Source organism: Undibacterium sp. MH2W, from assembly GCF_049340215.1.
Classification (GTDB): Bacteria; Pseudomonadota; Gammaproteobacteria; order Burkholderiales; family Burkholderiaceae_D; genus Undibacterium.
Window position 1 is genome coordinate 115,344 of the sequence record NZ_JBMPPA010000007.1, and the last position, 57,671, is coordinate 173,014.

Genomic DNA, 57,671 nt, shown 5'->3' on the forward strand with positions numbered 1-57,671 from the left:
GCCGGTCAGCATGACGCTTCCCATGGGGTGCATGTAAATTTCATTTGCATGCGCCGCCAAGAAATACTTACGCTGATCGTACCCAGAGCCCCACGCAACGACCGTTTTGCCGCTGGCTTTAAAGCGATCGATTGCGGTAGCCACTTCTCGCAGCATAGGCAGACCACTTGCTTCCATATCGTCGAGCAGTAAAACAGCACTCGTAATTTTGCTGTCTTTGGATGCGCTATCGAGCACTGCCAGAATATCCCGTAATTGGGTCGATTTCTTTGCATTGCCTTGGGCTTCTGCCAGTAATGCGTCGCGCGCATTGCCGGAGTGTTGCTCAACTAATGGTCCTTTAAAATCAAGGACCAAGACGGTCTTATCTTCTAATTTCGCCATACCACCACCGAAAATGGCAGTGACAATCGCAATCAGAATGAACAGCATGATGAGGTTTAAAAAAATTCTGCGACTGGTATCAAGTGCGTTCCAAACGAACTTCAATCCTTGGCCAATCCAGCGAAACAGGGGGAAACGCATGGTGCTATCCTTTATTGTCTAAAATTATTCTGGCCAGATGGCTTGCAACAGCTGCGCGAGGTGAGCTCCGGCACGGGCAAGCGCATCTTCTTTTACGCTTAACATTGTTTTTTCATATTCTAGCGGTAAGCCAATCGACCAAGAATTGCCGTACTGACCCACTGTGCTTTTACTGAACTGGGCTCCACCAAAGACGCGTGTTGCATCGCTGATGGCGTCATCTGCCCATAGTACAGGGAGCGCATCGATCGGGGCAGACACCAACTTGAGTGTGCGTGCTTTTTTTGTCAGCATCGTGTTCATCCGACCGTGCTTAAACTGCACAGGCACATCATCCCACAAAGCATGGAAATTACCACAGGGGCATTGCAGCGCATTGCCCCCAACGGTGTTGTTATGCTGATCATGTGCGACTTCGTCGGGATTGATGAGCTTACCATCCGCGTCTAAAAATGCCGATGCGACATGCAGCGGTTGATGAATATCGCCAATGAAATGGGTGATCAGCGCTAATGCTTCTGCTTTGTCTTTGATATTGAATGGCGCTGGCTGCGGCTTATCTTGCAAGACTAACGCCGCTGCTTGAATCGCATGGACAACGTCGTGATCGCTAGTTCCGGTGTAACCAGTCTGGTAGTGGGCATGTTGCAAACTGACGTCGGCATAATGATATTGTTTATGGCAACTCTCTTCCCCTGGACCTGGATGGCATGCGTCATTATTACGTTTTACGTAATCTGCCATGGCGGCGATGCCACTTGCGGTCTCAAATGGAATGCATTCGGCGTAACGACCGGTTGATGTGTAGGCAAAGTCTTTATCCGGAGCGATCCCTTTGACACAATCTGCCCAAACGGACATTTTTTCTAGTGTCGCATCGCCCAATAAGGCTTTCACCTGCGCCCCCGCTTTGGTACCAACGAGGAGGGCGTCAGCAATCGCTCCAACGGTCTGATGTCCATCGGCACCCCAAGCAAAGCTCGATTGAGGTAACGTACATGAAGCAAGCAGGGTGATGCTCAGTAAGATCTTTTTCATTTCAGTAGTGACGAAAAAAGGAGGTGAATTGGATATGGCAATGCATCGTGCTACCGACCTCAACGTTGATTCTTGGTGGTAGTTGGTGCAGGTCTTATTTACTTTCAGCGATATATTATCTTGCAAAGATGACTAGCATATATCAAAAGCATTCAAAAAAAGACGCGCGCGCCGGATTTGATCTGTCGGCAGCACCCTGTTTTTCGGTTGACTGTTGTTCGCCAGACGAAGAGAAGCATTAAAAATATGTCTTTTTATGCAAGACTGATCCCGTGAAATCACCATCACTTTCTGTTCTTGCCTGACTGCTAATTCGACTTCAGCGGCAATACCAGCTAAACTTGCACGTTTTTCCTCCATTTTTGCGGCATCTGCAATGAATACCATGAACGAATCTTCAGGCGATACCCCTGAATCAGCAACAGTCAACATGCTTGACTCTCCGAGCACCTCGTCGCCATCGACCGAGTTGATTGCCCGTGAAGTGGCCCGTCGCCGTACGTTTGGCATTATTTCTCACCCGGATGCCGGTAAAACAACGCTGACCGAAAAGCTGTTGATGTTCTCGGGTGCGATTCAGTTGGCAGGTACAGTCAAAGCGCGTAAGAGTGGACGTCACGCTACTTCTGACTGGATGGAAATTGAAAAGCAACGTGGTATTTCGGTTGCTTCATCAGTCATGCAGTTTGAATACCGCGATCACGTTGTCAATTTGCTCGATACACCAGGTCACCAGGACTTTTCTGAAGATACGTACCGTGTTCTGACTGCAGTCGATTCCGCGCTGATGGTGATTGATGCGGCAAAAGGTGTTGAGGAACAAACGATCAAGCTGCTCAATGTTTGTCGTATGCGAAATACGCCGATTATTACCTTTGTCAATAAGATGGACCGCGAGACACGCGACCCACTTGAATTGCTCGATGAGCTTGAGTCGGTACTAAAGATTCAGTGTGCACCGGTGACTTGGCCAATCGGTATGGGAAAAACCTTCCGTGGTGTCTACCATATTCTGAAAGACGAAATCTTACTGTTCACGCCTGGCAGTGAGCGCGCTGACCAAGAGTTCGAAGTCATCAAAGGAATCGACAACCCACGTCTCGCTGAGATGTTCCCATTAGAAATTGAGCAATTGAAAATGGAAGTCGAGTTAGTGCATGGCGCGTCCCATCCATTCAGTTTGGACGATTTCTTAGCAGGCGTACAGACACCGGTATTCTTTGGATCTGCGATTAATAACTTTGGTGTTCGTGAGATTCTGGATGCCTTGCTTGATTGGGCACCACCCCCACGTGGTCGCGATGCGACGGTGCGTACGGTTGAATCTGGTGAAGCACCATTCTCTGGCTTCGTGTTTAAAATCCAAGCCAACATGGATCCAGCCCACCGTGACCGGATTGCCTTCTTGCGCGTTTGTTCTGGCCGCTTTGAACGTGGTATGAAACTCAAGCATCTGCGTCTGAATCGTGAGATCAAAGTTTCGTCAGTGGTGACTTTTATGGCTTCCTCTCGTGAGCAAGTCGAAGAGGCGTATGCAGGCGATATTATCGGTTTGCCTAACCACGGCAATATGCAAATCGGCGACAGTTTCTCAGAGGGCGAATTGCTGCAATTTACCGGTATTCCTTACTTTGCACCGGACTTTTTCCGCACGGCACGTATTTTGAATCCGCTGAAAATCAAGCAATTACAAAAAGGTCTGCAACAGTTAGGCGAAGAAGGCGCTGTTCAGGTGTTTAAGCCAGTCGTGAGTAGCGACCTCGTATTGGGTGCCGTTGGGGTGCTGCAGTTTGAGGTTGTGGCGAGTCGTCTCAAAAATGAATACGGTGTGGACGCGGTATTCGAAGGCACCAGTATCAGTAGCGCACGCTGGATTACTTGCGATGATAAGAAAATGATGGCCGATTTTGAACGTTCGGCAGCGGGTGCCAATATCGCCTATGACGCCGCTGGCAATATGGCTTATCTCGCCACATCCGGTGTCAATCTGAAGTTGACGCAAGAACGTTGGCCTGGAATTACTTTCCATGCAACAAGGGAACATGCTGTCAAACTGACATAACCCAAGCGCCATCTTTTATCGTCGTGATCTTAAAATAGTTCTTCAGCGCACTTTATGTGCTTGTGGGAATGAAAAAGCGACGTTGTTCTTTTCTGTTAACGAAGAACGCATAAAAAATACGTGACGTGAATCTGCGGCTTACCGAGGCTTAATCCTCTGTAAGCCGCAGTGCTATTGACTCTGCCAAAAGCAGCTAATTTTAGGTTTGTTTGCTACCATTGAATCTGCTTGTTGCTATTCATTAGCATTCAATGCACGGATATCTGCTTGCAACCGTGGGTGCCTCTTTGAGCAGTCGCACTGGTTTCATCGCGTGGGTTCATGTTTCTTCCACCCTTCATTTTGTTGAAAAAAGGAGTTTTGTCATGGCACTTTTCTTTATTGAAGCAGTCCGGTTTGACGATAGTGGCGAGCGTGTCGCCAAGGTGCGGTGGGGGAGGAGCAAAGGTGGGCAGGTCATGTTGCCAGCGGTGATCGATGAAGCGCAAGAGGTGGACGTGCTTGATGTCTTGAGGACCTTGCGTGAAGGGGATGAAGTCGTGACCAAGTTTCAGCGTAATGACAGCATTATCCTAGGACCCAAAGTGGTTGGTATTGTCTATGAAGATGGCTTGCCCGGGCTATCGATGGAAACGGATGAAGTCTATGGGAACCGTTTGACTGACTTACCGCAATTTTAAACGTGGTTAAAGGGGCCGGTAGGCGGCTGCTTACCGGTTTGATGTAGAAACAGCGACCAACTTACTTATCTGCTTGTGCCGTGTGTGATTTCAGATGCTGCTTCACATTGGGTGCTAACGATAAAAAGATCAGTGCAATCGACAAAGGAATTGTCGATATAAATCCGAGATGTTTGAACGCGGACGCCCCAGACACGCCGCCAATAAAAAATGCACCGACGAGCATCAGGTGTAATCGTAATTTATTGATGTTCGCGCCAACCTCTTCGAGCGGTGTTGCGTCGCCTTGACGCTTATTCCAGTACAGCATTTTTCCAATTTCGATACCGATGTCCGTTACCAGGCCCGTGACGTGCGTTGTGCGAATTTCTGCGTTTGAAATTTTGGTGATCAGCGCATTTTGTAAGCCCATCGTGTAGCACAATACGACAGTTGTGAAGGATACAGTGACGACCTCATGCTCCTGCAGTTTTGTCCCAATTAACCCGAAGAGTAGCAGCAGGATCGCTTCGAGTAGCAGCACTGGTGTGTAGATGTAGGGTAAGCGATTACGTCGCGCGAAATTCACAATGATTGCCGTACTTGCTGCGCCCGTCGCAAAACTGATGAGCGCAATGAAGGCTGCCATGGCGGGCAGAAATCGCCCTAAGACCAGATCATCCGTTGCAGCAGCGAGCATCCCCGTCATGTGCGACGTATATTGCCCAACCGCCAAAAAGCCCCCAGCATTGAGCGCACCCGCCACAGCGGCAAGTGTGACACCAAGATGGAGATTGGCGCGCGCGGAGCGTTTTGGGGAGGTGAGTGCGGACAGATAATTGATTGGCATAGTGGTACAGGTGGCAACGTTCATGTTGAACAATCAGTGTAGCCGAGAAGTGCCCTGATCGGGCGTGTTTTCACACATACACCATCGGATCATTTGTGATGTAGCGCAAGAAAAAGTCGCCACGGGTTGGTGGTTAAACGCGAGGCTGATTGCCATATGGATTACATCCTGTTTTTCCGCACTTTTTGCCTTACGCATCATCGATCTTGAGTAATACCACTTTAATACTTCAATGCATCCTTCTATCTGAAATTGGTCTTATTGATGCGATATGGGAGGAGACCAATTTCTGTGTTTGGATGAAACATTGGCGCAAGTGTTGTATGCGTTTCTTCTTCATCAAAAGACCGATGTTCGCGTTGAAGTATTCACTTTTTCTCTGTAAATAACGCTGTTAAACGCTTGTAATGACATGCTAACGGGCGTCTCATTGATCGTGTCATTGATCATCAAGGGTCATTATCTGCCAAGGTAATATGTATAGATGATTGTTGGAAAAACTAAACAGACCACTTGGAGCGTGAGTTGAAAATAATTTAAATAAAAATGCTTTAAAACAAAGAGTTACCTCACTTTATTGATGATTATAATTAATACCAATATAGCGCATGTTAATACCACGTAGATACCGCTTGACAACCACTTTTCACGTCCTTAAAGTGAGCCTCATTCGAATGAATTGAAGGATTTTTAATTGATTTTAATCAATTTAAGTCAGTGAAATTCGAATCCGCATGAGTAAAAAAAAGAGCTAAATCTCATGATGAATACGGGTGCATTCATTGCTTTTTGAATGGATGGGGCGACAAAGTGGAAGTGCATTTTCCATTCGCTTGATCCTCTTGAAGTCAAGATAGATGCTGGTATGGGCACATACACACCAGTGTTTGAGTGGCATTTAAGTGGATTGGCTCGATGTAAAACAGCTGGTGTTTTTTTGCGTCAATAAGAACTTGTTCTTTGGGTAAATGAGCGTGTTTTAACAAAAAATTGATTGATAGAAATCTTGGGGGAGTAAATGAAACGTAATTCAACATCTGGTTTGACACCAATCGCGTCAGCCGTCGCTTTGCTGGTTCTGGGCGCATCGATGGCAGCACAAGCACAACAAGCGGATCAGTCGCAAGGTCAAGAAGTTGTCGTGACTGGTATCCGTGCATCTATGCAGCAATCGATCAACCAAAAACGGAATGCCGATACCTTGGTTGAAGTGATTACAGCGGAAGATGTGGGCAAAATGCCTGACAAAAACGTCGCTGACTCATTGCAGCGCATTCCAGGCGTCAGTGTGGCAACTGCAGGTGGTACAGAAGGTGGCTTCGGTGAAAACGATCGCGTCGCCATGAAGGGTACTCCATCGGCTTACACATTAACGACACTGAATGGTCACTCGATTTCTAGTGGTGACTGGTATATCTCTAACGTGGAAAGCGGTGGCCGTAGTGTGAGCTACTCGTTGTTCCCTTCCGAAATTATCGGTCGCGTTACCGTGCATAAAAGTGCGCAAGCTGATCTGATTGAAGGTGGCGCTGCTGGTACTGTTGATATCGAGACACGCAAGCCGCTTGCATTCAAAAAGCAAGTGACAGCGGAAGGCACGATCGAAGGCGTTTATTCTAGTCTTCCAGCAAAAACAAATGGTCAATTAAGCGGCCTGGTTAACGTAAAAAATGACGAAGGTACGCTCGGTTTATTGGTACAGGCATTCGACGAAAAACGCAGCCTCAAACGTGATGGTCAAGAATTTTTGTGGTGGGACAAAATGCAGGCTGGCTATGATAGCTCAGGCTGGATCAAGGCACATCCCGAAGTCGTTGGCAAAAATATCTCTATGTTGACGGGTACTTCCCAGTTCCAGCAAGAGCGTGAACGCAAAGGTGGGATGGTTGATGCCGAGTTCAAGGTGAGCCCGAATCTGACGGTTGATTTATCTGGTTTCTATAGCCGTTTGGATGCGTCGAATTCATTGACGAACACCATGTTCACACCGTACTCCATGTTGACTAACGGCTGGTCTTCATCGGGTGGCGTGCAGCCGTCCTCATGGACGATTGTTGGTAATACCATCACCTCTATCGCGTTCCCTAGCACATGTCCTGCAACCCTGAACTGTTCTAACATGTCCAGTACAGCGACTGATAATGCAACACGCTCAGGTTCTTATTCTGAATCGAAGTTCTTTAACCTCGATGTGAACTATAAAGCGAGTGATGCATTGAGTTTTGCTGGTAAAGCCGGTCAAACAACGGGCATCGGTCATACCCGCGATATCGGTGCAGAAGTATGGAGCGCCTACAACGGTGGTAGCTATAATCTGTACGGTGATAGCCAACCAGCGCAAATCACTATTCCTAATTCAAATCAAATTTCCTACCGTCCAACCAATCCATTTGGCGGTAGCTGGGCAGACGATATCACGACCAATGATAAAGAAAGCTATGGTCAAATCGACGGCACATGGAAGTCCAATAGCGATTTCGTGAATAGCGTGAATTTTGGATTCCGTGCTGCATCGCATACACGTGATTTGACTTATCTCGCAGGGAACTTTACTAACCTCAATAGCTCTGGCGGGCCAGCATCTGGTCCAACTGGTTTGACAACCATGAACTCTAGTTTGCCAAATGTGCTCAACAACACTTGGGCTTATACCAGTGGTTCGGTTGATGCTTGGGCAAATCAGAATGTGGCCTTTAACAGCCACAGCTATCAGAATGAGTTCAATCTGAAAGAAGATACGCAGGCAGCGTATGTCATGGCAAATTACAACATGGATCGTTACTCCGGTAATTTCGGCATCCGTTTTGTCAACACAAAAGAACACGTAGAGAATGCTTCTGCGAATACCGTATGGCATCCAATCGTTAGTGACAATAGCTACAAAGATATTCTGCCAAGCTTCAACTTACGTGCGGATATCAATAAGGATGTTGTTGGTCGTTTGGCGATCAGCCGTACGATGGCAAGACCTGAATTTGGTCAGTTGGCAGCGTTGGCATTAAACGACGTTCAACAAACAGGTACTGGTGGTAATCCTAATCTGAAGCCGATTCGTTCTAATAATGTGGATGCGAGTGTTGAATGGTATTTCGCACCGAAGTCCATGGTATCGGCCGGCGTATTTGTGATGGATATGTCCTCGTATGTCACATACGGTTCTTATCAGCAAACTTACTACAATAACTCACAAGGTAAGTACACTACTTACAACATGAGTGCTGCTGAGAATACGTCTGCACAGGTCAAAGGTCTTGAATTGGCCTACGTTCAGGATATCGGCCATGGATTTGGCGTGAATGCGAACTACACCTACGCCGATGGTAAAGAAACGGGCAATGCAGCGGGATCGACTTGTGCAACGACGGGTGACTGCAGTATGGTTGGTACGTCGAAAAATTCGTACAACTTAGGCGCATTCTACGAAAACAATAAGTTTAATGCCCGTATCGGCTACAGCTACCGTTCGACTTACCTCAATGGTTTGGATCGTGCCAGCGCGATTTATCAAGAAGGTGTAGGTACTGTTTCAGCGTCGCTGTCATACACTGTGTCTGACAACATCACGTTGACAATGGAAGGCAAAGATCTGAACGATCCGATGCTGAAATCCTACGCATCGACACCAGACCAGCCTCGTGCATTCTACAAAAACGGTCGTCAGATTTACTTTGGTATTCGTGCCAAGCTGTAATCAATACTGACTTCGATTTGTGAGCCATACAATGGCGGAGCATTCTCTGCTCCGCCATTTTTTTTCCTGAAAAACGCGTGTTACCGTGAAGAGGTATTAGGGCGACGTTGTAATTCTATGTAATACCACTTAAATACCTATTGACAACCACTATAAAAAAACTTTACAGTCAGGTTCTTTAGTTTAACAGAACTTCAAATGTAAAATGCGGTTCGGATATCTCGGTCGCAATGAATAGATCAATGAATAAAATACAGACAGCGCAGGCAACATTGAGCCATCCTCATGATGATGCCGATGCAGACGAGAACCAACGCATCCATTACCTGATTGGTGTTGACGGGGGCGGTACTGGCACGCGAGTGGTGTTAGCGGATCAAAACGGGGTTGAATTAGGCCGAGGTGTCGGTGGACCATCTGGTCTGGTTCATGGCAGACAACAGGCATGGGACGCCATTCTGGATGCGATGAAGCAGGCATTCGATCATGCAGGCATCCCTGTGCCGCCACTGCATTACTTGGCGATTGGTTGCGGACTGGCCGGCGTGAACAATGTGCAATGGGCTGGGGAATTTGTTCGACTCAACCCTGGGTTTCGTGAACTGATTGCCGAAACGGATGCGTACACAACTTTGCTCGGCGCACATAATGGACAACCAGGCGCCGTCATTGCGCTTGGAACAGGAAGTGTTGGGGAAGTGTTACTCGCGACTGGCCAGCGCCGGGAGGTCGGTGGTTGGGGCTTCCCAGCGAGTGACGAAGCCAGCGGTGCATGGATAGGGCTCCATGCAATGAATTACCTGCAACGCACGCTCGATGGACGTCAAACGGCAACGGCGTTTTCTGCAGCACTTCTGGCGCATTGCGGTGGTGAGAAGGATGCCGTGTTTAATTGGCTGGCTGCTGCTAATCAGACCCGTTACGCTGCACTGGCGCCGATCGTGATTCAGTTTGCTTCAGAGAACGAGAAAGCGCGCGAGATGTTGCTGGCAGCGGGGCGTGAGGTGGAGATCATGGCGATGGCGCTTGATCCCACCGGTGCACTACCCATTGCCTTGTGTGGTGGTCTTGCGCATGTGTTACATCCGTACCTTCCGTCAACATTGCAGCAACGTGCACAACGGCCGTTGCGCGATTCGGCGGGGGGCGCGGTGATCCTGATTCAACATCATCTGAAAAAAATATAAAAAGAGAGACAATCATGCTGACACAACTGGACGATTTTAAACCTGACAGTGATAGTTCGACGCCACTGTATCTTCAATTAGCGAACAAGCTCGCCAACGCCATTCATAGTGGTCAATGGCAACCAGACGAAGCATTGCCCTCTGAGCGGATGCTGTCGGATGTGCTGCAAATTTCTCGTGTCACTGCCCGCAAGGCCATTGATATGTTGTGTGAGCGTGGTTTGTTGACCCGTAAGCATGGATCCGGTACCTATATCACCCCTAAGCTAGAACAGCCTTTATCACGGCTGACAAACTTCAGTGAAGAGCTGCGTCAACGTGGTTTTGTGCCAGGTTCCCGTTGGATATCGCGTGAGACAGGTATTGCTTCACCAGAAGAAATTTTATCGCTAGGCTTATCGCCGAATACGGTTGTCTCACGACTCAAGCGTTTGCGGACCGCAGACAATGTCGTGATGGCGATCGAAAGCACGACGATCCCAGCAATGTATATGCCTAATCCTAAATTGGTGACCGATAGTTTGTATGGCTATCTGGAGTCGCACCACGTTGCCCCTACCCGTGCGTTGCAGCACATCCGCGCAGTGAATGCGACGCCAGAGCAGGCGAGACTCGCGGACATCAAACAAGGCGCAGCGATGCTCTTTATTACACGTGTCGGTTACTTACCCAACGGAACAGCGATTGAGTTATCGCACTCTTATTGCCGCAGTGACTATTATGACTTTGTGGCGGAGTTGTTCAGATGAGTGTGAATCAACAACTGCAAGGGAAAATACTCACCGCCACAGGCTGGGTCGAAGGCAACATCCAATTTTCAGAACGGATCACGTCCATCGAACCGAGTGCCGCATCCTCGACAACTGATCATGTGATCTTGCCTGGCTTTATCGATCTGCATGTGCACGGCGCGGGTGGTAAAGATACGATGGAAGCGGGTGATGCTGTCGAAGTGATCGCGCGTCAGCATGCGCAGTTCGGTACAACGAGTTTGTTGGCAACGACAATGACTGCGCCCATGTCTGATATTGAAGCGGCGTTGTTGGCTATTCAGCCATCGATACGTCAACGCGTGCCTGGCTCCGCACGGGTATTGGGTGTGCATCTCGAAGGGCCGTATATCAATCCCGGCAAACTCGGCGCACAGCCTGATTTCGCGGATGTCGGATCGCTGGCGCAGGTCAAGCGACTCAATGCGATTGCACCGATTAAATTGATTACTGTCGCACCGGAAATTGAAGGGCATTTGCAGCTCGTGAGCGAGCTTTGCGCGATGGGAATGCAGGTGCAGATTGGCCATACCCTTGGTACCTATGAGGATGGTGTGGCTGCACTGAAGAATGGGGCGAAAGGTTTCACACATTTGTATAACGCGATGTCCCGTCTCGACCACCGTGCACCGGGAATGGTTGGCGCTGCGCTCGCGCATGCAGAATTTTCGGAAATCATTCCGGATTTGTTGCATGTCCATCCTGGTGCTATTAAAGCGGCGATGCGTGCGATTCCGCATTTGTATTGCGTCACTGATTCTACCGCGGCGTCTGGTATGCCAGATGGGCAATATATGCTCGGGCGGCAAGTCGTGCACAAGTGTTTGGGAGGTGTGCGTCTTGAGGATGGCACCTTAGCTGGGAGCACCTTGACGATGGATCAGGCATTGCGCAATTTGGTCAGTATTGGACTCGATCTCGAGGACGCTTCAAAGCGCGTTTCTACCTATGCTGCAGATTATCTCGGATTAACTGAACGTGGCCGCTTAGCGGTGGGTACGTTTGCCGACCTCGTTGTGCTGGATTCTCAGCTCAACCTCATTGCTGTCTATGTAGAAGGAGAAAAGATTGACCTCGCAAATGCTTAAAGAAGCCTGCTCTTCGGCCGAACGTGTTGCTGAACAATTAACGCAAGAACGCGACCGTTATGCTGAGCTGGGTGCTTACCTGCGCGCGCATCCGCCGACCTCTGTTGTCACCGTTGCCCGCGGCAGCTCAGACCACGCTGCCAATTACGCCGCTTATTTGATTATGCAACGACTCGGTAGAATCGTCGCATCGTTACCGATGTCGCTCATCACCTTGAATAAGGCACCCTTACAAGCAAAAGATGCCTTGGCGATCGCGATCTCTCAGTCGGGACAAAGCCCTGATGTTGTTGAGCCGATTTCTTATTTCAAGCAACATGGTGCAACCACCGTCGCCTTAGTCAACGATGCAGCGTCTCCTTTAGCGAACGCAGCACAATGGACAATGCCTTTGCATGCCGGTCCAGAACTGAGTGTTGCCGCGACCAAGAGTTTCATTACGTCGTTGGTCGCTGGGGCACGTTTAGCGGGACATTGGCAAAATGACGCCGCGTTCTTAGTCGCCATCGAGCAATTGCCGGAGGCGTTGACCGCAGCGACGCAAGTTGATTGGTCGTCTGCACTTGAGGTGCTGAGCCCTGCGCAACGGATTATGGTTGTTGGACGCGGTATTAGTTTTCCGGTGGCGCTTGAGTCTGCTTTGAAGTTTAAAGAAACATCCGTTATTCAAGCAGAAGCGTTCAGTGGTGCGGAGATTAAACATGGCCCAATGGCATTGATTCATGATGGTTACCCGCTGTTGATTTTTGCAACACGTGGCCCTGCTCAAGCGGGATTGATTCAGCTTGCCGAAGAAATGCGTGGACGAGGTGCGCATGTCTTGTTAGCAGCGCCAGACAATATCAAAGAACGTAATTTGACCTTGCCTGTCGCAGCGACGCCGGATCTCGATCCGATTGTCGCTATCCAAGCGTTTTATGTGATGGCAGCACATTTGTCAGTGGCGCGTGGACTGGATCCCGATAAGCCGCGTCATTTAAGTAAAGTGACAAAGACAAATTAAGCAGCAACTGGTATCGCTATTTTTTTTAACTCTTTCATAGATACTCCCACTAGTATTTCATTATCAACATTGACTGGTCTTGTTTAAGCAGCGAATTTTTTCTTGATAATGGGGAGTATGTGTAATTCGATGGGTGTCTGATGCAATTTGCACCGATACTCATCGTGCACACCTTGAGAATACCCCCTTTTTTTGTACGCAGTACAGATGGAGCAGTGAGATGACGCAAGAAACACCCTATGTGATGAGCCTCGATGAAGCGCGGCAATTGGCAGGGCAATTAGTGATGATTCGCTTGCCGATAACCCAGTTGGATGCAGAGACTGCGCAATATTTAAAGCAACATCATATCCGCGCTATTTGTCTGTTCCGTGGCAACATGGTGGATGAAATCCAGCTCAAAAAACTGACCTCGGATTTGCGCGACGTGATGGGACCTGAATCGCTGATTGCACTTGATCAAGAGGGTGGGGCTGTTGTGCGTGCGACGTGGGTGCCACAGCCACCTGCGGCGATGTCGCTGGGGGCCAGTGATGATCCGCAGTTGTGTTATCAAATCGGTGCTGCGGTGGCGCGTGGTGTGAAATCTCTCGGTTTTAACTGGAACTTTGCGCCTGTCTTAGATTTGAATAACAACGTCGATAATCCTGTCATCTCTGAACGCTCTTTTGGTTCTGATCCTGTGCGTGCGAGTGAACTTGCCTTGGCATGGATGGATGGTAGTTTGTCTGAAGGTGTCGCTTGTTGTGTAAAGCACTTTCCAGGACATGGCGATACCAATGTCGATTCTCACCGTGATTTGCCAACGGTGAATAAATCCTTAGCCCAATTACAGGCATTAGAGTTAGCGCCATTTCAGATTGCGGTGACTCGCAATGCGCCTGCGATGATGACAGCGCATATCGTTTATCCCGCGTTGGATGCAGACAATCCTGCGACCATGTCCAAGCCGATTTTGACAGGGCTATTGCGTGAGCAATGGGGATACCAAGGCGTCGTCATTACCGATGGAATGGATATGCATGCGATTGCCGGACGCTATGGTGTCGGCAATGCGGCGGTTCACGCATTACAAGCCGGTGCCGATTTGGTCATGGCATTGGGAACCCCAGAGACACAGAGGGAAACTTTACATGCCATTACTGAAGTCATCGCGCGTGGTCAAATCTCGAAAGAGGCTGTGCTGGCGCGTCTTGCACGAGTGCGTCAATTGACGGATACGTATCCCTGCCAATCCGCTGCCTATCAGTCGGAAGTGGCTGATCGTATTCTCATGTCGACCGCATGGAAACGTGGCTTGACGACCATTGGGCAACCCGTTGCTCCTGCAAGGGGAAGTCGAGTACGCCTTGTGATCAGCGCGGATGTGGTGAGTGATGGTGTGTCTGAAGCTGGTATTTCGGCAGAAAAAGTCAGCGCGATGTTGCGTAGTTTGTATGACGTCGAGACCGTCTGTTTTACCGATGCTAATCAATTTGATTGGTCGACCTTGCCTCAGGATGATCGCTTTGTGATTTTGGCATCGACCGTCCGTATTCGCTATAGCCAACACGTACGAGAGACGTGGCGGCCAGATCTCCATCTTGTCCTCTGGAACCCGTTCCAGATGCTCGATATCGAAGCACCCGCCTTACTCACTTACGGTTTCGCTCCGCCAGCAGTGGATGCTGCGCGGGCGTGGTTTGCAGGTGACGTTAGCGCGGAAGGGAAGATACCCGTCGCTGGAGTGGCTACTGACTAATCCTCTTACCAGTAAAGAGCAAAATACAAAAAGATAAAAATATGTGCCGTTGAGTCTCCGCATTTAACGAGCCACAAAGTACCACAATGAACCCACGTCTTTACGAGCACCTTGTACGATATTCATCAACATAGCAAGTCGGCAAAACGCCAGATGCTGCTTGATACGATGTGGGTAAATTGTTTGTTTGTTGGATCCTCCACACATCTTTCCCTTTCCACTCTACATAGCGCTCAGTCGCTGCCGATGTTGCTTCTAATAAACATAGATTCTATTTAAAATACAGCGGTATTTTTCTGCATTTTGTGTGTTTTTCTCGATAGTCACGCCTCAGTCGCTCATGGTACTGTATTGAGAAAAAGACCGGACCAGCCAAGAAGTTTATATAAATAAGATCAATATCGACCTGATGTGATCAGGTGACTAGGATGACCATGAGATTGTCGCTGCGATGGAAATTAGTATTAGGCAGCCTGCTGGTAGAAGTGGTGATGCTGAGCTTTCTCGTGTCCAATAGCTTGCGCCTCAATCAAACGCACATGCAGCAATTGGTCGATCTCCGGCTCAAGGAAGTGTCAGTCTTGTTAAATGCCTCCATTGCACCGGCGCTGGCGCAGGAAGATTATGTCGCGATCACCGATGTTTTTCATGCAAGCCGTAGCAAAGATGGCATTGTTTATTTTTTACTCTATGACACGCATCAACGCTTGGTTGCTGCCGATGGTTGGGAGGGCGCTGCCCCTACGGCGCTGAATCAGTTTTATCTTCCCCCGAGTGACACCCGTATTGATACACATGTCCCAGTTAGCCTGGGCGGTATTAGTTATGGTGAATTACGGTTTGGTGTGAACACCCAATTTGTGAAAAATGCACGCGCGCGGCTGTTGGATGAATCAGTATTGATCGCTGCGGCGGAAATTCTTTTGTCTTTTGTCTTTATCGCTTTGCTGGGTACGTGGCTGACTCGTAACCTGAAACGATTAGAAATTTCTGCCAATGCCATTTCGCGTGGTGAATACGATTTACGCATTGCCCATACAGGTAATGACGAAGTTGGTACCGTGGGACGTGCGCTCAATATCATGGGAGAGCAACTGGCCCGCGATATTTTGGCGTTAAAACGCAGCGAACAACAACAGCGCGAAACAGCAGAGCGACTGCAATCTGTCTTTGAGGCTGTTCCTGATTACCTCACCTTAACCCACTTAGAGAGTGGCATGATCGTCTACGCCAATGCGGGATTCGAAAGCATGACGGGGTATAGTCGTGAAGAGGCCGTGGGGCAGACTAGTATCAAAATGGGCATTTGGGTGGATAAAGAGCGTCGAAAACGGTGGGTAAAAACGCTTCTTGCGCAGGGAGTAATTAGCGATTATCAATCGTCGTTATCGACCAAAGAGGGCGCAGTCAAAGCCATTCTTCTTTCCGCAAAATTACTCGATATCGACGGCGTCACGCACGTTGTCACCATCTGTAAAGATATTACTGAACGACTCGAAGCAGAAATCAAAGTAGAGATGGGCCGTCGAAAATTACAGGCAGTCTTGGACGCTGCTTCAGAGGTCTCTATTATCGCCACGGATGTCTATGGAAAAATCACGATGTTTAACAGCGGTGCTGAGAAAATGCTTGGCTACAGTGCGGATGAATTTGTGGGACGATTAACGCCAGCACCTTTCCACGATCGTGAAGAGTTGCGTCAGAGGAGTCGCCAATTATCAAAGCAGTTTTCGCGGCATATTTCGGGCATTGAAATTTTTACCGCGGTCGCAGTGCAGACCGGATCTGAGGTCAGCAATTGGACCTACATTCACAAAAACGGCAAACGCATCAACGTATCGCTGGTCGTCACTACCATGCGTGATGAGTTTGAAAATGTCGTGGGCTTTTTAGGCATCGCCCGCGATATCACACCCCAAATCGAAGCGCGAGCGGCGTTGCGGCAATTGAACGATGAGTTGGAAACGCGGGTGAATGAGCGTACGGCTGAACTTAAAAAAGCCAACGATGATCTCGCACTGGCGATGGAAAAATTGCAGCTAGCACAGGATGAATTAGTCCGATCAGAAAAACTCAAAGCGCTCGGAAATATTGTTGCTGTCGTGGCCCATGAACTCAATACGCCTATCGGCAACAGTTTGACGGTGGCGACGACTTTGCGCGAGAAAACGAAAAAGGTCAATCAGCTCTTTGTCGATGGTGAGTTGCGTAAATCGACACTGAGCGACTACCTGCGCGAATCCGACGAAGGGACGGCGATTCTTGCTCGCGCCTTGCATCGCTCCAGTGATTTGGTGAATAACTTTAAACACGTTGCTGTGGATCAGGTGACCGATCAGCGCCGATCGTTTGACCTCTTGGATATTCTGGTCGACGTTGCAGCCGTGTTGAGTCCGATGTTACGAATGACACCGTTCCGATTTACCTACGAGGTACCGGCTGGCATCGTCCTCGATAGTTATCCAGGCCCATTAGAGCAGATTATTACGAACTTGATTACGAACTCCGTCGCCCATGCCTTTGACGGAAAAGATCAGGGAGAAATGCATTTAACGGCGCAATGTATCGATGCCGATACCGTACGGATACTGTTTAGTGACGACGGTGTCGGCATTGAAAACGATCATCTATCGCGTATTTTTGATCCGTTTTATACGACAAAATTAGGACGTGGTGGAACTGGATTAGGCTTAAATATCGTCCATAATATTGCTACTAAAACCTTGGGCGGTCATTTAAAGGTCGATAGTATTTATGGTAAGGGAACCGTATTTACCATCGACCTCCCGGTCAGCGCGCCACAAGAAGATTAAAGGACCTGAGATTCATTACTGGTATCAACGATCCTGACGAAACGGGTGAGGACTAAGACCGGAATAGCCGAAATGAGTACCCATATAAAAAAATGCTGATAACCCAATGCGACTTGGATATCACCGCTAATCATTTTAAAAATGACCATTCCTAATTGCATGACACCGGTACCGAGCGCGTAGTGGGCCGTTTGATATCGACCAACGGCAACAACCTGCATGATGAATAAAATCAAGCCAACAAAACCGAAGCCGTAGCCAAACATTTCAATACTGAGAGCGGTCGCTACGATACTCATGTTGTCTGGAAGGGTGCTGCTGAGGAAAAAGAACACGAGATTGGGTAAATTCATCGCGACGATTAACCAAGGTAGCGCACGCCGTAGGCCTAACCAAGATGCAAAATAGCCACCGAGGATGCTGCCACCTAAAAACGCAATCGTACCGGCGGTGCCGTAGACCACGCCCACTTGATCGGTGCTCAGACCCAAACCGCCCAATTCGCGGCTATCGCGCAAAAATAGCGGTCCAATCGTTTGAATCTGACCTTCACCAGCGCGGAACAAAATAATAAAAGCGATGGCAAGCCAGATGCCAGGCTTTCTGATGAAATCAACGATCACATCTCCCAGTGTCGCGAACACATCGCGCATCGAGGCTTTTGTGTTGGTATTTTTAGTGCCAGGCAAACTCCAGCTGTGATAGATCCCAAGGGATGTCAGCATGACGCCCAGAATGCCGAAAATAATCATCCAAGCGTGCTGTGCATCCATTTCTTTTTCGAGTCGCCCCGCCAGAATCACGAGCCCACCCAGCGAGATAAACTTCGCTGCATTAAAAAACGCGCCTTGCCATCCCGCATAAGCCGCTTGTTGTTGATGACTCAGGCTGGCAATGTACAAACCATCCGCAGCGATATCATGTGTCGCAGAGGCGATGGCGACCATACCTAGCAAGGCAATACTCACTGCGAAATAAGTGGGAAGTTGGAGCGATAAAGCGACTAGCCCTAGACCGATACCACCCATCAGTTGAAACGCCACGACAATACGTTTTTTGCTGCTGGCCGCTTCAAGAAATGGACTCCAGAGCGACTTAAAAACCCAAGCAAAACCAATTAAGCCTGTCCAGCGGGCAATTTCCTCATTGGGAACACCGAGACTCTTGTACATTAAGCCAGCGACAAGTGCCACTGCATAAAAAGGTAATCCTTCAGCCAGATAAAGGGTTGGCACCCAGCGCATTGGATGCGTGTTTGTCGTTAATTCTGTGGTCATCACCGTGTCTCTTCGATGTTTGCATGGTTGTTTGTCGTCCCCATGATTGGTTGTTCTTGGGGTACGTGATTGTGATGCCAGCGAATAAGAAGTCGTTGCTTCCTTGTTGCTTACATCACAATCCTTAGCAGCAGAACATACTAGTGCCATCTGGACTGGTCAACTGGTTTTATATTTTTAATGCCACTTAAGTGCCAGTGTTTTGTGAGCAAGGGAGTGGGCGTACATTTTTCGGACGAAAAGTGCCGTGTTGAAAGAAAAAATGGTATTCCGCATGGGGTGGCGGTGTGTTGTTTTTTCTGTGGAAATCATGCAGTTTAACTAACTGGTATGCTCCCTCCCCAATAGGAAAAAATTTATTTTCGCTGATGTCTTTAGACGAGCAATGCCGCCGATAACGACTCGATTTCATCTTGCGAGTCATTCAGAATCTCTTGCAGTGTGGAATCATCGACAATGAAATCAACACTGGCTGCAAATTGTTTCGTGCTCAATCCCATTGTTTCGTGCAGAGGGGATACATACGGCGAGATATCGTTGGCAAGCGTGAGTGTGTCGCCCAGAGATTTCGGTGGTGTAGCGGAAGTACCATGCCACAATTGTTCTACTGCGGTCATCACATGAGCGGGGATGCCGAGCTGTTTCATGACGCCGCGACCAATTAAGCGTTCGCCATACTCACCCCAAATTTCCGCTTCTTCATCGAGTAATCCGGGAAACTCTTGGGCACGTGAGATCAAATAAAAGCCGCCAACTTCATGCACAATGCCAGAGAACATCGCGGTGTCAGGGTCGACTTTGGTGATGTGCCTTGCGATAACCTGTGCCAGCGCTCCGACATGGGCGCAATGTTCCCATAATTCTTTTGCTTTTGCTGCTAAGACAGGATCACGTAACTGACTTCCGAGTTGCCGAACGACGGTGGCGCTCACCAAAGTCCTCACGGTACGAAATCCGATGCGGCTGATCGCCATGGGCACATTATTGACCTGCATTCCCGAACGGTTAAATGCGCCTGAATTGGCCAGCGCTACCGTTCTCGCCGACAACAGCGGGTCTGCAATGATGTATTTGGCCGCTGTTTCTAAATGGCAATCTGGGTTATCTAGGATACGTTTTAACTTCAATGTTTCTTCGACATGTGTCGGAAACACCAGCTCGCCTTGATTGGCTTGTTCAGCAATTTGTTTATAAATAGCTAAGCGATCCATGGCGCTTCTCCTGTCAAACCAGATAACTGGTCATAATGTTAAAAATTGTAAATTATTCGTTGACGCTTTTATAGGGTAGTATAAAAATTCCGTAAGGCAACTTTTTTATGATTTAATCGAAAAAGATTGTCAGGTATATAAGAAGGAGATGGAGTCATTTTGCAAAGCAATTCAGCGAAAATGGCGGAGTTTATCCAAATGCTCGGTCTATGAATGCGTGCCTATGTTGCTGAAGTAGTGAAACGGGGGAATGTGTCACAGTGACATATTTATTAAACTTTTGCAAACTTTTTTGGTAAAAAAAACAGCGCCGGAGCGCTGTTTTGATATCGATCGTGCCAGTGGTTTCTTACTTGGACGCTGGATTTCCCTCGCCTAAGTGTTGCACAAAGAATGTTTCATATTTCTTGTGCCATGCTTTCGCTTTAATAGCGCCACCCATGCCATGCTCGCCATCTGGATCCAGGAAAAGATCCACTAACTGCTCTTTACCATTCTCCAATAAAGCACGGTAGACGTTCACAGTGTCCTGGTACAACACGTTAGGATCTTGCATGCCATGGACCAGCATCAACGGTTTTTTCAGACCTGACGTCAGCGGCAGCAGTGAGAAGCGTCGCAAACTTAACTTATTGCGTTCTGTTTTTCCGAGAGTGCGTCCTGTGTACCAGCTATTGTAGTTTTCCCACTCTGTTGGTCCGCCACCCGCGATCCCTGCAGCGAATGTATCTGGGCTGGTGTACATCGTGTATTGCGTTTGGAATCCACCAAAACTCCAGCCAGTCAGTCCAATGCGATGACCATCAACGCCGAAGTGCTGTTGCATATACTTCGCGAGATCCTCTAAGTCTTCCGTTTGTGGTTTTCCAGGCTGCTCCCAGTTGGCATCGCTAAACTTCCGACCATAATCGGAATGACCACGTGGATCAACGGCGACGGTGACGTAGCCGTGTTTTGCTGCCATATACATGCCGAACAGGTAAGCGGTCGGCTGAAAACTATCGGTCTCAATAATGTGGCGAGTACCCAATGGGCCGCCATAGGTGTAGACAATCGCAGGACGCTGATCACTCTCTTTCCATCCTTCGGGTTTGAAGACATAAGCCTGAATCATATCGCCGTGACGATTTGGATAGCTAAAGCGGGTCGGGTGCATGATATCAACGGCACTCCACAGCGGATCGTTACTCTGAGTCAGGGTGGTTGATTTCGCTGTTTTCGTATCGATGACTTTCAGCTCGGGACGGCTCGACCACTGACCAGCAACACTCGCTAATGCCGTACCCGTATCGGCCAACGCGCTCGCGCGATGGAAATCACCTGCTTTGCCCAATGCGGTCATGGTACCGCTGGCGAGGTCGACTTTATATGCATTCATCGCAGCGAAATCATCTTTGTTTGCCAACACAAACATCGATTTACTATCAGGGCTAAAACCGACAATGTGATGCGCTTCAAAATCCCCTTTTAACAAGGGCTTCGCAGCACCCGTTTCTGTGTTGATCGCGTAGGGTTGGCGGAAACCTTGTTCATCCAAAATAGCGATAAGTTGTTGACTATCGGGTGTGAACTGCGGTGCGATCACATCGACCACTTCGTGACCGACATTGTTACGGCGTTCTAAGACGATACGCGGTTTGCTTTTCTCATCGGCTTTACCGACATAGACACGCAATAAATTTTTCTCACGCTCCCAAGTCGCAAAGGTGTAGCGACTGCCGTCTTTTGCCCACGTCACATCGCTCATTTCAAACCAAACGTCGCCGCCTTCATTGGTAAAGACAGGTTCCGGTTGGCGCGCATTGCTGTCACTGACGCGACGGATGTACAGCGCTGTTGGCAAGACTTTTCGTTTATCATCCGCCACTTCACGATCGACTTTTTTCGCCGTCGCGAAACGCCCGTTATAGTCCATGATTTCTACTTTGCGCTCAGACGGAGGATTCACTTTCCCTGTTTCTGGATTGATGTCTGGTGCCTCGGCAGAGATCGCCATCCATTGTTTGTTTTCACTCAGGACGGTATTGACGATCTTGTATTTCTTGTCGGCGTCGTCTGGGTGGATCAACTCGCGATTGAGCTGACGAATGGCGCTGTGATCAAAGCTGGCGCTATAGAGACTTTTATCATCCATGTAGATGTAGCCTTTGTCGTCTGCGTTGTAGGCAACGATGCGTTCGGCTTTGTCTGTTTGCGTCAGGCGTTCGATCTTGCCGCTATCGGCAAATAGGCGGAAGAGGTCGCCACGGTATTCAAAAATCAACTCGTTCTTTTTATTAGCCCAGACGAGATTTTCAATGCCAGGATAGAGATCGCTCGGCTTGAGTTTTTCTTTTTCATTTTTCTTTTTCAGCTCATCGCGCAGTTCCCAGATCTCTTTGTCTGCGTCTGCTTTCGCTTCTTTAATATCGTCCTTCTTATCGTCTTTTTTGTCTTCTTTTTTATCGCTGGCATCAGCCGTTGTGGATGTTGTTGCTGATGCAGCTTCTGCTGCTTTTTCTTTCGCAGCCTCGGCATCGGCTGCTGCTTTTTTAGCGGCTTCCTTGGCTTTCTTCTCTGCCAATTCAACTTTGATTTGCGCTAAGTCTGCTTCTTCCCACTGTTTCAGGTTGACGTTTTCACCCCGCAAATATGCTGCCTGCGCCTCTGCTTTTGCCTGACGTTCAGCTTCTTCTTTATTTTTTTGTTTTTCTTTTTTCTCGAAACGGTCCCAGACCTCTGGTGCATCAAAGGCTTTCATCACGAGTGGCGAGGTGATACGTTTACTCACACCAGTCTGTGTATCGTACACATATAAATCGGCGCCTAATTCTCCGAACGGATTCCATGCATAAGCCAGGTAACGTCCATCGTGGCTGAAATGCAAAAATTTAGCTTGTTGTCCCGTGTAAGACTTAGCGCGAAAGACTTGTTCCAGCGTTAATTCTGAAGGTTTGATTTTAGCGATGACCGTGGTGGCGGTTTTTCCATTAGCGATATCTGAAGCGGCGACAGCAACATGTGGCGTCAGACTCACCAGTGCGCCAGAGCAAGCAAGCGCAATACTGAGGGTAATCATTTTTGGGGACATAGGTTGGCTCCGGGAATGCTTTTTTAGCGAATAATTGTTGTAACAGCGTGGACTGCGGCGCAACGGTGCGGCTGCACGATCACATCACTACCTCCTCACCATGCAAAGGCAATCTTTAGCAATAGCGATAGTTCCACTTTGGCTGCTATCGCTGTGTTGGTGACCAGGCACATGACGCTGCATCAGTGAATGAAGCGTTCATATTGCCGTCAGCGACTGATCTTGGCGGGGTGATGTGGCCTCAAGTTGACTCAGCGTAATGATCTTAAGTTCCTCGAATTTACCTTAAATATGGAAAATTTTTTTCATTTTTTCTGTTGCCGAGCAATGTTCATGGTTTTTAAGCAACAATCACTTGTGTTTCATCTCAAGTGCGTTATAGTGATATGGTGTGTTGGTTATGTATAACACTAATGTGGTGTGATTCAGAAACAGTCAGGATCGCATTGAACATATTGATCGCACTTGATGGAACAACTTATGGAGGCAGCATGACAGCCGATTGGCATGATCAGTCGCCGATTTACCGGCAATTGACACAAAAGATATTGTCGATGATTCTCGATGAGACGCTGAAAGCAGGAGACGCCTTACCGTCCGTGAGACAGGTGGCTTCTGATTACCAGATTAACCCGATTACCGTTTCAAAAGCCTATCAGGAATTACTCGACCAGGCATTGGTCGAGAAAAAGCGAGGTATTGGCATGTTCGTGACAGCCGATGCTTTTTCACGGCTCATGATCTCCGAGCGGGAACGGTTTCTGAACGAGGAATGGCCAGCCACTTGCACGCGTATTCGCCGTTTGGGATTAGACATAGCAGCGTTAGTCCAAGCCGCGAACGCTGCAACGGAACAGTTACCACTTCAGGACGATATTCAATTCAAAACACAACAACGTATCGAGCAAGGAGAACAACAATGAATGCGGTCGTTTCTGCGAAACAGTTACGTAAAACCTACGGTAAACAGGTCGCTGTCGATGGGGTTAGTTTTGATATTTCTGCGGGGCGTATCGTCGGTTTGATCGGACCGAACGGGTCAGGGAAGACGACAACGCTCAAAGCCATTCTGGGTTTAACAACCTACGACGGCGACCTTGAGGTCCTCGGGCTGAATCCTCACACACAGCGCGATGCGTTGATGGCAGATATTTGCTTTATCGCTGATGTCGCTATCTTGCCCGCTTGGTTGAAAGTAAAGGATGCAGTGGATTTTGTCGAAGGGGTGCATCCCAAGTTTAATCGCCAAAAGGCAGAACGTTATCTCGCCAAAACTAAACTCACGCCGGACATGAAAGTCAAAGCCATGTCCAAAGGCATGGTGGTGCAGTTGCATTTGGCACTGGTGATGGCGATCGACGCAAAATTATTGGTGCTTGATGAGCCGACATTGGGTTTAGATATTCTGTATCGCAAGCAGTTTTATCAGGATTTGTTAGAAGACTATTTTGATCAAAACAAAACGATCATCATCACCACGCATCAGGTCGAAGAAGTAGAGCATATTCTGACGGATTTACTGTTTATTCAAAACGGAAAAATACGCTTGTCAGCCAGTATGGAAGACGTCGAAGAGCGCTTTATTGAAGTGGCTGTTAGCCCGATGCATGTCGAGCAAGCACAGGCCTTGCATCCCATCGATCAGCGCATGATGTTTGGTAAGACTGTGATGCTATTTGACGGTGTGAAACCTGACTTGCTACAACCACTCGGAGAGCTGCACCGACCCAGTGTGGCAGATTTATTCGTTGCAGTAATGAAGGGAGAAAAATAATGAAACAACTGACGACCCTGAAATGGTTATTGAAGCGTGAGGTTTGGGAGAACAAAGCACTGCTCGTATGGTCGAACTTGGCTTTGGCGGGAGTGATTTTATTGGTGACGGTGACTGGCGTGTTTCGGTTGAGTAGCAGTGTGTTTCCGAACAACGCTCCTGCGCATTTTCAAGCGGCAGGTTTGAATGCTGGGATGAGCGCTTATTTTAATACTGGCGTCATTATTTTTGCATTACTGATGGCCTTGACGATGTACTCTTACTTGAGTGGATCACTGTCGCAAGAAAGAAAGGATCGCAGTATCTTATTTTGGAAATCATTACCGATCTCTGATGAATTAGTTGTCCTTTCAAAGACCGTTGTCGCCTTGATTTTTTTTCCAGCGATGGCGTTTATCACATTGATGGTGACGATGTTGATTTCGATGCTCGCAGTCTATGTTGCTTGTGCGATGCATGGTGTCTATTTATTTAACGCTTTGTTTTTTAATGGCAACTTGTGGGGACGAATAGGAATCCTTTTTCTGACCCTTCCCGTCTATGTGGCGTGGGCGTTACCGACAGTGAGTTGGATTATTTTGGTGTCTTCGTGGTTTGTACGCCGTGTCAGTATGTGGGTGGTCTTAATACCGACAGCGGTTTACTTTATCTTCGCGATTGTCAATGAGATATTAGGCTTAGCGATGAACACCAGTGGTGCTGCGTATGTGTTGTTTAGTCGGGTACTATTTAGTGTTGTGCCGAGTAACTGGATGACCCAATTTCATATTTCTGAAGCGTTAAATACGTTCCCATCAGGTGCTGTGAATTTGAGTACTAGTATTCAATCGCCAGCGTGGTCTTTATTTTCCTCGCCAGATATCTGGTTAGGCGTGATTGCCGGCGTACTGATGTTACTCGCCGCTTCGAAAATCCGACGTTCGCATGGCGAGTAAAGGCTCGTTTGTCATGACAAAAAACGCATCCTTCAATTTCTCAAGGGTGCGTTTTTTTATGCGCGCTATCTAGATGGCCTGACGACGAGTGCCACACCGGCTAGCGCAATCAACATGCCAGCAACGGCAGTGAGTGTGAATTGTTCACCAAACATCAACCATGCCATGAGCGCGGTGACGGCTGGCACAAGATACATATAACTCGTGACCTTGGTTGCTTCACCATGACGAATTAATACATACAGTACTGAGATACCGAGCCCGGATAAAATCAGAATGGACCATGCCATGGCGATGAAAAAGTGCGGTGTCCACAAAATAGTTTGTGTTTCCAGTAACAAGGCAAGCGGCACAGTGACCAAGAGTGATGCGCCAAACTGGATGACCTGACCGGTTCTAACATCAAACGAAGGGCATGTTTTTTTCTGATAAATGGTCCCCATCGTCATGCCCAGTAAAGCCATGGTCGCGAGTGCAACACTGGTCAGCGAGAGATGAACGACCGACACCTTATTCGCGACCACAAGACCCACCCCAGCGATACCAAATGCCAGCCCCAGCCATTGTTTGCCGCGAATACGCTCGCCAATCAGCGGTCCCATGACGGCAGTCAAAATGGGTTGTGTATTGGCGATCAGCGCAGCGACACCTGCTGGCATTCCCAGCTTGACTGCACACCAAATACCACCCAGATAAACCGCCTGCATCATGATCCCGGCCAGCGCAATGGGTAGCCAGTCTTTGCGTGCTGGCCATGGCGCCTGCATGACCAAAGCAAGGAGGAGCATCAGCGCCACAACACCGACGTATCGCATACTCAGAAAAGTGAGTGGTTCGGCATACGGTAGACCATATTTGGCGACGACGTATCCTGAAGCCCAGATGAAAATGAAAACAGCCGGTAATGACCGGTAAAATAAGGAACTGGATGTTGGCATGCTGACTCTGTCTCTGTGTGGGCGCCTAAACACGGCATGGATGCCGGCTGAGTGCCTCTTGTTGATTATCGTTGTGACGAAACCGCTTTGATGGGCGGTGACAAGACAATATTGGCATAATTTTGTCGCACCATAGATGAAAAAAAACCTGCGAAGACGTTGCAGTCGCAGGTTTTTTTCATGCATCCTGGCGTTGGGGCCAGTTCAGCCAAGAATTACGCCAGATTTGCTGCAGCGAAATCCCAGTTCACCAATGCCCAGAATGCTTCTAAGTATTTTGGACGAGCATTGCGGTAGTCGATGTAGTAAGCATGTTCCCACAGATCGCAAGTAACCAATGGTTTGTCAGTGGTTGTCAGTGGTGTTGCTGCATTGGATGTGTTAACGATATCCAATGTGCCGTCTGCTTTTTGCACTAACCAAGTCCAGGAGGAACCAAAGTTACCGATGCAAGACTTTGTGAATGCTTCTTTGAACGCATCGAAAGAACCCCATTTTGCGTCAATTGCCGCTGCTAATGCACCTGTTGGCACGCCGCCGCCGTTTGGCTTGAGGCCGTTCCAGTAGAAAGTGTGGTTCCAGATTTGCGCTGCGTTGTTGAAAATGCCAGCAGAAGATTTCTTGACGATTTCTTCCAGTGTCGCGTTTTCAAATTCTGTACCTTTAATCAGGTTGTTCAGATTAGTGACGTAAGTCTGATGGTGTTTACCGTAGTGGTATTCCAATGTCTCTTGAGAAATGTGTGGCGCCAGAGCGTCCAGTGCATAGGGCAATGCCGGTAGGGTATGTTCCATGTTGCGTCCTTTAGTTGTCTTCAGAGGTGACCGGCTTTCCTGTCAGCATGACAGAAAAGTTGAATGGCCGAAAAAACGGTAAATACATACTGCAAAGCAGACATTGTAAGCGTTTGCGGAAAAGCTTGCAGCTACCCAGCGAGAATTTCCTACTTCGATGTGGTGAAAGCCTTGCTCAATCACCTTGCTCAATCACCTTGCTCAACTAGCACTTTAATCCGCGAGACTTTGTTGCACGCTAGCGATACCAATATCAGCGCTGCCTTCCGCTAAGCGGATATGCACAACGCTATTGGCTTGGAGTGCTTTGCTTGCCCGTAAGGCTTTACCGTGTTGATCACTGACGATGGCGTAGCCACGCTCTAAGGTGCGTTGTGGGTTCAGCAGTGCCAACTGGTTCTCTAAGCCTGCTAATCCTTGACGGTGGTGCCTCATGACTTGTTGTTGCGCCACGGATAGACGGCGTTGCCACTCACCGAGAGTTCTTTGCAGATGGCGCGTATCGGGGCGTAGTGAGGTGAGTCGTTGTTCCAGTTGCTGAAGTTGGTGTCGGGAGCGCTGGAGGGGGAGTTCACTGGCATACCGCAGACTTTGGGCGCGTTGTTCCAGTAACTGTCGTTTTGATGCAATGGCCGCTTTGGGGCTCACGAGGCGCCGTGACATCCAGTCGAGCGTTTGATTGTGTGTTGCTAGCTGTCTTTGCAGTCCGCGTTGTAATTGCTCACGGAGGTAGCGAAGTTGTCCCATCCAATCTTCTCGCGGCGTCACGGCGAGCTCTGCCGCCGCCGTGGGGGTGGCAGCCCGTAAATCGGCCGCAAAATCGACAATCGTGACGTCGGTTTCATGTCCCACCCCCGCAATGACCGGCATTGCGCAATGGGCGATCGTCCGTGCGACGATTTCTTCGTTGAATGCCCACAGATCTTCAATACTGCCTCCACCACGGCATACCAATAACACGTCACATTCTTCACGCGCTGCCGCCGTGGCGATCGCTTGGGCGATTTTGGCACCCGCCCCATCGCCTTGTACTGGTGTGGGGTACAAAATGATGTGGACATGCGGTGCACGTCGACGCAATGTCGTGAGCACATCACGCAACGCGGCGGCCTGGGGGCTGGTCACAATGCCGATCGTACGGGGAAAAGCGGGCAAGGGGCGCTTGCGGCTCTGATCAAATAAGCCCTCTGCGGCTAATTGTGCTTTTAAACGCAGGAAAGCCTCGTACAGATTGCCAACACCTGCGCGCCGAATGGCTTCCACACTCAATTGATAATCGCCTCGGGGAGCGTACAGGGTCACGAGTGCTCTCACTTCGACTTTATCCCCTTCGCGTGGCTGGAAATCTGCATACTGCGCGCGGCCTCTGAACATCACAGCACGCACCTGAGCCGCATTATCTTTGAGGGTAAAGTACCAATGTCCAGACGCCGCGCGGGTGAAATTGGAAATCTCCCCCGCAACCCACGTCAGCGGGATGTGGCGCTCTAAAAGTTGTGAAACGGCGTTGTTCAGCGCCGAGACTGTCATGACAGAAGGCGTCGATAGTGGAGTTGGTGAGCGAAAGTCAGTATTCATGAGGCGAAAACGCGGAAAAGCTGTCCACAGAAGCGTGAAATGGTCATCAGAATGTCATTGTAGAGGGTAGATGTCAAAAGAAATGCAAGTTCCGACACTAAGTCGTTGATTTTCATTGTTTTTTCATCTGCAAATAACTTGAGCAATTTGAAAATTTCCTTACAAATCAATGACTTTCTATAGTAACAACGGCATTGTACACACACTTATCCACAGAAAACGTGCATAAGCAGTGGATATCTTGGGTGGTGATGTCAAATAATGAATTTGATTAAATTATATGCAGCGTTTATATATCTTTTAAAATCAATTACTTAAGTACTTATAATCGCCTTCTACACAATCTTATCCACAAATTTTGTGCAGAAATCGCCTTATTTTCGTCATTTTTGCGTGTTATTTACACACGTGCCGCAATGGGGATGACTTTAGTCTTATTGCCTAAATTTTGAGCTTTGATAAATAAACTTTTAAAATCAATGACTTAATTTGATCTCCTCAGCTTTTTCACAATCTTGTCCACAAGATTTGTGCAAAAGCCCACAGTTATTGTTTGAGAGCCGAAAAAAAAGCCCATGATTGATAGTAAAAAATCATGTTTTATCGGTTTTGATCTCTTTGCTTAAAAATTAAGCTAAATAGAATTTTCTATATAAATCAATTAATTAAGGGGATAGTGACAGCTTTTACACAATGTTATCCACACAATTTGTGAAAAAGAAATGCACTTCTCCACAATGGCGAACTTTGCATGCTTTTTAGGCATATTTATCCTGAAACACTCTGTTTGCTTATTTTATTTGCAGTACCTGAAATCGATTTAAAATCAGAGGGTTAGGTTTATTTACACGCCTTGTGCACAAGCTTATCCACACAATGTGTGCAGAAACTCTAAAAAAAATGTCGTTTTTCAGGTGACTTTTTTGCTGAGAATCGCTGCCTATTTCTTGTGCGCAAGAGAAATACGTTTTAAATTCAAATACTTAGCAAGCTTTGCGCAACTTATCCACAAGTTTGCGCACAGAATTTGTGTAAAACACGCAGTTTTTCGTTGTGAAATGACAATGCCTCAAAGTACACTTGCCCGTCTGCACACAACACGCTACATTGCGGGGTTGGAAATTTGAACCTTCAAGGAGTGACCTTTGTTCGCTATCATTCAAGCCGCCGGTTGGCCTATTTACTTGTTGTTAATTGCCTCTGTGATTGCCTTAACACTGATCATAGAACGCAGTCTTTCTTTGCGTAAAAACAAAATTTTGCCATCCACCTTGTTAGACGAAGTCATCCGCGTGTATCAAAGCGGCAAGGTGCGTCCTGAAGTGATCGATCAGCTTGCTGGTAACTCGCCACTCGGTAAAGTTCTTGCAGCAGGTTTGCGGAACGTCAGTGCACCGCGTGAAGTCATGAAGGAGTCCATTGAAGAAGCGGGCAGCGCCGTTGCGCACGAGCTGGAGCGGTTCTTAACGACGCTTGGCACGATTGCTTCTCTCGCACCATTAATGGGCTTGTTTGGGACGGTTGTGGGCATGATTGAGATTTTCGGTTCACAGACCGCTGCTGGCGCTAATCCTGCACAACTCGCACACGGTATTTCAGTCGCTTTATACAACACAGGTTTTGGTTTGTTAATTGCGATGCCAACGCTGGTGGCGTATCGTCATTTCCGTGCATTGGTCGATAGCCTTGTCGTCGACATGGAACAGCAGGCTGTTAAATTTGTTGACGTTGTTCATAGCGCCAGGAAGTAATAATGAACTTTCGTAAAGGAAACAGCAGGGAAGAACCTGAAATCAATCTGATCCCGTTTATCGACGTGCTGTTGGTGATTCTGATTTTTCTGATGGTCACGACCACCTATAGCCGTTTTACGGAATTGCAGATTACATTGCCTACCGCCGACGCGCAAAAAGCGCAGGACGAGAAGCCTAATCAGATCAATATTGGCATCGATGCGCAGGGTCGTTATAAAATCAACGACCAAGCCGTCGCGTTTTTAGATACGACAACGCTCGCCGACGATCTCAAGCGTGCTGCTGCAGCACTGGATCAGGGCAAATCGGGTAGCCAGCCTGATCCGATCGTGATCATTAATGCGGACCGCGCGACCACGCATCAATCGGTGATCGATGTGTTGGAAGCTGCACGGATTGCCGGCATGGCAAAAGTGACGTTTGCAGCTCAGGCGTCGAGCCCGAAATAAGCGTCACGTACGATCGTTGAACTCTATGCCCTGGCGTATTTGCCAGGGTTGTTTTTTTGTGGATTCCGCATGCAAGCTCGTCCTCGGACATCATTTTCAGCCAAACTTCAGACGTGGTTATTAGAACGCTGGCAAAAACGCGGTGTGTTCGCGTGCATGTTGTGGCCCTTGTCTCGACTGTTTCAGTTCCTTGTGACGTTTCGCTTTGGCTTGTTTATGCTCGGCTATAAGCCGCAAACGCGTTTGCCAGTTCCAGTTGTTGTCGTCGGGAATATCTTCGTCGGAGGAACCGGAAAAACCCCATTGGTGATTTGGCTTGTTAAGCAGTTACAGGCTGCGGGGTGGCATCCAGGCGTGATTTCACGGGGATATGGCGCGCATGCCGAACATGTGACGTTGCTCGACGCGCAATCAAGTGCTGCCGTCGTGGGCGATGAACCACTGTTGATCAAGCAGCATACATTGGCACCGGTTGCAGTTGGCAGAGATCGTGTCGCGGCGGCGCGGCATCTGCTGGCGAGTAGACCGGAAGTCGACATCTTGATTGCTGATGATGGATTGCAGCATTATTTTCTGGCCCGCGATATCGAAATCATGTTGTTCGATGAGCGAGGTGGCGGTAATGGCTGGATGTTGCCCGCCGGTCCTTTACGCGAACCATTGCACCGCCGCCGCGACTTTACGATTCTCAACGCACCACTCGCTATACCGGTGTCATCGGTCACAGGCTTGCCATCCAACGTGGTGAGAATGCACTTACAGCCCCAGTTTGTTTATCGGTTGGGCGATCCGTCGATACAACAAGCGTTGTCAGACCTGGCTGCATCGAAGATTCTTGCTGCTGCAGGAATCGGAAACCCTCAACGTTTTTTTGCTATGCTGCGTGAAGCAGGCTTGGCGTTCGCGAGCCTGCCTTTGGCGGACCATTTTCAGTTCGATGCACAGACTTTTGTACACATTGATGCCGATTGCATTCTGATCACTGAAAAGGATGCAGTAAAATGTCGGCAAATTCCCGCCTTGCAAAATGACGCGCGTATTTGGGTCGTGCCCGTCGTGGCACAGCTTGACGCCTCGTTTGCAACGGACCTTTTACATATGATTTCGGAGAAAAAGCATGGACACTCGCCTGCTTGATGTTTTAGTTTGCCCTTCTTGCAAGGGACCTTTGGTTTACAACAAAGCAGGTCAAGAATTGATCTGCTATGGTGACAAAATGGCATTTCCTATTCGGGACGATATCCCGATTATGTGGACTGAGCAGGCACGTACATTGACATCTGACGAAGTTAATGCCCGCTAAGGTCACGATAAAAATCCAAAGAACACCCGAACAAAATTAAAAGAAAATAATAGAAAATCAGGATATTTGCATGAGTTTTGTTGCCATCATCCCAGCCCGTCTCGCCTCGAGCCGTCTACCGAACAAGCCGCTGGCGGATATCGCGGGTAAGCCGATGGTGGTGAGAACTGCCGAGCGAGCGTTAGCGTCAGGGGCAACAGCGATCATGGTAGCGACGGATCATCCTGATATCGTGGCGGCTTGTGAAACGCACGGTATTCCTGTTTGTATGACACGCGCGGATCATCCCTCGGGTACCGACCGAATTGCCGAAGTCGCAGAGCGAATGCAACTGCCGGATGATGCCGTGATCGTGAACGTACAGGGCGACGAACCGTTAATCGATCCCGCATTAATTGCAGCGACCGCGGCTTTGGTCAATGCCGATGTCCCTATGGCAACGGCTGCGCATCCCATCCATGCGGTGGAGGATGCATTTAATCCCAACGTTGTGAAAGTGGTCTTGGATAAAAATGACCGTGCGCTTTATTTTTCAAGAGCAACGATCCCATGGCACCGCGATGCCTTTGCGGATGGCCTCGCTGCGACACGGCCGGCTTTTCCGCAGCACTACCAGCCACTACGACACATCGGCTTGTATGCATATCGCAACGATTTCCTAAAAAAATATCCACAACTCGCTGTGTCACCCTTAGAGCAAATCGAAGCACTCGAACAACTTCGCGTGTTGTGGCACGGCTTTTCAATTGCGGTACATGTAACCGATGCGAGCCCCGCGCCGGGCGTGGATACGCCAGAAGATTTGGAAAAAGTCCGACGATTTTTTTCGGAAATTGGTTAAAAATTGAAGGAACTTAGCCATGATTTGGTGCTAAAGCATCAATAAGGTCGGAAATTGTGGTAAGTTTCGTGAAAAGAATCTGTGTTATTACTAGCGCGATACCGCCAAAAGAAAAAATAAATATGTGGTGTCAGTGAGCGAAGTACAGCAACCAGAAGCAAAAAAATCAGCGTGTACGCAGTTCGTGCCCGCCCAAAATAAATTCAAACTCGTCTTAGGAAATAAAAAATGCGTCTTATTTTATTAGGAGCACCAGGTGCCGGCAAAGGCACTCAGGCTAATTACATCAAAGAGAAATTTAATATTCCCCAAATCTCGACTGGCGATATGCTGCGTGCTGCGGTGAAAGCGGGCACACCGCTTGGTCTCGAAGCGAAAAAAGTCATGGACGCCGGCGGATTGGTGTCGGATGACATCATCATTGGTTTAGTGAAAGACCGTCTGAAGCAAGATGATTGCAAAAATGGTTATCTGTTTGATGGATTCCCACGTACGACACCCCAAGCTGATGCAATGAAAGAAGCGGGTGTGCATATGGACTACGTGTTGGAAATTGATGTACCTGATGAGGCGATCATTGATCGCATGTCCGGCCGTCGTGTTCATCCTGGTTCTGGTCGCACATATCACGTGAAATTCAATCCACCTAAAGTGGAAGGGAAAGATGACGTGACGGGTGAGGAACTGATTCAGCGTGACGATGATAAAGAAGAAACAGTCAAAAAACGTTTGTCGGTCTACCATGAGCAAACTGAAGTGTTAGTAAGCTACTACGGTGACTGGGCAAAATCTGGTCAGCCAGGTGCGCCTAAATACCGAAAAATTGCTGGCGTCGGGCCAGTAGAAACAATTCGTGACAGCGCCTTTGCTGCGCTGTCAGAATAAAAAAGCGGACTTCGGTCCGCTTTTTTTTCACCTGTTTGTTTTCTTTCCAGAGTGACTCCTACCAAGACCAGTGTTCATCATCTTTTTATTTCCAAGGCAAAGCGAAGGTGCAATAATATCGATATGACGTTTACGTTAACGTCAATAGCGTCAGTACCGTCAATATGCAGCCGATGGCATGCTTGAGCGTCGTCAGAAAAACGCGACGAGCCCTCAAGAGGATCGATTGGCATGCGATATGATGAAATGACACGGAATTTATTAACCATACCGAGAGAGACAAGACATGCAAATTCAGAATGGCGTATTTATTATCACTGGCGGTGCGTCCGGCCTTGGCGCTGCGACAGCAAGAATGATTGCTGCGAATGGTGGCAAGGTTGTATTGGCTGACGTGCAAGTCGAAGCAGGCGAAAAACTTGCTGCCGAGTTGGGTGGTCAATTCGTTAAATGTGACGTGACATCAGAAGCCGATGGCAAAGCTGTTGTAGCAGCCGCCTTGTCGCTTGGTCCAGTCCGTGGCTTGGTGAACTGTGCTGGTGTTGCGCCAGCGGTGAAAACTGTTGGTAAAGATGGTCCACATCCACTCGATGTCTTCCAACGTGTGGTCAATATCAACCTGATTGGCACGTTCAATATGTGCCGCCTTGCCGCTGATGCGATGGGCAAAATGGACGCCAACGAACAAGGCGAGCGTGGCGTGATTATCAATACAGCGTCCGTTGCGGCCTATGACGGTCAAATTGGTCAAGCTGCTTATGCTTCCTCCAAAGCTGCTGTTGTTGGTCTGACGTTGCCAATGGCACGCGACCTCTCTCGCAGCGGCATTCGCGTGATGACCATTGCCCCTGGTATTTTCGAGACACCGATGTTGCTCGGTATGCCACAAGAAGTGCAAGATGCATTAGGGAAAATGGTACCGTTCCCACCACGCCTTGGTAAGCCAGAAGAGTATGCCCATTTGTCAAAAACCATCATCGAAAACGTCATGATGAACGGCGAAACAATCCGCCTCGATGGCGCGATCCGCATGCAGCCAAAATAAGGGTGCCATCCTGATCGACCCATGCATCGTTGTTGGCGAGAGGCAAATTGAACGCCATTTCTGGCAAAGTGTTTGCTGAAGTTAATTTTATACAACATCGGTGCATGACATTCGGGGTGCAGGACACTACACTAACAAACGAAGGTGTACCGCGACAAAGACGCAACTTGGTGCTCAGGCGGCGATTGGATGCCCTTGAAGCGCCGTTGTCTTTGCCGCGTCCCTCATCCCTGTCCTGAATCTTTGGAGTCGAATGAGCCCTAACGCCACAACCGGATTAATCTTAACAGGCGGCGGTGCGCGTGCCGCTTACCAAGTCGGCGTCCTCGCAGAAATTGCCGATATTCTTGTTGGCGCTTCGTGGAATCCCGCGACAAATCCTTTTGGCATCATTTGCGGTACCTCAGCAGGTGCCATCAATGCGACGGCGCTCGCGTGTCGCGCCGATCACTTCGGTGATTCGATGGCCAATATTTTGCGGGTTTGGGAAAATTTTGAAGCAGCTCAAGTGTACCGAGCGGACTCGTTAGGAGTCATTCGAAGCGGGGCACGTTGGTTATCACTCTGGTCTTTTGGCTGGTTGCTCAACAAATGGCGCAAGTCCCCACCGAATTCCTTGCTGGATAATTCACCGTTAGACGAGTTGTTGACCCGCATGCTCGATCTGACGCGCTTGGATGCCGCTTTTCAGAACGGGAGTTTGCATGCATTGGCCGTTACTGCGTCGTCTTATTCAGCAGGGCAGCATCTCACTTTTTACCAAACGCTTGCAGATATTGAGCCCTGGGTCAGGAGCCAACGGCTGGCGCAACGTGATTTTATCTCGGTTCCGCATTTGATGGCGTCCTCCGCCATTCCGTTTATGTTTCCTGCTGTACCGCTGAATTGGGGTGGGCAAATGGAATATTGCGGCGATGGATCGATGCGCCAACTGGCGCCTATTTCACCCGCGATTCATTTGGGGGCGAAAAAGATTTTGATTGTTGGCGCTGGACGACTCGCCGAACCACCGTCAGTGCGGACGGAAGCCGCTCGATACCCTAGTTTGGCGCAGATCGCAGGGCACGCCTTATCGAGTATTTTTCTTGATAGTTTGGCGGTCGATATTGAGCGACTTGAGCGAATCAATAAAACGCTATCGGTGCTGCCACCGGAGTTACTCGATAAAACGCCGTTGAGGCCCTTGGATTTATTGGTGATTGCACCGTCTGAGCGGCTTGATGATATTGCCAATCGTCACATTGGTAGCTTGCCTCTCCCTGTGCGCACGATGCTGGGTGGTATTGGTGCGACGGAGGCGCGCGGTTCTGCGTTGGCTTCTTATCTCTTATTTGAGTCGAGTTACACACGAGAGCTGATCGCTTTGGGGCGCAAAGACACCCGTGCGCGTCAACACGACGTGTTGTCCTTTTTTGGTGCCGCACCTGATAGTGCTCAGTAGGTACGCCATCGACGAGCATTAAAAAAAGATATGTTCGTTAGTGAAACTCGCTGTCGAAGGCGCTAAGATATCTTTTTTATCTTATTGTTGAGTGTGAAATCATGCTGACGTTACGTTTTTGGCAGCGCGGTGTTCTGAGTTTATTGTTGTCTTTGTTCGTGTCGCTGGTCTTTGCCAGAGACGCAGGCGATACAGTTGCGATCGCCGATTTGCCGAGAGAGGCGCAAACGACATTGGCACTTATTAAACAGGGTGGACCGTTCCCATACCCGAAGGATGGGGTCGTTTTTGGTAATTACGAGTCTCGCTTACCTAAGCAAAAGCGCGGTTATTACCATGAGTACACCGTTCCTACCCCCGGCGCGCGAAATCGTGGCATCCGTCGCATTATTGCTGGAGGTAACCCAACAAGTTCGGGTGAGTATTACTACACCAATGACCACTACGAGAGCTTTCGTCGTATCAGAGAAGAGTGAGGACGTCGATGACTGAGGAAAAAATAGACGTATTTGCAGGGACAGCAAGCAACGTTGTGCAATCGATTCGGGCATTTCATATTCCGGATTTGCAAGCGGAAGCAGTGAAAAGCGGGCAGCATTTTTTATATGCGTACTGCCTTGATGCCGAAACGCGCTTACAAGTCATCTCGACCATTTCGCGCTCGTTTGGCTTCCCAAAGTCAGCGAGAAATCTCGATGCATTAGCCGATTGTTTGACGGATGAAATGGATCACGCAGGACCGCAAACGGGTTTTGTGATTGTTCTTGAGCAACTTCCAAGCAACGACAAATTTGACAAAGAAGCGCGTGAAACGCTGTTAGATGTCTTCCGGGATGCCGCCGAGTTCTGGGCTGAAAAGAAGGTGCCGTTCCGGGTGTTTTATTCTTTTGAGTAAAAAAGAAGGCCGTCATTGATGGCCGTCTGGCGGGTAGAAAATCCGGATGGCGGCACTTTTTCAGTGCAAAATGCGATCAAGTGATTGTTTTAATTATCTTATTTGTCAAACTCTGCCATTTTTATTTGGGGCTTGACGCCTGACAGCGGTACAATGCCGCCATGAAAAAGATTGTTATCCTCATTTCTGGTCGTGGTAGCAATATGCAGGCAGTGGTTGACGCCTGTATTGCCCAAAAATGGCCAGCTCAGATTGCCGCCGTTATCAGTAACAAAGCCGATGCCAGTGGCTTGGCCTACGCAGAGCGTCAAGGTATTGCGACTGCGGTTGTTGTCAGTAAAGAATTTTCCCAACGGGAAGCGTTTGACGCAGCGTTGCAGCAGAAAATCGATGAGTTTGCACCGGATCTCGTAGTGTTGGCCGGATTTATGCGCATCCTTACCCCTGCATTTGTGAACCATTATGCGGGAAGAATGTTAAACATTCATCCGTCTTTGTTGCCAAGTTTTGTTGGATTGGCAACACATCGGCAGGCCTTGGATGCTGGCGTGAAATTGCACGGTGCGACAGTGCATTTTGTCACGGCAGAATTAGACCATGGTCCGATCGTTGCGCAAGCTGCCGTTGCTGTACATGATGAAGATACCGAAAACAGTCTGGCTCAACGCGTGCTTGAACAAGAGCACATCATTTATCCTCGTGCTGTACGCCAGTTCGTGGAAGGCAAGATCAGTATCGTTGGCAATATCGTCAGAATTAGCGAATAAACGAATCAACGTCACTACGCGGTAACGCAGCAAGAATGCCATGAATTAACGAAACATGGCATCCACCAAGGCTCCACCAAGGCACCCACGGTGTCTGTTGACCTTGTTAAAATGCGTTTAAAAATGCGTTTAAAAACGTGTGTAAGGTTGCGTTGTCATGTCGTATTACCGATTGCTTGGCCACTACAATGTTGTGTCATTCTTGAGCAGATCAAAAACAGGGGCAGGGATCTGACCCCATCAGTAATTTAAGGAAACACCATGCGATTACCTCCAGCCATCATTGGCCATGCAGAAGAAGTTCTGCGCGATATTTTACGTTTTACAGGCCCAGCGGATGGCACATTGTCTCGTTATTTCCGCGAACATCCTCGCCTCGGTTCACGTGAGCGCGGTGTTATTGCGGAAGCGATCTACGGCTTATTGCGCAATAAGTCGGTCTATACCAATTTTTCTGAGTCGGGCTCTGGCTCGCCAATGCGTCGTTTAACCCTGTTGGGTTTGGCCGATGCGGTTGGTGTTGAGTCTTTAGGTGGCTTGTCCGAAGAAGAAACCGCATGGCTGGACCGTGTGATGCAAATCGACCGCTCGCACTTGCCAGTGACGATGAAGTCCAACATGCCTGCTTGGATTTGGGAAAAATTAAACGCGCGCTTTGGCGAAGAGGAAGCGTTAGCGTTGACTTCTGCGTTGAATACGCCCGCACCGCTGGATTTGCGGGTCAATGCGATGAAGGGTAATCGTGATGATGTGGTTACTTCGCTCGCACAAGCCCCAATTATTGCTGTGCCAACGCCTTATTCATCGAGCGGTCTGCGTGTCATTAAAAAGCCGTCGATTCAGAATTTGCCACTGTTTAAAGACGGTACGATTGAAGTGCAGGATGAAGGTAGTCAGTTGCTGGCGCAGTTGGTTGGTGCTCGCCGAGGTGAGATGGTGGCCGATTTCTGTGCTGGTGCGGGTGGTAAGACACTGGCATTGGGCGCGATCATGCGCAATACAGGTCGTTTGTATGCGTTTGATATTTCTGAAAAACGTTTGGCAAAATTAAAACCACGTCTGGCGCGCAGTGGCTTATCCAATGTGCACCCTGTCGTGATCGCGCATGAAAAAGACGCTAAAGTGAAGCGTTTGGCCGCAAAGCTTGATCGCGTGCTGGTTGATGCGCCATGTAGTGGTCTTGGCACTTTGCGCCGCAATCCCGACGTTAAATGGCGTCAGACAGCGGAGGGCGTTGCTGAATTGAACGTAAAACAGGCATCGATTTTGGCAAGTGCATCTCGCATGGTCAAACCAGGTGGTCGTTTGGTGTATGCCACATGCAGTATTCTCGACGAAGAGAACGAGGATATTGTGAAAGCATTCCTCGCGGAACACGCAGACTTTACCTTGGTCCCTGCATCCAAAGTGTTAGCAGAACAAAAAGTCGATCTTGAGATGGGTGACTATCTGAAGCTGTACCCACACATTCACCAGACCGACGGCTTCTTTGCTGCGATCTTAGAACGTAATAAATAATCTCCTTCCTCTGACCTGCCTTTGTTGCTACAAAGGCAGGTATCTGATTGACCTCATCATGAACACTCAAATTCTGACAACGCTTATCGCTGATCTGGCGGATGATTTTCGTGAGCCGCAGTTTTTATGGCAGGTCGGAACGGTTGCCATTTGCTTTTTGCTTGCATGGCAACTTTCCCGCGTTTTACGACGCATGTTTTCTCAAGGGGAACCCACGCACGGTGTGATGCACATCGGCGTAGAAAGTTTCTCACGGGTGTTGTCACCGGCATTGAATATGGTTTTCTTGGGTGTTGGCGAGGCGATTTTAGGACGCTGGCAACATACGCATTTGCTGACTTTGCTCTTTCCTATCATTGGCTCGCTCGCCATCATTCGCTTTGGTTTTTACATTGTTCGTAAAACCTTTTCTCGGCAAGGACGTATTGGTACGTTTCTGGCTGTGTTTGAAAAGCTGTTTGCAATCTTGGTGTGGATTGGCGTGGTATTGCATTTCACGGGGTTGTGGCCAGATGTGTTGGCGGCGCTCGATGACATTGTCTTGCCCGTTGGTAAGAATAAAATTTCCCTACTCAATATTTTTCAGGCAACGATCTCAGTCGTACTGACGATCGTCATCGCTCTGTGGGCAAGCGCGGCGCTCGAAGCGCGCCTCATGTTGCTGCCGAGTATGCATTCTTCGTTGAAAGTTGTTCTTTCTCGCGTGGGGCGTGCCTTACTCATTTTAATCGCTGTGTTAGTGAGTCTGACGATTGTCGGTATTGACTTAACGGTGCTGTCTGTTTTTGGTGGTGCGCTGGGGGTGGGTCTCGGTTTTGGTCTGCAAAAAATTGCCAGCAACTACGTGTCGGGCTTCATTATCTTGCTTGATCGCAGTATGTCGATCGGTGACATGATCACGGTCGATAAATTCAATGGCCGAGTCACGCAGATCAATACGCGCTATACCGTCTTGCAGGGGTTTGATGGCGCTGAGTCAGTTATTCCGAATGAAATGCTGGTGTCGAATCCTGTTCAAAACTTTTCTCTCACGAACCGCAGTGTTGCCATGACGACGGATCTGGTGGTGTCCTACCAAACAGATCTCGAAAAAATCATGCCGCTTTTGGTTGAAGCTACCGCAAAAGTTGATCGCGTTGCGCAGGAACCAGCCCCCGCTGCTTATCTGATGAAATTTGGTAGTGATGGTCTCGAACTCCGTGTTGGATTTTGGATTGTTGATCCCGAGAACGGTAGAACGGGCGTGTTGTCGAATGTGAACCGTGCACTGTGGACGGTCATTCAGGAGCAAGATATTAATTTGCCTTATCCACAACGTGTTGTGACCTTGGCATCACCAGTAGGGGATATTGCCCCTTCAGTTCGCTAAGGTATGTTGATAAATTTGGTGTGTCTCCTCTAAAAGCGCGTACAATGCGGTCGCAATTAAATTAAATTTGGCTAGAGTAACTTTGCGATATAAGCTACGAAGCAGACGTTAACAACGGAGTACATGTTATTTTGAGTACATTTATTGATACAGTCGTCGATTTTCTATCCAACGGTTTGACCCGTGCGACAGGATGGCAAGTCTTTATCTTTACGATGGTGGTGACACATATCACGATCGCCAGCGTAACGATCTTCTTGCATCGTTGCCAAGCGCACCGCGCCTTGGATTTGCATGCAATCCCTAGTCATTTTTTCCGGTTCTGGTTGTGGCTAACAACAGGCCAGGTCACCAAAGAGTGGGCGGCAGTGCACCGTAAACATCATGCCAAATGTGAAACGGAAGAAGATCCGCATAGCCCACAAACACGCGGCATCAAGAAAGTCTTAACGGAAGGTGCTGAGCTGTACCGCATCGAATCGAAAAATCTCGAAACGATTCAAAAGTATGGTCACGGTACACCGGACGACTGGATGGAGCGTAATGTATATACACGCTTCAGCTGGCAAGGTATCGCCTTGATGTTCATCATTGATTTCGCCTTATTTGGTGTGATTGGCGTGACGGTATGGGCGGTACAGATGATGTGGATTCCGGTGACTGCGGCTGGCATCATTAATGGTATCGGTCACTACTGGGGTTATCGCAATTACGATTGCGTTGATGCATCGACCAATATTTTCCCGATTGGTATTTTGATTGGTGGCGAAGAGCTCCACAATAACCACCATACGTTCGGTACATCGGCCAAATTGTCTTCAAAATGGTACGAATTTGACATTGGCTGGATGTATATCCGCTGTATGGAAATGGTGGGTTGGGCGAAAGTGAAAAAAGTCGCGCCAGAACCAAAATTTGCAGAGCTCAAGTCCGTGATTGACCTCGATACCTTGCAAGCTGTCATTACGCATCGTTACGATGTCATGGCGAAGTACACGCAATCATTGCGTCGTACATGGCGCGATGAAGTCGCCTCGTTGCGTGAAAAGGCGCAGTTTGAAGCAGCACGCTTGAAATCGGCAAAAAAATTATTGCAACGTGAGCCGACAAAACTCGAAGCGCCACAGAAACAACAGTTGTCCGAAGTGTTAGCCCATAGTGCTGCATTGAAAACAATGCACGACATGCGGGTTGAGTTAGGCCTCATCTGGGAGCGTTCGACCGTTAGTCGCGAGCAGTTGGTACATCAGTTACAAGACTGGTGCACGCGGGCTGAAGCGTCTGGCATTCAGACGTTGTACGATTTTTCTCGTCGCCTGCGTACCTACGCATAAGCAATGGGATCTCAATAGAACGGCACCTTAGGGTGCCGTTTTTTTATGTCCCACGCGGTGATGCCAAGAAGCGAGTGTGTGCACAGGGTAGGGTGGTTTAGGATAGGGCGCAAAGGAGAGAGGAGACGACACTGACGGTGTGTTGATCTCTTGACGCTCTTTACCGCTTTGATGAGTTGAATGGTGCGATGCTGTTGACGCTATCGTCGCTGTTGATTCTGTGGACGCTGTTGATGTGTTTGATTTTTGCGTCTAGAAAATAAAAAACCTCGCCAAATGAGCGAGGTTTTTTATTTTCCAAAAAGAACCAAAATTATTTAATTTTAGTTTCTTTGTAGATAACGTGCTTACGTGCTTTTGGATCAAACTTCATGATCTCCATTTTTTCAGGCATAGTGCGCTTGTTTTTGGAGGTTGTGTAGAAGTGACCAGTACCAGCTGTAGACTCCAGCTTGATTTTGTCGCGACCAGATTTAGCCATGATATTTTCCTAACAATAGTTTAGCTTAAACTTTTTCGCCGCGAGCACGCAGGTCAGCCAAAACGGCATCGATGCCGACTTTGTCAATGACGCGCAGACCAGCATTGGACAAACGCAGAGAAACCCAACGGTTTTCTGATTCTACGAAAAAGCGACGATTTTGCAGATTTGGCAAAAAGCGACGTTTTGTTTTGTTATTAGCGTGGGAAACATTGTTGCCAACCATTGGCCCCTTCCCAGTCACTTGGCATACACGTGCCATGATTAACTCCTTAATAGTTTCCGAAATTGGAAAAAATGAGAGTATAAACAAAAAACTGTGATTTATCAACGACTTGTGAAAAACAATTGTGTCTTAATGAATTTTAAAATTTAACAATTTGGTTTTAAGCCTCTTTTGAATCAACATGGACGGGCCTTCTTCCCCTTGTTCTTCACATGAGACCGTGCTCTGCAAACGAATAGACATGCGGGTTGGCTACGATAAAGTGATCCAGTACTTTAATATCGACGAGCCCGAGTGCTTGTTGTAAATTGTGCGTCAGATCAATATCAGCGCGGCTAGGATCGCAAGCCCCTGAGGGATGATTGTGCGCCAAAATCAACGCCGCTGCGTTGTGGGAGAGTGCGGCTTTGACGACTTCTCTCGGGTAAACACTGGCGTGGTTTAACGTACCTCGAAACAGTTCTTCTGAAGCGATCAAGCGATTTTTGATATCCAAAAATAACACAGCAAAGGATTCGTGCATCTTATTGGCCAGCAGCAGTTGTAGGTATTTTTTTACGGCTTCAGGGGAGGATAGGGCAGTTGTTTCTTTTAGCTCTTCGTTGATGGCCCGTTTTGCCAGTTCCAATACTGCTTGTAGCTGCGCATATTTTGCATGGCCCAACCCGTGAATGGCGGAGAAATCTTTCATGTTGGCGGCAAACAGTCGCGCTAAGGAGCCAAAATGGGTCAGCATATCCCGACCAAGATCAACCGCCGTTTTTCCGGAGACGCCCGTTCTTAAAAAGACGGCAAGTAATTCAGCGTCCGAGAGTGACGCTGCCCCTGATTTGATAAGTCGCTCACGAGGACGTTGATCTTCTGGCCAATCATTGATCGCCATGCGGAGTTTCTCCTTTATATTTGTGATGGAAGACGCTTTATTGTCCTTGATATAACGCGAGAAAAACTTGCCAAAGCAAAAGCTGGCTTACAATATGGGTTTGTCCGCGGACTTGTCCGCAAAAGCCATTAACTTGATTGCCCTGCTATGACTACACCAGATTTACCCGTCGTCACCAAAGATGCCTACTTAACGCTGCATTACCGGCTCGCAACGCTGGACGGCGAAGATATTATCAGTACCTTCCATGAAAGCCCTGCAACGTTACAAATGGGTACAGGTCAGTTAGCCCCTGAACTGGAAAATGCCTTGTTGGGACTCGTCGAAGGCTCGCACATGACCCAGGAGTTACCGCCGGAAAAAGCATTTGGACCGCGTAACCCCGAGCTGATTCAACGTGTTTCTGTCGAGACGCTGAAAGCCAATTCTTCGTTTGGGGAGCAGTATGTTGTCGGTGATCTGGTCGACTTTGCAGCGCCATCTGGTGGTCGTTTCGCCGGTATCCTGCGAGCAGTGGATGAGCAAGGTTATTTATTCGACTTCAATCACCCGCTTGCCGGGCAGTCTGTCTTATTCGAAACGAAGATCATAGGAATTTTATAAAACATGGACAAGGAAATCTTATTAGCTCAGCCACGTGGTTTTTGCGCTGGCGTTGATCGGGCCATTGAAATTGTTGAACGCGCTTTAAAACAATTCGGTGCGCCTATCTATGTTAGGCATGAAATTGTTCACAATGCTTATGTGGTGAGTGATCTGAAATCCAAAGGCGCTATCTTCATTGAAAATCTTGAAGACGTGCCAGCGGGTAATACCTTGATTTTTTCAGCGCATGGCGTGTCTCAGGCAGTACGAAAAGAAGCCGACGCACGAGGTGTGACCGTCTTTGATGCGACCTGTCCTTTGGTGACGAAGGTTCACATGGAAGTCGTGAAGATGCGCCGTGAAGGTCGTGAAATTATCATGATCGGACATGACGGTCATCCTGAGGTAGAAGGCACGATGGGGCAAAGTGAAGACGGGATGTACCTCGTCGAAACGGTGGCTGATGTCGCACATTTGGAAGTAAAGAATCCAGAGATGTTGGCATACGTGTCACAGACAACCTTGTCCGTGGATGATACTGCTGAGATTATCGAAGCCTTGAAGCAGCGGTTTCCACAGATTAGTGAGCCGAAAAAAGGTGACATCTGCTACGCGACGACCAATCGTCAAGAGGCGGTTAAATTTATGGCACCACAAGTAGAGTTAGTTATTGTTGTTGGTAGCCCCAATAGTTCGAATTCAAACCGTCTGCGTGAAGTGGCAGAAAAGATGGGGGCAACAGCCTACATGGTTGATAACGCCACCATGATTGATGCCGCTTGGCTTGAGGGTGTGCAGCGCGTCGGTGTGACGGCAGGCGCTTCAGCGCCGGAAGTGCTAGTGCAAGAAGTCATTGATCGTTTGCGCGAACTTGGTGCACGAAGCGTACGTCCGCTCGATGGTGTGCAAGAAAACGTCACTTTCCCTATGCCAAAAGGGCTACACAACCCGAAGCAGGATCAATAAGGATGCACTTAACCCAAGCATGATGCACAAATTTGATTAAAATCAGTTTTTCTTTTGCTTTTCAATATTTTATTTTGCGAACTCGTGATTATGATGGCGCTGCAGTGGTATTTGGGTCTTTTTGAATGTCAAAAGTGTATATGCTGGAATAGCGGGTTTGTGGAAAATACGTAGATACGGGTGGTTTTTTTACCACTAGGATACGTCTGTCGCTAGGTATAATCGCGCCCACTTCACTGGCGTACTGAAGATGTCTAAATATTAGAAAAAACTTTTACCAAAAGTTGCAGAGGAGATTTGAATCATGTGTATTTCACGTAATATTGTCACTCTCAATATGATGACGCGCCTTTTCGGATAGCAAACGCTACAACCCGGGCGGCACCTTAACAACATAGGTGCCGTTTTTGTTATCAGGAACAATTTTTGCTGTACAGATGTATGAAGGCTTACCCAGCTGTTTCGTACGAAGACAGCTGAAATTTCGATTCGTTCATAAAGAGAGATGCAAATATGGATACCCTTATCCAACAAATTATTAATGGCCTTGTATTAGGTAGTATGTATGCATTGGTCGCCCTCGGTTACACCATGGTGTATGGTGTTCTGAATCTGATTAACTTCGCTCACGGCGATGTGCTCATGGTCGGTGCAATGGCCGGTCTGAGTATCCTCAAATTGCTTCAGGTTGTCGCACCAGGCTTGCCTGGTATTGCAATGCTGTTGATCGCTATCATCGGCGCGATTCCAGTTTGTATCGCCGTCAACGTATTGATTGAGCGTATCGCGTACCGTCGTTTGCGTAACGCGCCTCGTTTGGCACCGTTGATTACAGCGATTGGTGTGTCCATTTTGGTGCAGACCTTCGCTATGATGATCTGGGGTCGTAGCCCAGTGTCGTTCCCACCGATTATGCCAACAGTTCCAGTGCAAATTGGCGGCGCAGTGATTTCACAAATTCAAATCTTGTTGCTTGTCTTGGCAACGATTGCGATGATTGGTCTGGTGCTGTTGGTTGAGAAAACCAAAATGGGCCGTGCCATGCGTGCTACAGCAGAAAATCCACGCGTTGCAGGTCTCATGGGTGTTGATTCCAACAAAGTGATTGTAGCGACATTTGCGATCGGTGCTGCGTTGGCAGCGATTGCTGGCGTCATGTGGACAGCGAACTACTCTTCTGCGCAATTTGCGATGGGTTTTGTTCCAGGTCTGAAAGCTTTCTCTGCGGCGGTATTAGGTGGTATCGGTAATATCTACGGCGCGATGGTCGGCGGGATTCTTCTCGGTCTGATTGAAAGTTTAGGTGCAGGTTATATCGGTGATCTCACTGGCGGCATTTTAGGTAGCCAGTATCAGGATATTTTTGCCTTCGTTGTTTTGATTATTGTTCTGACATTGCGTCCATCCGGCATTATGGGTGAACGTGTTGCTGATCGTGCTTAAGGGGAAGATCAATGTCAACTATATTTGATGTAAAAGCAAATCCAAAAAAAGCGTACGTTAGCTTTGGCTTGTTAGCGGTTGTTTTGCTGCTGTTCCCATTCATTGCGGCGAACTTTGGTAACTCTTGGGTTCGTATTATCGACTTCGCGTTGCTGTATATCATGCTCGCGCTGGGTCTCAATATCGTAGTCGGTTTTGCTGGTTTGCTCGATTTGGGTTATATCGCGTTTTATGCAACAGGCGCTTATTTGGCGGCGATTTTCGGATCTCAGCAGTTTGCAACGATTTTAGAGTCGTTTATTGATAACTATCCTGCTGTCGGTAATTTTTTAATTGCTGTCTGCGGGCCAGAAATTACTAAAAATGGTATTCACTTGTCTGTTTGGGTGATCGTTCCGTTTGCTGCCGTCATTGCTGGTGCTGCTGGTGCATTGCTGGGCGCACCGACCTTGAAATTACGTGGTGACTACCTCGCCATCGTGACGCTGGGTTTTGGTGAAATTGTACGTATTTTCATGAACAACATGAACTCGCCAATCAATTTCACGAACGGTCCACAAGGTATCAACATGATTGATCCTATTCACGTGTTCGGTGTTTCGCTGGCAGGTGAGGGTGGTGTGGTGAACTTTGGTAGTTTTACAATGCCGTCAGTGAATGCTTATTACTTCTTGTTCTTGGCATTGTGTATTGCGATTGTCTTTGTTTCTCTGCGTTTGCAAGACTCTCGCTTGGGACGTGCTTGGGTGGCGATTCGTGAAGACGAAATTGCAGCAAAAGCGATGGGTCTCAACACACGTAACATCAAATTGCTCGCGTTCTCTATGGGTGCGTCTTTTGGTGGTGTTTCCGGTGCGATGTTTGCCTCGTTCCAAGGTTTCGTTTCCCCAGAGTCTTTCTCATTGATGGAATCGATCGTTGTTCTGGCGATGGTGGTATTGGGTGGTATTGGCCATATTCCAGGCGTCATTCTTGGTGCAATTTTGCTGGCGGCATTGCCAGAAGTGTTGCGTCACGTTGTTGAGCCAGTGCAAATGCTGCTGTTTGGCAAAATCTGGATCGAAGCTGAAGTTCTTCGTCAGTTGTTATACGGTCTGACGATGGTGGTTGTGATGTTGAATCGTCCTGCCGGTCTGTGGCCAGCGCCGAAGCACGAAGACAGAATCGCTAAAACGAACGAAGCGGCAGCTTAAGGAAGATCAAGATGACACAAGAGACAATGTTAAAAATCGAAGGTGTAAATAAGCGTTTCGGCGGCTTACAAGCACTTTCCAATGTTGGTATTGACATCAAAAAGGGACAAATCTACGGTTTGATCGGTCCCAATGGTGCTGGTAAAACAACGTTCTTTAATGTGATTACTGGTTTGTATCAGCCAGATACAGGTACCTTTGAGCTGGATGGTAAGCCTTATTCTCCATCGGCCCCTCACGAAGTGGCGATCTCTGGTATTGCTCGTACATTCCAGAATATCCGTTTGTTTGGCGAGATGACGGCGTTAGAAAATGTGATGGTTGGTCGTCACATCCGTACTCGTCAAGGCGTATTTGGCGCGATTTTCCGTCACGCTGAAGCGCGTAAGGAAGAGGCGGAAACACGCAAGCGCGCCCAAGAATTGCTTGATTTTGTCGGCATTGGGCAGTTCGCTGACCGTACGTCTAAGTTTCTTTCTTATGGCGATCAACGTCGTCTAGAAATTGCCCGTGCACTGGCAACGGAACCTAAACTGTTGGCCCTTGATGAGCCTGCAGCGGGTATGAATGCGACAGAAAAACTGGCGTTGCGCGAGTTGTTGGTCAAGATCAAAAATGAAGGCAAGACAGTGCTGTTGATTGAGCATGACGTCAAACTGATGATGGGTTTATGTGATCGTATTACCGTTCTTGAGTATGGCAAGCCGATTGCAGAGGGCGTCCCTGCGGATATCCAGAAAAATCCGGCGGTAATTGAAGCGTATTTGGGAGGTGCTCACTAATGGCTGAGAACGTATTGAAAGTTAGCAACCTGAAGGTTGCATATGGTGGTATCAAAGCTGTTAAGGGCATTGATCTCGAAGTCAATAAAGGTGAGTTGATCACGCTGATCGGCGCCAATGGTGCTGGTAAGACAACGACCCTCAAAGCAATTACTGGCACGCTGCCGAGCTGTAAAGTCGAAGGCGATATTTTTTATCTCGGCGAATCCATCCGTGGTAAAAAGTCCTTTGAGCTGGTGACAAGCCATTTAGCCATGGTGCCAGAAGGTCGTGGTGTATTCACCCGCATGACGATTCAAGAAAATCTGATGATGGGTGCTTATACGAGAAACGATACGGCAGGCATCAATGACGATATCGAAAAATGGTTTGCTGTGTTCCCGCGTTTGAAGGAACGTGCAGCACAGTTAGCGGGTACTTTGTCTGGTGGTGAGCAGCAAATGCTGGCCATGGCACGTGCGCTGATGAGCCATCCTAATCTGTTGTTGCTCGACGAGCCATCGATGGGTTTGTCGCCAATTATGGTTGAAAAAATCTTCGAGGTTGTCCGCAATGTGTCTGCACAAGGCGTGACGATTTTGTTGGTGGAGCAAAATGCGAAGTTGGCATTACAGGCTGCCCATCGTGGTTATGTGATGGATTCCGGTCTGATCACCATGAGTGGAAATGCCAAAGACATGCTCGACGATCCGAAAGTGCAAGCAGCGTATCTCGGCGAAGCCTAAGATATTTTCTGTTCGTTATCCCAAAGCCAGTCAGTCATTGACTGGCTTTTTCTTTTTATTTTTCCTTTTTGCATTCGCTGTGCCTCCCTTTTGATTACAGTCCATTGGTATGCGCTTTTCCTTCTCATTAAACGGGCGAAGGGTAGGGGTGCTGCCTTGTCTTTGCAGACGAAAATGATTACTGCGCTGGTTGTTGCTTTTCTCATCGAGCGTGGATTTGATATTGGCAGGTATCGGAGATTCGCGGAGAGCGCTCTCTGTTGAGAGTAGATGGTCTCCTGTGAGCCCATTTATCGCGTGTCGTGATCGCGTGCATGAAAGCGGTAGCGAAGCAGTAGTGCGCCTCATTGAAAGGTATCCCCTTCTCTCATGTTCTCTCCTCTCCGCTTATTGCAATTTATTGCAATCGATTTCATTGAGATTTATATTGCACCGCAAAAACTTCCCTAATTTAAGAAAGTTTTTGTGTTCGTTGCGCTACACAAATTTAACTTTAAGAAACTTTTATGTTTTGTATCTATTTTTATCTAGATTGAATTAAGTAAAAAAATAAATGTTTAAAAACAATAATTTATAGATGCTTTTGATTTGTTTTTTTATTTTCACCGCACCAAAAGTAAGCCGTATTTTTGATCAAATATATGTAGTTGTTCTTATGTTGCAGCGCATGGTTGCATAAAATTTCAGCGAGGAAGATAATTCGATTCAGCTTCTTTTTTTCGATTGCAAACGTTTGCAAAGAAATTTCAAGTGCTGTGAGAGAAGTGATCAAGCGTAGAAATCGATATGATTTGTGCGCGTGCCAAATTAAAAAATATGGGGACGAAAATGAACAGACGTAAAATGAAAGTGACCTACTTAGCGTCCGCTGTTTCTCTGGCTATGCTGCAAATGGCTGCAGCACACGCGCAAGAGGCAGCTCAAACTGCGCCGGTCGCGGCAGCGGCAACAGAATCCAATTCCTTGAACTTGGATCAAGTTATTGTGACTGGTACCCCACTTGGCGTGAGCAAAATCCGTTCAAGTGTTTCGATCAGTACGCTCGATCCAGATCAATTGCAATTATCTGCACCAACAAGTTCGGCTGATGCTTTGCGCTCCATCCCTGGCGTGCACTCCGAAGCTTCCGCAGGTGAAGGTAATACCAACGTGACAGTACGCGGTATTCCTATTTCTGCTGGTGGTTCACGTTATGTTGGTTTCCAAGAAGACGGTTTGCCAGTATTGCAGAATGGCGACTACGCCTTCGTGACGCCAGATATGTTCGTGAAACTGGATAACTCTCTGGATCATATTGAAGCAGTTCGTGGTGGTGCGGCGTCCGTATTGGGTAGCAACTCTCCAGGCGGTATCATCAACTTTATTTCCAAAACAGGAAAAGAAGAAGGTGGTAGCGTTGGTTTGACACGTGGATTGGGTTTTGATGAAACACGCCTTGATTTTGACTATGGCGTCCATCTCTCACCGCAAACACGTGCTTATATCGGCGGTTACTGGCGTGACGGTGACGGCACACGAAGCGGTGGCGTACCGATTGAAAAAGGCGGACAAATCAAGGCGAATATTACCCATGATTTTAATGATGGAAGCTTTATTCGTTTAAGCGTCAAACATCTTGACGATCAGTCGCCATTGAACATGCCAGTGCCATTTACACTGAGCAACGCTAATCCAACAAAAGCAAACCCTGCAACAATCGGTGCAGCGGCTGGCTATGATCCATTGAAGGCGTCTTACTATTCTCCTTACTGGAGCAAAATCGTTGGCTTGAATAGCTCTGGCAACGGCACGCTGGCCAACCTCAATACTGGTTTGACGGTAAAAGAAGATGCCATTGGTTTGCAAGGATCTTTCAAACTCGGTGATGGTTGGACGTTGGACGAAAGTTTCCGTCAATCTCGCAAGAGTGGTAGTTTCGAATCCGGCTATCCAACCGGTCCGGTCTTCAAGGCGTTGGCAGGAACAACTTACGCAAGCGGTCCGAACAAAGGTCAGGCATATACCGGTGGTGTGTTGGAAGTTTCTGCATTTAATGCGTCCTTTGACAGCCTTGACAGTACCGTCAACGCGATCAAATTATCGAAAACATTCAATCTTGCCGAAAGCGGTAAAGTAACGACTTTGGTCGGCTGGGATATCGATAATCAACGTATCGGTGTGACACAAAATCTGCCACATTATTTGATATCCGCGACGGGTAATCAGCCAGTACTCTTAAGCGGTTTGAATAACAGTGGAAAGCAAACCGACGCAAGCGGCTTGTTGCCACAATCTACATGGTGGGGTAATCAAACGCGCGATATTCAATACGATATGAGTTCTCCGTATTTGGATATCAGCTATGAAAAAGGACCATTGAATCTGGAAGCTGGATTCCGTCGCGACATGCAAAAAGTGACTGGTTCCCAAACAAGTTCCGTGCAGAGCACTACTTACACACCAGGCACATTCCCAGCGTTGCCTGACACCCCAGTGAGCTACAACAGAGACAATAATTCTTATTCTCTGGGTGGCAACTACAAACTGAACGACAACTTGGCTGTGTTTGCACGTTACAGCGATGGCGCATCGTTCAATGTGGTTGAGCGCATGGGTGGACCTTTCAATGGTACACAACCAATTCCTATCAATACAGTAAAGCAAACGGAAATTGGTGTGAAATGGCGTCAATCTGGCTTCAGTACTTTTGTGACTCTGTTTAAAGCAGATACAGCAGAAGGTAACTACGATTTAACGACACGTCAGCTGACACAAAATACATACAGCGCAAAAGGTGTGGAGATTGAAAGTGCTTACCGTATCGGTAATTTCAATATCAGTGGTAGCTTTACCTACACCGACGCTTCCATCGTCGGCGCGCTGGATGCGAGCATTGTTGGCAATCAACCATTGCGTTTGGCGAAGTACATTTACCAAGTTGTTCCTTCCTATCAACTGGGTAACTTCACGTTGGGCGGTAGTTTGATTGGTACGGATAAATCGTTCGGTGACAACGCTAATACGATTATTTTGCCAAGCTATTACACAATCAATGCGTTTGCCACTTACCAGATCAGTGACCGTGCAATGGTGTCGTTGAGCGCAAATAATTTGTTTAATAAAGTTGGCTGGACTGAATACGATAACGGCCAAGGTGCACGTTCGATTAACGGACGTACAGCGAAAATCGCTCTGAAATATTCCTTCTAAAAAAAGGAATGCAGCTGATCGCTGGCAGCAGCGATCAGCTGGAAGTAGTTGAAACACTCCTCCAATTGATAGTCCGCCCACATTGTTGATGTTGGGCGGTTTTTTTTATTGATTGGTGCTGGAACTGGCGCGGACGATGAGCTCGGTGGGTAAAAGCTGTGGTGTGACCGTTTTCTGATCAATGATGTGCAACAGGGAGTCAACTAACGCCGACCCCGCCGTTTGAATAGGCTGGCGGATCGTGGTTAATGGAGGGTGGAAATAACGCGCTAATTCAATGTCATCATAGCCAACGACGGCGACATCTTCTGGGACTTGCTTGTTTTGGTCGCGCAAAATATTGATGGCACTCATCGCGAGTAAATCGCTACAGCAGAAGATTCCATCATAAGTCACGTTTCTGGCTGCCAATTCTGCCATTGCAATTTGACCGCCATTTTCTAAAAAAGACGCTGGCACGACTAATTGCTCATCAAACGGAAGTTGATGCGCGGAGAGTGCTTGACGGTATCCTGCAAAACGGCTTGCTACTTCAGGTAACTTCACGTCCCCAAAGAAAGCGATTTTTTTTCTGCCGTTGTTGATCAAATGTTCTGTCGCGAGAAAACCGCCCGTCACGTTATCACTACCAATCGTCACGTACATTTGACGTTCTAATTGCGCCCCCCAGACAACGATTGGCACACCGCGCGCCGTAATTTTATTGAGCTGATCGTGATGTCGCCATTGACCAATCAAGATGACGCCGATAGCGCGACCCGTATCAAAGGGGAGGGAGATGGAGTCTAATTGTTCAGAGTCAACCCGTGATAACAACATATCAAAACCACGGTCAGTTAATGCGTCTGCCAAGCTACCCAAAATGGAGAGGAAAAAGGGATCAGACAGATGCTGGCGAGTTGTTGTGTCATAAGGAACAACCACAGCAACAGTACGGTTTTGTTTTAATCGTAAATTTTGAGCGCCAATATTGATCGTGTAATTGAGCGAACGTGCCAGATCGGCGATTCTATTTCGCGTTTCTTCATTGACGAGCTTGCTGCCGCTTAAGGCACGAGAAACAGTCGATGTGGATACGCCCGCTAAACGTGCGATGTCTGCCATCTGAAGCCGGCGCTGATCGGCTGTTGAGTCTGTTGGTGCGGCTTTGCGATTCAATCAAATCCCCTTTTGTTTCCCGAATGGTTCCACTGTGTTCAAGGTTGTAGGTGCAAACCCACAAGCAATACAATGAATGAGATTGTAAGCTGAAAATCCTCAAAATTTGCCGTTAGTATCGAAAGCTTTCTCGTCTGACTTTAATTCCCTTTGAATTAGGAAAACTGATCGGAAAATTGACGTCAAACATTGCTTCTTTTATAACTTTAAAATGATGATTTTCATCCGTTGTTGCATGAGATGTATGGTGGAAAAAGAGGGTTGGCAGAACAAAACGATCTTAAGCTCGACATGCAAATCACGATGGCAACGTCAATTATCTAAATCATTTGGCATTTTGCTTGGAGAGCAATGAAGGTGTGATTTGTTGTAATTGTGAATAAGTTACGTCGCTCGTCACAATGGAGTCATAAAAAAAAATTATCGTTTGGTTTCGCTCATGATTGACCTCCACCGTACCGTAGGAATGCTTGTGGAGGTCTCATGACGACATCTGATCGTTTTTCAGATAACTACTTACTTCGACTGACTATGACTCAACCAGAAAATCGCAACTTTCACCGCGTACAGTTTTTTCGTTTGTCCAAAGAGCAGGGCTTTATACCTGTCTGGGTATTTAACCGAGATGAAGATGAACATTCTGTCTCAGCCCTTGTCGTTGATATGAGTGAGAGCGGGATGCAAGTATTAACTTCCTTTGAAGAAAAAATCACGCATTCCCGGTATCAATTGCGTATGTTGGACGAGGATGAGGTTCACATGGATTTACCGTTAATCCAATTAACGCATGTGTGGTCTGCACCGGAGAGTGGTATGCATATCCGTTCGGGGTTTTCTTTTCAGGAAATTGACCGAGATACGGTGGGTCTTTTGATTGACCGCATGAAATCGAGGGATTTGCATTATTTTCGATGTGCGCTCACGCCGGTCGATGCCGTAACACTATCCTAAATCAACGATGTTACGTGGTGGAGGATACGTCGTTGAAGAACGCATCCTCCTGATGGACCTCTATCGCTGCCATTATGTGCTGATGTGGTTTGGATTCAATGTTTCAGCATGTCGATACATCATCGGGATCTTGTTTTTGCTGACTAACACCATCGCAAAACTTCCTGCCGCCAAGAGAATCCAGTTGAGTGCTGGGCTGTGCAAGCTTTGGGCTAGGTCGAATAAAACGCCACCGGCCAAGCTACCAATCATGTTTCCCATACTTTGATAAATCATTTGCTTGGACATGAGTTGACCGGTATCGGCGTTGACTTTTTCAGCAAACCGCGCTGTCAATACGTCGAGTGAGGGTCCATAGAATACTTGGCCAAATGATAGGAGCACGGCGGAGGCAATCACTGCAGCGCCAGCGTTTCCGAAAAAAATCATGATAATAAAACTGAGAAACAAGCACAGGTAGCCAATTTGTAGAAAACGGAAATGATGATCTGTTCGTACTGCGCGTTTTGAAATGGGAATCTGGAAAAAGATAATGACCAGCGCAGCAATCCAGAAGGGTGTTGAAACGGGAACGCTCGGCGTGTATTTCGGAATATGCAAACTAAAACTAATCATGGGCTGTACGGCGAAACACCAGAAGAGCGCGTTCGACAAATAGAATAAACCTGGTAAGCCCTGCTGGCTTGACCTTGCGTGGGATTCAGGTTGGATGATTTTGCTTGACGGTATATGACTGTTTTCTGATGCCGGATACTGCCGTTGCTGTTGCGCCAGATACGCCGATTCATTATCTGTAATGGCGCGCATCGCCACCCACATAAACAATGCGTAGGCGATAAAAGTAATGAGTACGATCAAAAAAACCAGCTTCAAACTCTCTTCTGGTACCCAGCTTGCCATCAAGTATCCCCCGACTAAGCCCATCCGAATGGCAAATGCTAAGCGGCTAAATAACGAAGACTGATCAAGTTCTCGGAGCTTTAAGAGATAGTTTTTGAGCCCAGGAAAAGAGAGGCCACTGCCTAATCCCGCCAATAAAGCAAAAGCCGCCAGCGCCCAAGCATGGTCTAGAAACGCCATACAGTACAGGGCGACACCCTCGAGCAAAATATTACCTGATACAGCCATAGGATGATTGGCGGCTTTTGGAAACTGGCTTCCTAGGTAAGAGTCCACGACGCGTCCGAGATTGAGTCCAAACAAAATGGATGCGGCCCAGAAGCCAGAAAAGTGTTTTCCTGTCTCAGAGACGATCAGCGGCGTATAGAGTGCCACGCCGCCAGAAGCGATCGCCACCCCAACGTAAATGAGGTACGAATTCAATTGAGGGTTAAATTTTTTATTTTTCATAAAGCGACAGTGAGGCGTGTGCATCTGCAAACATGATCCGCTACTGCAAATCACACACCAACGGTCTGTGCGTTGCCAAGAGTGGGGCAGTGGCACAGTGACCTAGTAAGCCTATAGGGGCTGATGTTGACGAACGGAGAGATGGATTGTACCGCGGAGTCTCCTTGAGATATCGACATCATCGTAAATAATCGGTGGATCTATTTCCTGCAAGATGACCGTGAAAAGCGGTGTTATTGTCACCTGCCATTATGATTGATTGACAGCATCACAGCCTGTTAATCGGTACGAAATAGTTCATTTTTCTAAAAAAGTATCGTAAAACTATTCTTTTTGTTCCAGTTTCTGGCACTTCTTTGATTTTAATGGGCAAGGGAGCTTCCGGCTGCGAGACTGTGTCTGCACTTCAGGAATAAGCCTCTCATCACAGTGTCATCGCAATGATGTGCACTATGGCCAAGAGGTCCTTCCGATGGAGTTGCGCTACACAAGTCATGTGTAGTCTGTTTTGAATACACATTGAGAAAAGGAAGAAACCATGTTGAAAAATAAATTAGTGATCGCTTTGCTTGCAACAGCTGGTTTGATGCTGAGTGCCGCTGCTTCTGCCCAAGTTTATGTTGGTGGTACGCTCGGTAAAGCGCAATGGAGTGATAACTGCTCTGGATTAAGTAGCTGTGACACCAATACCAGCACGTATAAATTATTCAGTGGCTACAACATCAATGACAAATTTTCTGTTGAAGGAAGTTACTATTCCTTGGGCACAATCAACGCGAGCGGCAACGTCGCTGGTACACAAACGTCGGCTAGTTTGAAGGGTACTGGTTTTGAATTGGCTGGTATCTACAATCAGGCATTTACCGATAAGCTGAGCGGCTTCGCGAAAGCCGGTCTGACACGTGTCAAAGTAGAGAATAACTTTGTTGCACAAAATGTGAGCGGTAGCGATAGTCAGAGTTCCACTGCACCCGTGTTTGGTGTAGGTCTCGATTATAAGCTGACGAGCCAGCTCGCCCTGCGCGGAGAAATCGAGACACGTAAGGTGAAATATGACGGTGAAAAAGAAGCCGTGAACAATATCTCCGTTGGCCTGAAATACAATTTCTGACATTCTTTCTGAATGACTTGTTC

The 57,671-nt window shown here is 48.0% G+C and carries 50 protein-coding genes (1 of these 50 only partly in view); 35 read left to right on the forward strand and 15 right to left on the reverse strand.

The genetic code is table 11. The annotated features are described in order from the left end of the window. The 3 genes from sppA to ACO0K2_RS16185 form a co-directional block, all read right to left on the reverse strand. Positions 1 to 525, reverse strand: the 5' end (the start) of a protein-coding gene (gene sppA / locus ACO0K2_RS16175; RefSeq protein WP_423020687.1) for a signal peptide peptidase SppA. It extends 1,332 nt beyond the left edge of the window; only the first 525 of its 1,857 coding nucleotides appear in the window; it begins with the start codon at positions 523 to 525; its stop codon lies off the left edge, out of view. 24 nt (positions 526 to 549) lie between these two features. Then, entirely contained in the window at positions 550 to 1,563 is a 1,014-nt protein-coding gene (locus tag ACO0K2_RS16180; RefSeq protein ID WP_423020689.1) for a S1/P1 nuclease, read from the reverse strand. Positions 1,564 to 1,695: 132 nt separating this feature from the next. Beyond that, complete coding sequence (locus ACO0K2_RS16185) at positions 1,696 to 1,995, reverse strand: hypothetical protein (protein ID WP_423020691.1); 300 nt, start codon at positions 1,993 to 1,995, stop codon at positions 1,696 to 1,698. On the opposite strand from ACO0K2_RS16185, the gene ACO0K2_RS16190 reads away from it, so the two are divergent. After that, a complete protein-coding gene (locus ACO0K2_RS16190; RefSeq protein WP_423020693.1) occupies positions 1,994 to 3,625 on the forward strand; it encodes a peptide chain release factor 3 in 1,632 nt (543 codons plus the stop codon). The two genes, ACO0K2_RS16185 and ACO0K2_RS16190, sit on opposite strands and share 2 nt — an antisense overlap. 365 nt (positions 3,626 to 3,990) lie before the next feature. Further along, the gene (locus tag ACO0K2_RS16195) at positions 3,991 to 4,305 is read left to right on the forward strand and encodes a hypothetical protein (protein ID WP_423020695.1); all 315 of its coding nucleotides are present in this window, start codon (positions 3,991 to 3,993) and stop codon (positions 4,303 to 4,305) included. 61 nt (positions 4,306 to 4,366) lie between these two features. Here the strand turns inward: ACO0K2_RS16195 and ACO0K2_RS16200 are convergent, their stop codons facing one another. Further along, the gene (locus tag ACO0K2_RS16200; protein ID WP_423020797.1) at positions 4,367 to 5,134 is read right to left on the reverse strand and encodes a YoaK family protein; all 768 of its coding nucleotides are present in this window, start codon (positions 5,132 to 5,134) and stop codon (positions 4,367 to 4,369) included. 1,018 nt (positions 5,135 to 6,152) lie between these two features. Between ACO0K2_RS16200 and ACO0K2_RS16205 the strand changes: the two genes are divergently transcribed. The 7 genes from ACO0K2_RS16205 (at position 6,153) to ACO0K2_RS16235 (ending at position 17,427) form a co-directional block, all read left to right on the forward strand. Next, a complete protein-coding gene (locus ACO0K2_RS16205; RefSeq protein WP_423020697.1) occupies positions 6,153 to 8,825 on the forward strand; it encodes a TonB-dependent receptor in 2,673 nt (890 codons plus the stop codon). A gap of 242 nt (positions 8,826 to 9,067) precedes the next feature. Continuing rightward, complete coding sequence (locus ACO0K2_RS16210; protein ID WP_423020699.1) at positions 9,068 to 10,012, forward strand: BadF/BadG/BcrA/BcrD ATPase family protein; 945 nt, start codon at positions 9,068 to 9,070, stop codon at positions 10,010 to 10,012. 14 nt (positions 10,013 to 10,026) lie between these two features. Continuing rightward, complete coding sequence (locus ACO0K2_RS16215) at positions 10,027 to 10,761, forward strand: GntR family transcriptional regulator (RefSeq protein ID WP_423020701.1); 735 nt, start codon at positions 10,027 to 10,029, stop codon at positions 10,759 to 10,761. Further along, on the forward strand, positions 10,758 to 11,870 hold the full coding sequence (gene nagA, locus ACO0K2_RS16220; RefSeq protein WP_423020703.1) for an N-acetylglucosamine-6-phosphate deacetylase: 1,113 nt from the start codon (positions 10,758 to 10,760) through the stop codon (positions 11,868 to 11,870). Before ACO0K2_RS16215 ends, nagA begins: the two co-directional genes overlap by 4 nt. Continuing rightward, positions 11,863 to 12,873 (forward strand): SIS domain-containing protein, encoded by a 1,011-nt coding sequence (locus tag ACO0K2_RS16225; RefSeq protein WP_423020799.1) that lies wholly within the window; start codon positions 11,863 to 11,865, stop codon positions 12,871 to 12,873. Before nagA ends, ACO0K2_RS16225 begins: the two co-directional genes overlap by 8 nt. Before the next feature lie 220 nt (positions 12,874 to 13,093). Next, positions 13,094 to 14,614 carry a glycoside hydrolase family 3 protein gene (locus tag ACO0K2_RS16230; protein WP_423020705.1) on the forward strand — a complete coding sequence of 507 codons (1,521 nt, stop codon included), beginning with the start codon at positions 13,094 to 13,096 and terminating at the stop codon, positions 14,612 to 14,614. A 434-nt stretch (positions 14,615 to 15,048) separates the two neighbouring features. Next, positions 15,049 to 17,427, forward strand: a complete 2,379-nt coding sequence (locus ACO0K2_RS16235; protein WP_423020707.1) for a PAS domain S-box protein — start codon at positions 15,049 to 15,051, stop codon at positions 17,425 to 17,427. On the opposite strand, the gene ACO0K2_RS16240 is transcribed toward ACO0K2_RS16235, so the two are convergent. From ACO0K2_RS16240 to ACO0K2_RS16250, 3 genes are all read right to left on the reverse strand, one after another. Further along, complete coding sequence (locus ACO0K2_RS16240; RefSeq protein WP_423020709.1) at positions 17,424 to 18,704, reverse strand: MFS transporter; 1,281 nt, start codon at positions 18,702 to 18,704, stop codon at positions 17,424 to 17,426. The two genes, ACO0K2_RS16235 and ACO0K2_RS16240, sit on opposite strands and share 4 nt — an antisense overlap. 374 nt (positions 18,705 to 19,078) lie before the next feature. Next, positions 19,079 to 19,915, reverse strand: a complete 837-nt coding sequence (locus tag ACO0K2_RS16245; protein ID WP_423020711.1) for an HDOD domain-containing protein — start codon at positions 19,913 to 19,915, stop codon at positions 19,079 to 19,081. Between the two features lie 349 nt (positions 19,916 to 20,264). After that, on the reverse strand, positions 20,265 to 22,985 hold the full coding sequence (locus ACO0K2_RS16250; protein WP_423020713.1) for a prolyl oligopeptidase family serine peptidase: 2,721 nt from the start codon (positions 22,983 to 22,985) through the stop codon (positions 20,265 to 20,267). A 491-nt stretch (positions 22,986 to 23,476) separates the two neighbouring features. On the opposite strand from ACO0K2_RS16250, the gene ACO0K2_RS16255 reads away from it, so the two are divergent. The 3 genes from ACO0K2_RS16255 to ACO0K2_RS16265 are packed head-to-tail and all read left to right on the forward strand — an operon-like array spanning position 23,477 to position 25,694. Next, positions 23,477 to 23,908 carry a GntR family transcriptional regulator gene (locus ACO0K2_RS16255; RefSeq protein ID WP_423020715.1) on the forward strand — a complete coding sequence of 144 codons (432 nt, stop codon included), beginning with the start codon at positions 23,477 to 23,479 and terminating at the stop codon, positions 23,906 to 23,908. Beyond that, positions 23,905 to 24,759, forward strand: a complete 855-nt coding sequence (locus ACO0K2_RS16260) for an ABC transporter ATP-binding protein (protein ID WP_423020717.1) — start codon at positions 23,905 to 23,907, stop codon at positions 24,757 to 24,759. The genes ACO0K2_RS16255 and ACO0K2_RS16260 overlap by 4 nt, the downstream gene beginning before the upstream one ends. Further along, positions 24,759 to 25,694, forward strand: coding sequence for a hypothetical protein (locus ACO0K2_RS16265; RefSeq protein WP_423020719.1), 936 nt, complete (start codon positions 24,759 to 24,761; stop codon positions 25,692 to 25,694). The genes ACO0K2_RS16260 and ACO0K2_RS16265 overlap by 1 nt, the downstream gene beginning before the upstream one ends. 65 nt (positions 25,695 to 25,759) lie before the next feature. Here the strand turns inward: ACO0K2_RS16265 and ACO0K2_RS16270 are convergent, their stop codons facing one another. From ACO0K2_RS16270 to xseA, 3 genes are all read right to left on the reverse strand, one after another. Beyond that, positions 25,760 to 26,632, reverse strand: coding sequence for a DMT family transporter (locus tag ACO0K2_RS16270; RefSeq protein ID WP_423020721.1), 873 nt, complete (start codon positions 26,630 to 26,632; stop codon positions 25,760 to 25,762). A 215-nt stretch (positions 26,633 to 26,847) separates the two neighbouring features. Continuing rightward, positions 26,848 to 27,426 (reverse strand): superoxide dismutase [Fe], encoded by a 579-nt coding sequence (sodB, locus tag ACO0K2_RS16275; protein WP_423020723.1) that lies wholly within the window; start codon positions 27,424 to 27,426, stop codon positions 26,848 to 26,850. Positions 27,427 to 27,639: 213 nt separating this feature from the next. Beyond that, positions 27,640 to 29,004: an exodeoxyribonuclease VII large subunit gene (xseA, locus tag ACO0K2_RS16280; protein WP_423020725.1), complete on the reverse strand. Its 1,365-nt coding sequence runs from the start codon at positions 29,002 to 29,004 to the stop codon at positions 27,640 to 27,642. A 1,145-nt stretch (positions 29,005 to 30,149) separates the two neighbouring features. Here xseA and ACO0K2_RS16285 point away from each other — a divergent pair. From ACO0K2_RS16285 to ACO0K2_RS16350, 14 genes are all read left to right on the forward strand, one after another. Continuing rightward, positions 30,150 to 30,755, forward strand: a complete 606-nt coding sequence (locus tag ACO0K2_RS16285; RefSeq protein ID WP_423020727.1) for a MotA/TolQ/ExbB proton channel family protein — start codon at positions 30,150 to 30,152, stop codon at positions 30,753 to 30,755. Positions 30,756 to 30,757: 2 nt separating this feature from the next. Next, positions 30,758 to 31,207 (forward strand): ExbD/TolR family protein, encoded by a 450-nt coding sequence (locus tag ACO0K2_RS16290; RefSeq protein ID WP_423020729.1) that lies wholly within the window; start codon positions 30,758 to 30,760, stop codon positions 31,205 to 31,207. A 69-nt stretch (positions 31,208 to 31,276) separates the two neighbouring features. Then, a complete protein-coding gene (gene lpxK, locus ACO0K2_RS16295; RefSeq protein ID WP_423020731.1) occupies positions 31,277 to 32,344 on the forward strand; it encodes a tetraacyldisaccharide 4'-kinase in 1,068 nt (355 codons plus the stop codon). Continuing rightward, positions 32,325 to 32,510 carry a Trm112 family protein gene (locus tag ACO0K2_RS16300; RefSeq protein ID WP_423020733.1) on the forward strand — a complete coding sequence of 62 codons (186 nt, stop codon included), beginning with the start codon at positions 32,325 to 32,327 and terminating at the stop codon, positions 32,508 to 32,510. Before lpxK ends, ACO0K2_RS16300 begins: the two co-directional genes overlap by 20 nt. A 70-nt stretch (positions 32,511 to 32,580) precedes the next feature. Next, positions 32,581 to 33,351: a 3-deoxy-manno-octulosonate cytidylyltransferase gene (gene kdsB, locus ACO0K2_RS16305; protein WP_423020735.1), complete on the forward strand. Its 771-nt coding sequence runs from the start codon at positions 32,581 to 32,583 to the stop codon at positions 33,349 to 33,351. 228 nt (positions 33,352 to 33,579) lie between these two features. Next, the gene (gene adk, locus ACO0K2_RS16310) at positions 33,580 to 34,236 is read left to right on the forward strand and encodes an adenylate kinase (protein ID WP_423020737.1); all 657 of its coding nucleotides are present in this window, start codon (positions 33,580 to 33,582) and stop codon (positions 34,234 to 34,236) included. Positions 34,237 to 34,522: 286 nt separating this feature from the next. Then, entirely contained in the window at positions 34,523 to 35,281 is a 759-nt protein-coding gene (locus ACO0K2_RS16315; protein ID WP_423020739.1) for a 3-hydroxyacyl-CoA dehydrogenase, read from the forward strand. A 253-nt stretch (positions 35,282 to 35,534) separates the two neighbouring features. Further along, on the forward strand, positions 35,535 to 36,722 hold the full coding sequence (locus tag ACO0K2_RS16320) for a patatin-like phospholipase family protein (RefSeq protein ID WP_423020741.1): 1,188 nt from the start codon (positions 35,535 to 35,537) through the stop codon (positions 36,720 to 36,722). A 101-nt stretch (positions 36,723 to 36,823) separates the two neighbouring features. Continuing rightward, positions 36,824 to 37,198, forward strand: a complete 375-nt coding sequence (locus tag ACO0K2_RS16325; protein ID WP_423020743.1) for a ribonuclease domain-containing protein — start codon at positions 36,824 to 36,826, stop codon at positions 37,196 to 37,198. Between the two features lie 8 nt (positions 37,199 to 37,206). After that, positions 37,207 to 37,617 carry a barstar family protein gene (locus tag ACO0K2_RS16330; RefSeq protein WP_423020745.1) on the forward strand — a complete coding sequence of 137 codons (411 nt, stop codon included), beginning with the start codon at positions 37,207 to 37,209 and terminating at the stop codon, positions 37,615 to 37,617. A 161-nt stretch (positions 37,618 to 37,778) separates the two neighbouring features. Next, positions 37,779 to 38,384 (forward strand): phosphoribosylglycinamide formyltransferase, encoded by a 606-nt coding sequence (purN, locus tag ACO0K2_RS16335; RefSeq protein ID WP_423020747.1) that lies wholly within the window; start codon positions 37,779 to 37,781, stop codon positions 38,382 to 38,384. Positions 38,385 to 38,645: 261 nt separating this feature from the next. Then, positions 38,646 to 39,902, forward strand: coding sequence for an RsmB/NOP family class I SAM-dependent RNA methyltransferase (locus ACO0K2_RS16340; protein WP_423020749.1), 1,257 nt, complete (start codon positions 38,646 to 38,648; stop codon positions 39,900 to 39,902). A gap of 58 nt (positions 39,903 to 39,960) precedes the next feature. Beyond that, the gene (locus ACO0K2_RS16345; RefSeq protein WP_423020751.1) at positions 39,961 to 41,271 is read left to right on the forward strand and encodes a mechanosensitive ion channel family protein; all 1,311 of its coding nucleotides are present in this window, start codon (positions 39,961 to 39,963) and stop codon (positions 41,269 to 41,271) included. Between the two features lie 131 nt (positions 41,272 to 41,402). Next, complete coding sequence (locus ACO0K2_RS16350; RefSeq protein ID WP_423020753.1) at positions 41,403 to 42,605, forward strand: DesA family fatty acid desaturase; 1,203 nt, start codon at positions 41,403 to 41,405, stop codon at positions 42,603 to 42,605. 313 nt (positions 42,606 to 42,918) lie between these two features. Here ACO0K2_RS16350 and rpmG read toward each other — a convergent pair whose 3' ends face one another. The 3 genes from rpmG to radC form a co-directional block, all read right to left on the reverse strand. Further along, positions 42,919 to 43,086, reverse strand: coding sequence for a 50S ribosomal protein L33 (gene rpmG, locus ACO0K2_RS16355; protein ID WP_110257750.1), 168 nt, complete (start codon positions 43,084 to 43,086; stop codon positions 42,919 to 42,921). A gap of 25 nt (positions 43,087 to 43,111) precedes the next feature. Next, positions 43,112 to 43,348, reverse strand: coding sequence for a 50S ribosomal protein L28 (gene rpmB, locus ACO0K2_RS16360; RefSeq protein WP_162021243.1), 237 nt, complete (start codon positions 43,346 to 43,348; stop codon positions 43,112 to 43,114). Between the two features lie 172 nt (positions 43,349 to 43,520). Beyond that, positions 43,521 to 44,195: a RadC family protein gene (radC, locus tag ACO0K2_RS16365; protein ID WP_423020755.1), complete on the reverse strand. Its 675-nt coding sequence runs from the start codon at positions 44,193 to 44,195 to the stop codon at positions 43,521 to 43,523. Between the two features lie 147 nt (positions 44,196 to 44,342). On the opposite strand from radC, the gene ACO0K2_RS16370 reads away from it, so the two are divergent. The 7 genes from ACO0K2_RS16370 to ACO0K2_RS16400 all read left to right on the forward strand — a co-directional run bounded on the left by ACO0K2_RS16370 (position 44,343) and on the right by ACO0K2_RS16400 (position 53,078). Further along, positions 44,343 to 44,798: an FKBP-type peptidyl-prolyl cis-trans isomerase gene (locus ACO0K2_RS16370; RefSeq protein WP_423020757.1), complete on the forward strand. Its 456-nt coding sequence runs from the start codon at positions 44,343 to 44,345 to the stop codon at positions 44,796 to 44,798. A 3-nt stretch (positions 44,799 to 44,801) separates the two neighbouring features. Beyond that, a complete protein-coding gene (gene ispH, locus ACO0K2_RS16375) occupies positions 44,802 to 45,746 on the forward strand; it encodes a 4-hydroxy-3-methylbut-2-enyl diphosphate reductase (RefSeq protein ID WP_423020759.1) in 945 nt (314 codons plus the stop codon). 513 nt (positions 45,747 to 46,259) lie between these two features. Then, positions 46,260 to 47,189 (forward strand): branched-chain amino acid ABC transporter permease, encoded by a 930-nt coding sequence (locus ACO0K2_RS16380; protein ID WP_423020761.1) that lies wholly within the window; start codon positions 46,260 to 46,262, stop codon positions 47,187 to 47,189. Between the two features lie 11 nt (positions 47,190 to 47,200). Continuing rightward, positions 47,201 to 48,382, forward strand: a complete 1,182-nt coding sequence (locus ACO0K2_RS16385; protein ID WP_423020763.1) for an ABC transporter permease subunit — start codon at positions 47,201 to 47,203, stop codon at positions 48,380 to 48,382. 11 nt (positions 48,383 to 48,393) lie between these two features. Beyond that, positions 48,394 to 49,164, forward strand: coding sequence for an ABC transporter ATP-binding protein (locus ACO0K2_RS16390; RefSeq protein ID WP_423020765.1), 771 nt, complete (start codon positions 48,394 to 48,396; stop codon positions 49,162 to 49,164). Further along, on the forward strand, positions 49,164 to 49,889 hold the full coding sequence (locus ACO0K2_RS16395; protein WP_423020767.1) for an ABC transporter ATP-binding protein: 726 nt from the start codon (positions 49,164 to 49,166) through the stop codon (positions 49,887 to 49,889). The genes ACO0K2_RS16390 and ACO0K2_RS16395 overlap by 1 nt, the downstream gene beginning before the upstream one ends. Before the next feature lie 828 nt (positions 49,890 to 50,717). Further along, a complete protein-coding gene (locus ACO0K2_RS16400; RefSeq protein ID WP_423020769.1) occupies positions 50,718 to 53,078 on the forward strand; it encodes a TonB-dependent receptor in 2,361 nt (786 codons plus the stop codon). 105 nt (positions 53,079 to 53,183) lie between these two features. Here the strand turns inward: ACO0K2_RS16400 and ACO0K2_RS16405 are convergent, their stop codons facing one another. Next, complete coding sequence (locus ACO0K2_RS16405; RefSeq protein ID WP_423020771.1) at positions 53,184 to 54,236, reverse strand: LacI family DNA-binding transcriptional regulator; 1,053 nt, start codon at positions 54,234 to 54,236, stop codon at positions 53,184 to 53,186. 483 nt (positions 54,237 to 54,719) lie between these two features. On the opposite strand from ACO0K2_RS16405, the gene ACO0K2_RS16410 reads away from it, so the two are divergent. Then, positions 54,720 to 55,187, forward strand: a complete 468-nt coding sequence (locus ACO0K2_RS16410; RefSeq protein WP_423020773.1) for a PilZ domain-containing protein — start codon at positions 54,720 to 54,722, stop codon at positions 55,185 to 55,187. A 72-nt stretch (positions 55,188 to 55,259) separates the two neighbouring features. On the opposite strand, the gene ACO0K2_RS16415 is transcribed toward ACO0K2_RS16410, so the two are convergent. After that, the gene (locus ACO0K2_RS16415) at positions 55,260 to 56,537 is read right to left on the reverse strand and encodes an MFS transporter (protein ID WP_423020775.1); all 1,278 of its coding nucleotides are present in this window, start codon (positions 56,535 to 56,537) and stop codon (positions 55,260 to 55,262) included. A 538-nt stretch (positions 56,538 to 57,075) separates the two neighbouring features. Here ACO0K2_RS16415 and ACO0K2_RS16420 point away from each other — a divergent pair. Next, positions 57,076 to 57,648, forward strand: coding sequence for an outer membrane beta-barrel protein (locus tag ACO0K2_RS16420; protein ID WP_423020777.1), 573 nt, complete (start codon positions 57,076 to 57,078; stop codon positions 57,646 to 57,648). The last annotated feature ends 23 nt before the right edge of the window (positions 57,649 to 57,671 follow it).

What these genes read in the sequence shown, in the direction of transcription:
- radC (WP_423020755.1), bottom strand. Translation starts at nt 44,195, where the DNA reads ATGGCGATCAATGATTGGCCAGAAGATCAACGTCCTCGTGAGCGACTT.
- ACO0K2_RS16270 (WP_423020721.1), bottom strand. Translation starts at nt 26,632, where the DNA reads ATGCCAACATCCAGTTCCTTATTTTACCGGTCATTACCGGCTGTTTTC.
- ACO0K2_RS16315 (WP_423020739.1), top strand. Translation starts at nt 34,523, where the DNA reads ATGCAAATTCAGAATGGCGTATTTATTATCACTGGCGGTGCGTCCGGC.
- rpmG (WP_110257750.1), bottom strand. Translation starts at nt 43,086, where the DNA reads ATGGCTAAATCTGGTCGCGACAAAATCAAGCTGGAGTCTACAGCTGGT.
- ACO0K2_RS16210 (WP_423020699.1), top strand. Translation starts at nt 9,068, where the DNA reads ATGAATAAAATACAGACAGCGCAGGCAACATTGAGCCATCCTCATGAT.
- ACO0K2_RS16205 (WP_423020697.1), top strand. Translation starts at nt 6,153, where the DNA reads ATGAAACGTAATTCAACATCTGGTTTGACACCAATCGCGTCAGCCGTC.
- ACO0K2_RS16195 (WP_423020695.1), top strand. Translation starts at nt 3,991, where the DNA reads ATGGCACTTTTCTTTATTGAAGCAGTCCGGTTTGACGATAGTGGCGAG.
- ACO0K2_RS16180 (WP_423020689.1), bottom strand. Translation starts at nt 1,563, where the DNA reads ATGAAAAAGATCTTACTGAGCATCACCCTGCTTGCTTCATGTACGTTA.
- ACO0K2_RS16380 (WP_423020761.1), top strand. Translation starts at nt 46,260, where the DNA reads ATGGATACCCTTATCCAACAAATTATTAATGGCCTTGTATTAGGTAGT.
- ispH (WP_423020759.1), top strand. Translation starts at nt 44,802, where the DNA reads ATGGACAAGGAAATCTTATTAGCTCAGCCACGTGGTTTTTGCGCTGGC.
- ACO0K2_RS16235 (WP_423020707.1), top strand. Translation starts at nt 15,049, where the DNA reads ATGAGATTGTCGCTGCGATGGAAATTAGTATTAGGCAGCCTGCTGGTA.
- nagA (WP_423020703.1), top strand. Translation starts at nt 10,758, where the DNA reads ATGAGTGTGAATCAACAACTGCAAGGGAAAATACTCACCGCCACAGGC.
- ACO0K2_RS16245 (WP_423020711.1), bottom strand. Translation starts at nt 19,915, where the DNA reads ATGGATCGCTTAGCTATTTATAAACAAATTGCTGAACAAGCCAATCAA.
- ACO0K2_RS16395 (WP_423020767.1), top strand. Translation starts at nt 49,164, where the DNA reads ATGGCTGAGAACGTATTGAAAGTTAGCAACCTGAAGGTTGCATATGGT.
- ACO0K2_RS16340 (WP_423020749.1), top strand. Translation starts at nt 38,646, where the DNA reads ATGCGATTACCTCCAGCCATCATTGGCCATGCAGAAGAAGTTCTGCGC.
- xseA (WP_423020725.1), bottom strand. Translation starts at nt 29,004, where the DNA reads ATGAATACTGACTTTCGCTCACCAACTCCACTATCGACGCCTTCTGTC.
- lpxK (WP_423020731.1), top strand. Translation starts at nt 31,277, where the DNA reads ATGCAAGCTCGTCCTCGGACATCATTTTCAGCCAAACTTCAGACGTGG.
- ACO0K2_RS16300 (WP_423020733.1), top strand. Translation starts at nt 32,325, where the DNA reads ATGGACACTCGCCTGCTTGATGTTTTAGTTTGCCCTTCTTGCAAGGGA.
- ACO0K2_RS16190 (WP_423020693.1), top strand. Translation starts at nt 1,994, where the DNA reads ATGCTTGACTCTCCGAGCACCTCGTCGCCATCGACCGAGTTGATTGCC.
- ACO0K2_RS16345 (WP_423020751.1), top strand. Translation starts at nt 39,961, where the DNA reads ATGAACACTCAAATTCTGACAACGCTTATCGCTGATCTGGCGGATGAT.
- ACO0K2_RS16240 (WP_423020709.1), bottom strand. Translation starts at nt 18,704, where the DNA reads ATGACCACAGAATTAACGACAAACACGCATCCAATGCGCTGGGTGCCA.
- ACO0K2_RS16215 (WP_423020701.1), top strand. Translation starts at nt 10,027, where the DNA reads ATGCTGACACAACTGGACGATTTTAAACCTGACAGTGATAGTTCGACG.
- ACO0K2_RS16325 (WP_423020743.1), top strand. Translation starts at nt 36,824, where the DNA reads ATGCTGACGTTACGTTTTTGGCAGCGCGGTGTTCTGAGTTTATTGTTG.
- ACO0K2_RS16390 (WP_423020765.1), top strand. Translation starts at nt 48,394, where the DNA reads ATGACACAAGAGACAATGTTAAAAATCGAAGGTGTAAATAAGCGTTTC.
- ACO0K2_RS16320 (WP_423020741.1), top strand. Translation starts at nt 35,535, where the DNA reads ATGAGCCCTAACGCCACAACCGGATTAATCTTAACAGGCGGCGGTGCG.
- ACO0K2_RS16330 (WP_423020745.1), top strand. Translation starts at nt 37,207, where the DNA reads ATGACTGAGGAAAAAATAGACGTATTTGCAGGGACAGCAAGCAACGTT.
- rpmB (WP_162021243.1), bottom strand. Translation starts at nt 43,348, where the DNA reads ATGGCACGTGTATGCCAAGTGACTGGGAAGGGGCCAATGGTTGGCAAC.
- ACO0K2_RS16225 (WP_423020799.1), top strand. Translation starts at nt 11,863, where the DNA reads ATGCTTAAAGAAGCCTGCTCTTCGGCCGAACGTGTTGCTGAACAATTA.
- sodB (WP_423020723.1), bottom strand. Translation starts at nt 27,426, where the DNA reads ATGGAACATACCCTACCGGCATTGCCCTATGCACTGGACGCTCTGGCG.
- adk (WP_423020737.1), top strand. Translation starts at nt 33,580, where the DNA reads ATGCGTCTTATTTTATTAGGAGCACCAGGTGCCGGCAAAGGCACTCAG.
- ACO0K2_RS16185 (WP_423020691.1), bottom strand. Translation starts at nt 1,995, where the DNA reads ATGTTGACTGTTGCTGATTCAGGGGTATCGCCTGAAGATTCGTTCATG.
- ACO0K2_RS16370 (WP_423020757.1), top strand. Translation starts at nt 44,343, where the DNA reads ATGACTACACCAGATTTACCCGTCGTCACCAAAGATGCCTACTTAACG.
- purN (WP_423020747.1), top strand. Translation starts at nt 37,779, where the DNA reads ATGAAAAAGATTGTTATCCTCATTTCTGGTCGTGGTAGCAATATGCAG.
- ACO0K2_RS16415 (WP_423020775.1), bottom strand. Translation starts at nt 56,537, where the DNA reads ATGAAAAATAAAAAATTTAACCCTCAATTGAATTCGTACCTCATTTAC.
- ACO0K2_RS16420 (WP_423020777.1), top strand. Translation starts at nt 57,076, where the DNA reads ATGTTGAAAAATAAATTAGTGATCGCTTTGCTTGCAACAGCTGGTTTG.
- ACO0K2_RS16385 (WP_423020763.1), top strand. Translation starts at nt 47,201, where the DNA reads ATGTCAACTATATTTGATGTAAAAGCAAATCCAAAAAAAGCGTACGTT.
- ACO0K2_RS16255 (WP_423020715.1), top strand. Translation starts at nt 23,477, where the DNA reads ATGACAGCCGATTGGCATGATCAGTCGCCGATTTACCGGCAATTGACA.
- ACO0K2_RS16230 (WP_423020705.1), top strand. Translation starts at nt 13,094, where the DNA reads ATGACGCAAGAAACACCCTATGTGATGAGCCTCGATGAAGCGCGGCAA.
- ACO0K2_RS16260 (WP_423020717.1), top strand. Translation starts at nt 23,905, where the DNA reads ATGAATGCGGTCGTTTCTGCGAAACAGTTACGTAAAACCTACGGTAAA.
- ACO0K2_RS16265 (WP_423020719.1), top strand. Translation starts at nt 24,759, where the DNA reads ATGAAACAACTGACGACCCTGAAATGGTTATTGAAGCGTGAGGTTTGG.
- kdsB (WP_423020735.1), top strand. Translation starts at nt 32,581, where the DNA reads ATGAGTTTTGTTGCCATCATCCCAGCCCGTCTCGCCTCGAGCCGTCTA.
- ACO0K2_RS16250 (WP_423020713.1), bottom strand. Translation starts at nt 22,985, where the DNA reads ATGTCCCCAAAAATGATTACCCTCAGTATTGCGCTTGCTTGCTCTGGC.
- ACO0K2_RS16200 (WP_423020797.1), bottom strand. Translation starts at nt 5,134, where the DNA reads ATGCCAATCAATTATCTGTCCGCACTCACCTCCCCAAAACGCTCCGCG.
- ACO0K2_RS16290 (WP_423020729.1), top strand. Translation starts at nt 30,758, where the DNA reads ATGAACTTTCGTAAAGGAAACAGCAGGGAAGAACCTGAAATCAATCTG.
- ACO0K2_RS16400 (WP_423020769.1), top strand. Translation starts at nt 50,718, where the DNA reads ATGAACAGACGTAAAATGAAAGTGACCTACTTAGCGTCCGCTGTTTCT.
- ACO0K2_RS16410 (WP_423020773.1), top strand. Translation starts at nt 54,720, where the DNA reads ATGACGACATCTGATCGTTTTTCAGATAACTACTTACTTCGACTGACT.